Origin of the sequence: Geobacillus sp. CX412 (genome assembly GCF_027942335.1) — a bacterium.
In the GTDB taxonomy this organism is placed as follows: domain Bacteria; phylum Bacillota; class Bacilli; order Bacillales; family Anoxybacillaceae; genus Parageobacillus_B; species Parageobacillus_B toebii.
This window is the reverse complement of the sequence record NZ_CP103461.1, coordinates 1,038,086-1,095,756: the sequence shown is the minus strand read 5'-3', so window position 1 is coordinate 1,095,756 and position 57,671 is coordinate 1,038,086. Positions and strand designations below refer to the sequence as shown.

51 protein-coding genes, 13 pseudogenes and 1 riboswitch (1 of these 65 cut by a window edge) are annotated in these 57,671 nt (G+C 43.8%); of the genes and pseudogenes, 5 read left to right on the top strand and 59 right to left on the bottom strand.

All coding sequences use genetic code 11. The annotated features are described in order from the left end of the window. The 29 genes and pseudogenes from NXM86_RS05700 to NXM86_RS05560 form a co-directional block, all read right to left on the bottom strand. Nucleotides 1-398, bottom strand: partial view of a bifunctional adenosylcobinamide kinase/adenosylcobinamide-phosphate guanylyltransferase gene (locus NXM86_RS05700; RefSeq protein ID WP_062677593.1) — the 5' portion only. Its footprint begins 19 nt before the window's first position; only the first 398 of its 417 coding nucleotides appear in the window; it begins with the start codon at nucleotides 396-398; the stop codon falls past the left edge of the window. Further along, nucleotides 332-985 (bottom strand): histidine phosphatase family protein, encoded by a 654-nt coding sequence (locus NXM86_RS05695; protein ID WP_015864335.1) that lies wholly within the window; start codon nucleotides 983-985, stop codon nucleotides 332-334. Before NXM86_RS05695 ends, NXM86_RS05700 begins: the two co-directional genes overlap by 67 nt. Next, nucleotides 943-1,731 carry an adenosylcobinamide-GDP ribazoletransferase gene (cobS, locus tag NXM86_RS05690; protein WP_089097867.1) on the bottom strand — a complete coding sequence of 263 codons (789 nt, stop codon included), beginning with the start codon at nucleotides 1,729-1,731 and terminating at the stop codon, nucleotides 943-945. The genes NXM86_RS05695 and cobS overlap by 43 nt, the downstream gene beginning before the upstream one ends. Then, a pseudogene (locus NXM86_RS05685) lies at nucleotides 1,728-2,287 on the bottom strand (bifunctional adenosylcobinamide kinase/adenosylcobinamide-phosphate guanylyltransferase). The gene cobS and the pseudogene NXM86_RS05685 overlap by 4 nt, the downstream one beginning before the upstream one ends. Continuing rightward, on the bottom strand, nucleotides 2,284-3,354 hold the full coding sequence (gene cobD / locus NXM86_RS05680; protein ID WP_498958731.1) for a threonine-phosphate decarboxylase CobD: 1,071 nt from the start codon (nucleotides 3,352-3,354) through the stop codon (nucleotides 2,284-2,286). The pseudogene NXM86_RS05685 and the gene cobD overlap by 4 nt, the downstream one beginning before the upstream one ends. After that, nucleotides 3,311-4,282 carry an adenosylcobinamide-phosphate synthase CbiB gene (gene cbiB / locus NXM86_RS05675; protein WP_498958730.1) on the bottom strand — a complete coding sequence of 324 codons (972 nt, stop codon included), beginning with the start codon at nucleotides 4,280-4,282 and terminating at the stop codon, nucleotides 3,311-3,313. Before cbiB ends, cobD begins: the two co-directional genes overlap by 44 nt. Further along, the gene (locus tag NXM86_RS05670) at nucleotides 4,279-5,763 is read right to left on the bottom strand and encodes an adenosylcobinamide amidohydrolase (protein ID WP_498958729.1); all 1,485 of its coding nucleotides are present in this window, start codon (nucleotides 5,761-5,763) and stop codon (nucleotides 4,279-4,281) included. The genes cbiB and NXM86_RS05670 overlap by 4 nt, the downstream gene beginning before the upstream one ends. Next, nucleotides 5,763-6,815 carry a FecCD family ABC transporter permease gene (locus tag NXM86_RS05665; RefSeq protein ID WP_498958728.1) on the bottom strand — a complete coding sequence of 351 codons (1,053 nt, stop codon included), beginning with the start codon at nucleotides 6,813-6,815 and terminating at the stop codon, nucleotides 5,763-5,765. Before NXM86_RS05665 ends, NXM86_RS05670 begins: the two co-directional genes overlap by 1 nt. Continuing rightward, nucleotides 6,781-7,737, bottom strand: a complete 957-nt coding sequence (locus NXM86_RS05660; RefSeq protein WP_062752783.1) for an ABC transporter substrate-binding protein — start codon at nucleotides 7,735-7,737, stop codon at nucleotides 6,781-6,783. The genes NXM86_RS05665 and NXM86_RS05660 overlap by 35 nt, the downstream gene beginning before the upstream one ends. A 129-nt stretch (nucleotides 7,738-7,866) precedes the next feature. Then, a riboswitch (cobalamin riboswitch) is annotated at nucleotides 7,867-8,081 on the bottom strand. A gap of 130 nt (nucleotides 8,082-8,211) precedes the next feature. Further along, nucleotides 8,212-8,825, bottom strand: a pseudogene (locus NXM86_RS05655) (PH domain-containing protein). Nucleotides 8,826-9,111: 286 nt separating this feature from the next. Beyond that, nucleotides 9,112-10,029 carry a DUF7916 family protein gene (locus tag NXM86_RS05650; RefSeq protein ID WP_498958727.1) on the bottom strand — a complete coding sequence of 306 codons (918 nt, stop codon included), beginning with the start codon at nucleotides 10,027-10,029 and terminating at the stop codon, nucleotides 9,112-9,114. Between the two features lie 87 nt (nucleotides 10,030-10,116). Beyond that, nucleotides 10,117-10,866: pseudogene (locus NXM86_RS05645) on the bottom strand (glucose PTS transporter subunit EIIB); the annotation flags it as partial. Nucleotides 10,867-10,924: 58 nt separating this feature from the next. Continuing rightward, complete coding sequence (locus NXM86_RS05640) at nucleotides 10,925-12,172, bottom strand: RNA-guided endonuclease InsQ/TnpB family protein (RefSeq protein WP_012749019.1); 1,248 nt, start codon at nucleotides 12,170-12,172, stop codon at nucleotides 10,925-10,927. A gap of 241 nt (nucleotides 12,173-12,413) precedes the next feature. Continuing rightward, nucleotides 12,414-13,496 carry an RNA-guided endonuclease InsQ/TnpB family protein gene (locus NXM86_RS05635; RefSeq protein WP_012748925.1) on the bottom strand — a complete coding sequence of 361 codons (1,083 nt, stop codon included), beginning with the start codon at nucleotides 13,494-13,496 and terminating at the stop codon, nucleotides 12,414-12,416. Nucleotides 13,497-13,620: 124 nt separating this feature from the next. Continuing rightward, nucleotides 13,621-14,025, bottom strand: a pseudogene (locus NXM86_RS05630) (PTS transporter subunit EIIC); the annotation flags it as partial. Nucleotides 14,026-14,042: 17 nt separating this feature from the next. Continuing rightward, a complete protein-coding gene (locus tag NXM86_RS05625; RefSeq protein WP_498958725.1) occupies nucleotides 14,043-14,771 on the bottom strand; it encodes a GntR family transcriptional regulator in 729 nt (242 codons plus the stop codon). Continuing rightward, nucleotides 14,768-15,523: a glucosamine-6-phosphate deaminase gene (gene nagB / locus NXM86_RS05620; RefSeq protein ID WP_062677605.1), complete on the bottom strand. Its 756-nt coding sequence runs from the start codon at nucleotides 15,521-15,523 to the stop codon at nucleotides 14,768-14,770. Before nagB ends, NXM86_RS05625 begins: the two co-directional genes overlap by 4 nt. Nucleotides 15,524-15,540: 17 nt before the next feature. Then, nucleotides 15,541-16,713 (bottom strand): N-acetylglucosamine-6-phosphate deacetylase, encoded by a 1,173-nt coding sequence (gene nagA / locus NXM86_RS05615; RefSeq protein WP_062752787.1) that lies wholly within the window; start codon nucleotides 16,711-16,713, stop codon nucleotides 15,541-15,543. Between the two features lie 175 nt (nucleotides 16,714-16,888). Further along, nucleotides 16,889-18,682, bottom strand: a complete 1,794-nt coding sequence (locus NXM86_RS05610; RefSeq protein WP_171699242.1) for an ATP-binding protein — start codon at nucleotides 18,680-18,682, stop codon at nucleotides 16,889-16,891. Then, entirely contained in the window at nucleotides 18,682-19,404 is a 723-nt protein-coding gene (locus tag NXM86_RS05605; protein ID WP_285755962.1) for a response regulator transcription factor, read from the bottom strand. Before NXM86_RS05605 ends, NXM86_RS05610 begins: the two co-directional genes overlap by 1 nt. Nucleotides 19,405-19,519: 115 nt before the next feature. After that, complete coding sequence (gene ccsB / locus NXM86_RS05600) at nucleotides 19,520-20,707, bottom strand: c-type cytochrome biogenesis protein CcsB (RefSeq protein ID WP_498958724.1); 1,188 nt, start codon at nucleotides 20,705-20,707, stop codon at nucleotides 19,520-19,522. Then, nucleotides 20,691-22,351, bottom strand: a pseudogene (gene resB / locus NXM86_RS05595) (cytochrome c biogenesis protein ResB). Before resB ends, ccsB begins: the two are co-directional and overlap by 17 nt. A 13-nt stretch (nucleotides 22,352-22,364) precedes the next feature. Further along, nucleotides 22,365-22,888 (bottom strand): annotated as a pseudogene (gene resA / locus NXM86_RS05590) (thiol-disulfide oxidoreductase ResA). Nucleotides 22,889-22,991: 103 nt separating this feature from the next. Continuing rightward, a complete protein-coding gene (rluB, locus tag NXM86_RS05585) occupies nucleotides 22,992-23,723 on the bottom strand; it encodes a 23S rRNA pseudouridine(2605) synthase RluB (protein ID WP_498958723.1) in 732 nt (243 codons plus the stop codon). 151 nt (nucleotides 23,724-23,874) lie between these two features. Beyond that, entirely contained in the window at nucleotides 23,875-24,408 is a 534-nt protein-coding gene (locus NXM86_RS05580) for a spore maturation protein (protein ID WP_015864354.1), read from the bottom strand. After that, nucleotides 24,408-25,004, bottom strand: coding sequence for a nucleoside recognition domain-containing protein (locus NXM86_RS05575; RefSeq protein WP_089097878.1), 597 nt, complete (start codon nucleotides 25,002-25,004; stop codon nucleotides 24,408-24,410). The genes NXM86_RS05580 and NXM86_RS05575 overlap by 1 nt, the downstream gene beginning before the upstream one ends. Further along, nucleotides 24,997-26,142, bottom strand: coding sequence for a D-alanyl-D-alanine carboxypeptidase family protein (locus tag NXM86_RS05570; RefSeq protein WP_015864356.1), 1,146 nt, complete (start codon nucleotides 26,140-26,142; stop codon nucleotides 24,997-24,999). Before NXM86_RS05570 ends, NXM86_RS05575 begins: the two co-directional genes overlap by 8 nt. 201 nt (nucleotides 26,143-26,343) lie before the next feature. After that, nucleotides 26,344-27,390, bottom strand: coding sequence for a superoxide dismutase (locus tag NXM86_RS05565; protein ID WP_498958721.1), 1,047 nt, complete (start codon nucleotides 27,388-27,390; stop codon nucleotides 26,344-26,346). 151 nt (nucleotides 27,391-27,541) lie between these two features. Further along, nucleotides 27,542-28,624: an RNA-guided endonuclease InsQ/TnpB family protein gene (locus NXM86_RS05560; protein WP_012748925.1), complete on the bottom strand. Its 1,083-nt coding sequence runs from the start codon at nucleotides 28,622-28,624 to the stop codon at nucleotides 27,542-27,544. Nucleotides 28,625-28,760: 136 nt separating this feature from the next. On the opposite strand from NXM86_RS05560, the pseudogene NXM86_RS05555 reads away from it, so the two are divergent. Continuing rightward, nucleotides 28,761-29,027: pseudogene (locus NXM86_RS05555) on the top strand (DUF2935 domain-containing protein); the annotation flags it as partial. 42 nt (nucleotides 29,028-29,069) lie between these two features. Here the strand turns inward: NXM86_RS05555 and NXM86_RS05550 are convergent. The 4 genes from NXM86_RS05550 to NXM86_RS05535 form a co-directional block, all read right to left on the bottom strand. Beyond that, the gene (locus tag NXM86_RS05550; protein ID WP_015864358.1) at nucleotides 29,070-29,561 is read right to left on the bottom strand and encodes a YpuI family protein; all 492 of its coding nucleotides are present in this window, start codon (nucleotides 29,559-29,561) and stop codon (nucleotides 29,070-29,072) included. A 24-nt stretch (nucleotides 29,562-29,585) separates the two neighbouring features. Beyond that, nucleotides 29,586-30,005, bottom strand: coding sequence for a hypothetical protein (locus NXM86_RS05545; protein WP_081188214.1), 420 nt, complete (start codon nucleotides 30,003-30,005; stop codon nucleotides 29,586-29,588). Between the two features lie 63 nt (nucleotides 30,006-30,068). Then, a complete protein-coding gene (gene scpB, locus NXM86_RS05540; RefSeq protein ID WP_015864360.1) occupies nucleotides 30,069-30,659 on the bottom strand; it encodes an SMC-Scp complex subunit ScpB in 591 nt (196 codons plus the stop codon). After that, nucleotides 30,646-31,416: a segregation/condensation protein A gene (locus tag NXM86_RS05535; RefSeq protein WP_041269704.1), complete on the bottom strand. Its 771-nt coding sequence runs from the start codon at nucleotides 31,414-31,416 to the stop codon at nucleotides 30,646-30,648. Before NXM86_RS05535 ends, scpB begins: the two co-directional genes overlap by 14 nt. 126 nt (nucleotides 31,417-31,542) lie before the next feature. Between NXM86_RS05535 and NXM86_RS05530 the strand changes: the two are divergent. Then, nucleotides 31,543-32,057: pseudogene (locus tag NXM86_RS05530) on the top strand (DUF309 domain-containing protein). Between the two features lie 15 nt (nucleotides 32,058-32,072). On the opposite strand, the gene NXM86_RS05525 reads toward NXM86_RS05530, so the two are convergent. From NXM86_RS05525 to ribD, 5 genes and pseudogenes are all read right to left on the bottom strand, one after another. After that, nucleotides 32,073-32,420: a GNAT family N-acetyltransferase gene (locus NXM86_RS05525; protein WP_062752802.1), complete on the bottom strand. Its 348-nt coding sequence runs from the start codon at nucleotides 32,418-32,420 to the stop codon at nucleotides 32,073-32,075. 123 nt (nucleotides 32,421-32,543) lie between these two features. Beyond that, the gene (gene ribH / locus NXM86_RS05520; protein ID WP_015864364.1) at nucleotides 32,544-33,008 is read right to left on the bottom strand and encodes a 6,7-dimethyl-8-ribityllumazine synthase; all 465 of its coding nucleotides are present in this window, start codon (nucleotides 33,006-33,008) and stop codon (nucleotides 32,544-32,546) included. Between the two features lie 73 nt (nucleotides 33,009-33,081). After that, a complete protein-coding gene (locus NXM86_RS05515) occupies nucleotides 33,082-34,275 on the bottom strand; it encodes a bifunctional 3,4-dihydroxy-2-butanone-4-phosphate synthase/GTP cyclohydrolase II (RefSeq protein ID WP_081188212.1) in 1,194 nt (397 codons plus the stop codon). 21 nt (nucleotides 34,276-34,296) lie between these two features. Next, nucleotides 34,297-34,944, bottom strand: coding sequence for a riboflavin synthase (gene ribE / locus NXM86_RS05510; protein WP_015864366.1), 648 nt, complete (start codon nucleotides 34,942-34,944; stop codon nucleotides 34,297-34,299). Nucleotides 34,945-34,959: 15 nt separating this feature from the next. Beyond that, nucleotides 34,960-36,021, bottom strand: a pseudogene (gene ribD / locus NXM86_RS05505) (bifunctional diaminohydroxyphosphoribosylaminopyrimidine deaminase/5-amino-6-(5-phosphoribosylamino)uracil reductase RibD). Nucleotides 36,022-37,287: 1,266 nt separating this feature from the next. On the opposite strand from ribD, the gene NXM86_RS05500 reads away from it, so the two are divergent. Further along, complete coding sequence (locus tag NXM86_RS05500; RefSeq protein WP_498958717.1) at nucleotides 37,288-37,470, top strand: hypothetical protein; 183 nt, start codon at nucleotides 37,288-37,290, stop codon at nucleotides 37,468-37,470. Nucleotides 37,471-38,087: 617 nt separating this feature from the next. After that, nucleotides 38,088-38,774: pseudogene (locus tag NXM86_RS05495) on the top strand (DUF1002 domain-containing protein); the annotation flags it as partial. A 42-nt stretch (nucleotides 38,775-38,816) separates the two neighbouring features. On the opposite strand, the pseudogene lysA reads toward NXM86_RS05495, so the two are convergent. The 19 genes and pseudogenes from lysA to spoIIM all read right to left on the bottom strand — a co-directional run bounded on the left by lysA (nucleotide 38,817) and on the right by spoIIM (nucleotide 54,473). Beyond that, nucleotides 38,817-40,135 (bottom strand): annotated as a pseudogene (gene lysA / locus NXM86_RS05490) (diaminopimelate decarboxylase). A 207-nt stretch (nucleotides 40,136-40,342) separates the two neighbouring features. Next, nucleotides 40,343-41,814: pseudogene (locus tag NXM86_RS05485) on the bottom strand (spore germination protein). Then, a complete protein-coding gene (gene spoVAEA, locus NXM86_RS05480) occupies nucleotides 41,795-42,373 on the bottom strand; it encodes a stage V sporulation protein SpoVABEA (protein ID WP_015864372.1) in 579 nt (192 codons plus the stop codon). The pseudogene NXM86_RS05485 and the gene spoVAEA overlap by 20 nt, the downstream one beginning before the upstream one ends. Nucleotides 42,374-42,379: 6 nt before the next feature. Next, nucleotides 42,380-42,730 (bottom strand): SpoVA/SpoVAEb family sporulation membrane protein, encoded by a 351-nt coding sequence (locus NXM86_RS05475; RefSeq protein ID WP_081188202.1) that lies wholly within the window; start codon nucleotides 42,728-42,730, stop codon nucleotides 42,380-42,382. After that, a complete protein-coding gene (spoVAD, locus tag NXM86_RS05470) occupies nucleotides 42,730-43,746 on the bottom strand; it encodes a stage V sporulation protein AD (RefSeq protein ID WP_062752812.1) in 1,017 nt (338 codons plus the stop codon). Before spoVAD ends, NXM86_RS05475 begins: the two co-directional genes overlap by 1 nt. Before the next feature lie 19 nt (nucleotides 43,747-43,765). Continuing rightward, nucleotides 43,766-44,203 carry a SpoVA/SpoVAEb family sporulation membrane protein gene (locus tag NXM86_RS05465; protein ID WP_062752814.1) on the bottom strand — a complete coding sequence of 146 codons (438 nt, stop codon included), beginning with the start codon at nucleotides 44,201-44,203 and terminating at the stop codon, nucleotides 43,766-43,768. Between the two features lie 15 nt (nucleotides 44,204-44,218). Then, nucleotides 44,219-44,647 (bottom strand): stage V sporulation protein AB, encoded by a 429-nt coding sequence (locus tag NXM86_RS05460; RefSeq protein WP_089097886.1) that lies wholly within the window; start codon nucleotides 44,645-44,647, stop codon nucleotides 44,219-44,221. Continuing rightward, a complete protein-coding gene (locus NXM86_RS05455) occupies nucleotides 44,637-45,260 on the bottom strand; it encodes a stage V sporulation protein AA (RefSeq protein ID WP_015864377.1) in 624 nt (207 codons plus the stop codon). Before NXM86_RS05455 ends, NXM86_RS05460 begins: the two co-directional genes overlap by 11 nt. Nucleotides 45,261-45,407: 147 nt before the next feature. Further along, a pseudogene (gene sigF / locus NXM86_RS05450) lies at nucleotides 45,408-46,159 on the bottom strand (RNA polymerase sporulation sigma factor SigF). 13 nt (nucleotides 46,160-46,172) lie between these two features. After that, entirely contained in the window at nucleotides 46,173-46,613 is a 441-nt protein-coding gene (gene spoIIAB, locus NXM86_RS05445) for an anti-sigma F factor (RefSeq protein WP_015864379.1), read from the bottom strand. Continuing rightward, a complete protein-coding gene (spoIIAA, locus tag NXM86_RS05440; protein ID WP_373467274.1) occupies nucleotides 46,613-46,954 on the bottom strand; it encodes an anti-sigma F factor antagonist in 342 nt (113 codons plus the stop codon). The genes spoIIAB and spoIIAA overlap by 1 nt, the downstream gene beginning before the upstream one ends. 137 nt (nucleotides 46,955-47,091) lie before the next feature. Continuing rightward, on the bottom strand, nucleotides 47,092-48,273 hold the full coding sequence (locus NXM86_RS05435; protein ID WP_062752816.1) for a D-alanyl-D-alanine carboxypeptidase family protein: 1,182 nt from the start codon (nucleotides 48,271-48,273) through the stop codon (nucleotides 47,092-47,094). Between the two features lie 121 nt (nucleotides 48,274-48,394). Further along, the gene (locus NXM86_RS05430) at nucleotides 48,395-49,696 is read right to left on the bottom strand and encodes a pyrimidine-nucleoside phosphorylase (protein ID WP_498958716.1); all 1,302 of its coding nucleotides are present in this window, start codon (nucleotides 49,694-49,696) and stop codon (nucleotides 48,395-48,397) included. Between the two features lie 16 nt (nucleotides 49,697-49,712). Then, on the bottom strand, nucleotides 49,713-50,537 hold the full coding sequence (locus NXM86_RS05425; protein ID WP_498958714.1) for a purine-nucleoside phosphorylase: 825 nt from the start codon (nucleotides 50,535-50,537) through the stop codon (nucleotides 49,713-49,715). Between the two features lie 12 nt (nucleotides 50,538-50,549). Then, nucleotides 50,550-51,731: a phosphopentomutase gene (gene deoB, locus NXM86_RS05420; protein ID WP_498958713.1), complete on the bottom strand. Its 1,182-nt coding sequence runs from the start codon at nucleotides 51,729-51,731 to the stop codon at nucleotides 50,550-50,552. 299 nt (nucleotides 51,732-52,030) lie between these two features. Further along, nucleotides 52,031-52,927 carry a site-specific tyrosine recombinase XerD gene (gene xerD, locus NXM86_RS05415; protein WP_041269934.1) on the bottom strand — a complete coding sequence of 299 codons (897 nt, stop codon included), beginning with the start codon at nucleotides 52,925-52,927 and terminating at the stop codon, nucleotides 52,031-52,033. Nucleotides 52,928-52,934: 7 nt separating this feature from the next. Beyond that, nucleotides 52,935-53,147, bottom strand: coding sequence for a YqzK family protein (locus tag NXM86_RS05410; RefSeq protein WP_015864386.1), 213 nt, complete (start codon nucleotides 53,145-53,147; stop codon nucleotides 52,935-52,937). A 99-nt stretch (nucleotides 53,148-53,246) separates the two neighbouring features. After that, on the bottom strand, nucleotides 53,247-53,711 hold the full coding sequence (fur, locus tag NXM86_RS05405; RefSeq protein WP_015864387.1) for a ferric iron uptake transcriptional regulator: 465 nt from the start codon (nucleotides 53,709-53,711) through the stop codon (nucleotides 53,247-53,249). A 114-nt stretch (nucleotides 53,712-53,825) separates the two neighbouring features. Next, entirely contained in the window at nucleotides 53,826-54,473 is a 648-nt protein-coding gene (gene spoIIM, locus NXM86_RS05400; protein WP_015864388.1) for a stage II sporulation protein M, read from the bottom strand. A gap of 145 nt (nucleotides 54,474-54,618) precedes the next feature. Between spoIIM and NXM86_RS05395 the strand changes: the two genes are divergently transcribed. After that, on the top strand, nucleotides 54,619-55,701 hold the full coding sequence (locus NXM86_RS05395) for an RNA-guided endonuclease InsQ/TnpB family protein (RefSeq protein ID WP_012749248.1): 1,083 nt from the start codon (nucleotides 54,619-54,621) through the stop codon (nucleotides 55,699-55,701). Between the two features lie 136 nt (nucleotides 55,702-55,837). Here the strand turns inward: NXM86_RS05395 and NXM86_RS05390 are convergent, their stop codons facing one another. Together NXM86_RS05390 and NXM86_RS05385 are read right to left on the bottom strand one after the other, a co-directional pair. Beyond that, nucleotides 55,838-57,001 (bottom strand): endonuclease Q family protein, encoded by a 1,164-nt coding sequence (locus NXM86_RS05390; protein ID WP_498958712.1) that lies wholly within the window; start codon nucleotides 56,999-57,001, stop codon nucleotides 55,838-55,840. Further along, nucleotides 56,994-57,554 carry an NUDIX domain-containing protein gene (locus NXM86_RS05385; protein ID WP_498958710.1) on the bottom strand — a complete coding sequence of 187 codons (561 nt, stop codon included), beginning with the start codon at nucleotides 57,552-57,554 and terminating at the stop codon, nucleotides 56,994-56,996. Before NXM86_RS05385 ends, NXM86_RS05390 begins: the two co-directional genes overlap by 8 nt. Nucleotides 57,555-57,671 lie beyond the last annotated feature (117 nt).

Below are 57,671 nucleotides of genomic sequence, written 5' to 3'. Positions count from 1 at the left end.
AATCCGCACCAAACACGATCGACGCGGTCGCAAAGCTGAACCAATTGCTGGTAACACCAGCCGGTTACATCGCGCCATAATCGTTCTTCTTTTTCCACCGGGACAACCCCCTGTGTAATGTCAGAACCAATCCACACAACCGTTCGTCCGGAACTTTGTCGTTCCCACTCATGCCATATTTGAAACATGCGTTTCCAATAAGCTAAATCTGGAATACACCGAATCGCTGCTTCCAATCCTTCCATCACAACGATTCGTTCGAGTATATTCGCATCTGGCTCGCCATATTCGCATTCATATCCGTTATACCAAACGACATCTTTCCGTTCTGTTATTCGGTAGTAAGTGCACGCCCATTTTCGTTTTCCTTGAAAAGCACCTCCGACAATGAAATGCATCGTTTTTTCTCCTTCCACCTCTCGAGCGTCGATTGCAGTGTATACCCGCCGCCAAATGGCACCGCCCATTCCCAAAACGACCGTTCTTGCGGAGCGTAGCGCTCCAATACGTAACGAATCGGGCCGCCATGCGTGGCGACGGCGACATGTTTCGCATTTGTTTTCTCGGCAAGTATGATCGTTTGTTCCAACGCTTGCTCCACTCTTGTTTGAAATTGTTGATAGCCTTCCCCGTTGGGAGGAACAGTCGAAAGCGGGGAATTCAACCATTTTTGATACTCTTTTATTTCTTTCAACTCCAAAAACGTTTTTCCTTCCCAGTCGCCAAAATGCATTTCCCGCCATTGCGCCATTTCGAATTTCGCGCCGGAATAACTTCGAAACAACAGCTCACACGTTTGCCGGCACCGCAGCAAATCGCTTGATACAAGCAAATCAACAGGCGCAAAAAGCTGCAAGTCTGCTTTAAGAAGCCGCGCTTTTTCTTGCTCTGCAAGCGGTACATCCGTATGCCCGATATATCGTCTTGCTTCATTTTCCGGCGTCATACCATGACGTATGAACGTAATAGCCAAATCATACACCATAGCCACGTCTCCACTCCTTCGACAAACGCCCCAAGCGCATCACCGGTAATGCCGCCAAATTGTTTTTCAAAAAACAAACGCGCAACGAAAACAGCAAATATTGTCCCACACGCTAAAAATATAACGGTTTTCCAAACAGAAAAATGGGCGGCGCATAAACACGCGAGCAAACAGCTGCCAATAATCATTGCAACATGCGCATCGTAACGATCGGCATGTTCCCGAAAAGCAGCGGCCATGCCAGTTTGTTTTGCTGGTTTTCCATAAATAAGCAGCCATGCCATCGCCGTTCTCGACAACACCGGAATAACGGCAATAAGGAATATATCAAAATCGGAACATATTGTTTCAAACATAAATAAAAAGCGAAATGAAAGCAAAAACAAAATCGATAATACCGCAAACGCTCCAACACGCGAATCGCTCATGATTTCTTGACGCCGCTTTACATCCCGATACGAAAAAAACGCATCGCTTACATCCATCCAACCGTCCGCGTGCAATCCGCCTGCGATCCAAATAGATAGCCACATGAGGGAAAGCGCAAGAAACAATGGCGAAAGAGAAGAAAACGAAGAAAACATGAAGTACGTAACAGCTTCAATAACGCCAATCAGCGCACCGATAAGCGGAAATGCGCGGACAGACCAGCGTGCCGTGGCAGCGTTCCAATCAATCTGCTTCCGAATAGGAATCACCGTTAAAAATTGAACAGACAATAAAAACCCGCTCCAAACCGCTTTCATGACAATGATTCTCCTTTTTTCACAACAGCTATGCCATTCTGCGCCAAAATGGCGATTTGAGCGTTTGCGACAATTTGTTGATGAAGCCACCCAAGCGTTTTCATAAAATGATATGTCCCTAAATCATCCGGACTCCTCCAGAAAATAATTCATTCGAGACAATGATTAACGCCTTGCACGCTTTTTCTAATTGCTGTAACACAATCCACATTTGTCTTGCCTTATGAAAACAGTTCGCTTCCTTTTGCCAGCTTTCATCAGCAAACAATTCGTTAGCAAGCCAGTTCGTTATACAATCAAGCAAAACAACGTCGCTTTTTGTAAAAACAGGAATCAGTTTATCAAGCCGCACCGACTGTTCCCATGTGATCCACTTCATCGGTTGTTTCTTTCGCCGCTTTTGGTGATGATCAATCCGCTGTTTCATTTCGTCATCAGACGCTCGTGCCGTTGCGATATAGTGTAAAGAACTTTCTGGAGTTGCCAGCTTTTGTACATAAGTTTCAGCAATTCGGCTTTTTCCGCTTCGGACACCCCCGCTAATAAACACGATCATTGCGCCCACCGCCTCAGCACATGCAGCAATTGATCATTTTCTTCCTTCGTCTTCACCGCTAAACGCAAATAATGGCCGTCAAGGCCGCGGAAATTCATCGTATGGCGCGGTACAATCCCTTTTTGTAATAAATGATAAAGCAGCGCTTCTGTGGAACGGTTTGGCAACCGTAATAAATAAAAATTAACGACCGATGGCGAAACATAATACCCATATTCGCTTAATATCGTCGTTATTCGCTCCCGTTCACTGGCAATCATCCGCTTTGTTTGTGCGACAAACTCGTTCATCGGCAAAAAATGCAACGCCAGCTGCTGGGCAAGTCTACTTACGCTCCATGGCGGCTGCAATGCTTTTACTTGCGCAATGACTTCCTTATTGGCAACCATATAGCCGATACGCGCCCCGGCTAAATGATGGATTTTCGTTAATGAACGCAAAACGATCAGATGGGAAAAGTCGTTCACCCACTGCAATGCGGTAAAGCCATCGATCCAAAAATGATAAAACGCTTCATCGATGACAACAAATGTCTCTGCCTTCTCCGCTGCCACAAGCAACGCATATAGATCTTCTTCCGTCATCACCGTTCCAGTTGGATTGTTTGGATGGCATAAAAAGAAAGCATCAACATCCCCTAATAACGTTGTTAACTCACTTAGATTATATTTCCAGTTGCTTTCCTCATTCGAGACAATCGAAACGATCTTACAATGGTGCGCCTCACAAGCGCGGCGATATTCAGAAAACGTCGGTTCCGCAATTCCAATTCGTTTTCGTGAAAATAATTGTCCTAGCAAATGAATGCATTCCGAAGCGCCGTTGGAAATCAGCACTTGCTCTGGTGCGATTCCTTCGATACGCGCAAGTAAATCAACTAATAAAGAAGCATCCGGGTCTGGATATTCCATCGTCCAACCGCAAAAATCAGCTTGTTTCGGCCAAAGCGACAGCGGCAATACATATGGATTTGTGTTGACACTAAAATCAACGTAAGTTTCTGGAATTGGAATCCCAAGATGCTCATATAATTGGCGGGGATTTGCTCCATGTGCTGGCAAATTCAATCAATATCCCTCCTACGAACAGCAATATCGCAAACGATAAAACCGTAACGAGCATAATCCGCACTGCATGGCGAATATGTTCTTTTTTTAGCGGAACGAGCGGATCGCCGATCGTCGGCCGGTGCGAAACGATTCCGTTATATGTGTTCGTTCCGCCAAGCTGCACGCCTAAAAGCGCCGCCATCGCCGATTCTAGCCATCCGCTGTTTGGACTTGGATGTTTGCGAGCATCGCGAAAAAGCACCCGCAAGCAATAACGAAGTCGCTTTCCGCTATGGACAAATATCATCACCATCGCCGTAAGACGAGCAGGCACATAATTGACCACATCATCCAAGCGCGCTGACGCCCAACCGAATTCGCGATACGCCTCATTTTTATAGCCGAGCATCGAATCACACGTATTTACGGTCCGATAAAAAAGCGCCAATGGAGCCCCGCCGATGAAAGCGTAAAACAACGGCGCGGTAATTCCATCGCTCGTATTTTCCGCCACCGTTTCTACACAAGCGCGCACAATTTCCGGTTCGTCAAGATTTTCTGTATCCCGGCCAACAATCATGCTTAATTCGCGGCGGGCCTTTTCGATTTTTCCTTGTTCTAAAGGAATGAGTACATTCCAGGCAGCTTCTTGTAAACTTTTTGTCGCAATCGTCGTAAAAATAAGGACCGCTTCCATCATAACGCCAAATATCCATGAAAGAGAATAACTGATATATACAACAAGAGACGCCAGGCAGTAAACCATTCCTGCTACGGCCGCGACGGTAATAATCCCTTTCATGCGCCGATATCGCCCTTGATTAAGCCGTTTGTCGAAAAAGGAAATGAATGATCCGATTCCACGCACGGGGTGCGGAAGCCAACGAGGATCGCCAAACAACCAATCCAACACAAGCGCCAGAGCAATCGCCAAAAGATGACTCACAATGATTCCCTCCGCTGTTTATAACGGCGAAGGGCTTCCTTTGTCGCTTCATAAACGGTTCGCCCGATCGCTTTTCCAATCGGTGTGATCGTGCCAGCATAAGGAAACGTTGCTCCTGTTTGTGTCGCGGCAATCGCAATGCAATCCGTCGATGTTCCTGTTGCATAGGTGCTTGTTTCAGGATCGACAATTTTTTCATCGTATAATGCTTTTGTTTTTGCTTCCGTCGCCGTCATTAAAGCCTGCACATAAGCGGCATCCGTCAACGTTCCGTCGATAAATACCATAATGTTAATCGTGCCGACTTTTTGGCTTAATTCCTCTCGTTTCCACGCTTGTGCGGCATCAACGGCATTTCCTACTCCAGCGGTAACAACGGTCCATACAGAAAACGCATCATGTTTCTCATACATGCAGACGGCATCTTCGACAGAAACAGCGGTCATCATTCCAATCGTTTTTTGGACGGGAAAGCCGCGGCGACGTAAATAATGTTTCATTTCCGTTTCCGCATCTTCGCAATCATAATCTTTTGAAACTTGACGATTGACAAAATGAGTCGCCCATTGAAAGCCTGATCCGACAAGCGCGGAAGATAACACCTTAAGCGGCTCGGTTGCGGTTACAACGACGCAGTCCTCCAACATTGTCCACGCGAATCGTTCGCGCAGTTCGTTATGTTGTAATATCGGAAATTGCCATTCCCGTAAAAACGCCATAAGCGGTTTAGAGACGGTCGGATGTGCTTGCCTGCTTACGGACGCGTGAAATACAGAACGGAAAATCTCAGGTTCCATCAGCTCTTCCGGCGTCCCTAGCGCGACTACCTCCCCTTTTTTTAACATTAAAAGCCTGTCACAATATAAACTAGCGATGTTAATATCATGAAAAATCGCAATAACCGTTAACGCTTTTTCCTTCGCCGAGCGGACAAGCTGGTCCAATAGCTTCATTTGCTGGGTAATGTCCATATGATTGGTCGGTTCGTCTAGCAATAAAAGCTGAGGCTGCTGCGCAAGCGCTCTTGCTAAATAAACACGCTGACGTTCTCCCCCACTCAAACGGTCAATCCCTTCTTCTGCTTTTTCCATTAGCCCAACTTCTTCGATTGCTGTTTTCACCACTTGTTCATCTTCTTCCGTCCATGTCGGAAATAGACCGCTTTGATGGGCATATCTTCCAAGTTCCACTGTTTCTTTTACCGTATATCCGAATGCCGCATCAACCGTTTGCGGAAGCACCGCGGCAAAACGAGCCCATTCTTTTTGCGAAAAAGAACGAAGCGGCCGGCCGTTTACTGTTATGCTTCCGTTTTGTAATAACAACTCCTTGCTTAACAGTTTCAATAAGGTCGTTTTCCCGCTCCCATTTGGCCCTAAAATCCCAAATACTTCTCCCTTTGCTACGGTAAACGTTACATCATGAAGCACTTGTTTACGATGATAGTGGTAAGAAACATGGTTTACTTCAAGCACATTCATCACGTCTTTCTTCGCATTCTTCGAAAAAATAGTAGTGCAAATAAAGGTGCGCCAATCAATGAGGTAATTACGCCGATTGGCAATTCTCTCGGCGAAATAATCGTGCGTGCCAATAAATCAGTAAGAACGAGAAAGGCACCGCCATACAATAGGGAAAGCGGCAACAGAAGACGATGGTTCGGACCACAGACGAGGCGAACCATATGTGGAACGACCAATCCGACAAAACCGATCGTTCCGGAAACAGACACCGCCGCGCCGGTTAGCAGCGAAGCACCGGTTAAAATCATCACTTTTCGCTTCAACACATCGACCCCGATATGCATAGCGGCCGACTCCCCAAACGCAAAAGCGTTCAGTTCGCGCGCATTAAAAAGCAGCATGATCACTCCGATGAGAAAAAACGGAAGCATCATCATCGTATATTTCCATCCGCGCATCGCTACGCTCCCCATCAGCCATGCAATAATTTGCCGCAATTCTTCTCCGGTTAGTGCAATCATTAAGGAAATAAGTGCGCTGAAAAACGCCCCGAACATAATTCCAACTAGGATGATGGTCTCTACGGACATTTTTCGCTCCACCGCTCGTGTAAATAAAAGAACAAGCACGAGCGTCACAAGGCCAAATATAATGCTGACAATAGGAAGCGTAAATGTACCAAATAACGGTAATTGAATACCGAAGAAAATGACAAAAACAGCACCGACAGAAGCACCTGACGACACGCCGAGCGTATACGGATCGGCAAGCGCATTTTTTAACAGCCCTTGAAACCCAGCTCCCGCGACCGCCAGCGATGCCCCGACAAGAAACGCAAGCACAACGCGTGGAAGGCGGATCGCCATCACGATTTGCACGAGATCATCGGGAACATCGCCGGGCAACGGCAACCCAAACGAGATCGAAAAAATAATCTTGATAATAGTAGAAAAGGGAATCGATAGAGAACCTATCGATATCCCCAGCAAGAGCGAAGTAATAACGACCGTTATTGCAACTGCATACATCCATATATTACTTAAAAATATCCGGGTAAATTGTTTTTGCAAGTTCCTCTACTCCTTCGATCAAACGTGGACCTGGACGGCTTACTAAGTCTGTATTTACATCATACACCCGTTTGTTTTTCACCGCCGGGACATCTTTCCAAGCAGGACGGTCCAACACTTGCTTCGCTCCGCCGTATGTTGTAATAATGACATCCGGCTTGTACGCGACCGCTTTTTCTTCCGTAACCATCGGCCACCCTTCTAAATCACCGGCGACATTTTTCGCGGAGATCGCCTGGAGCATCTCATCAATAAACGTTCCTTTTCCAGCTGTATAAATTTCTGGAGCTGGTGATATTTCGACCCATACTTTTGCTTGATCTTCCTCTTTAATTTGCTTTGCTTTTTCTTTTATAGCTTCTAATTTTGTTTTCATATTTTGGATGATTTCTTGTGCTTTGTCCGCAGTTCCTGTCGCTTTGCCAATTAATTCGATGGAATGATATACATCATCAAACGTTTTCGCGTCATAGACAACCAATACAGCAATACCCGCATCTCTTAATTGCTGAAGCCCATCTTTCGAGTTATGTGCGCTAGACGCATGGGCAAGTACTAAATCTGGCTTCAACGAAATAACTTTTTCTACATTAAACTCTAAGCCGCCTATTTTTTCCTTATTTTTTACATCTTCCGGATAGTTATCAAAATCGCTGACGCCAACGATTTTGTCTCCTAATCCCAACGCATAGGCAATCTCTGTGTTGCTTGGAATTAAGGAAACGATTTTTTTTGGCTCAGACTGTATCGTTACATCCTCGCCTAATCCATCTTTTACCGTTACCGGAAACGCCGCTTGTTCCGTTTTCGGTTCTTCTTTTTTTGCAGGCTCTTTGCTTGCGTTCTCTCCATTACATCCAAACAAGAAGCCAAATGTAAGGATGAATACGAGCAACATGACATACTGTTTCCATTTTTTCATTTTTTGTTCCCCCTTCTTTATGTAAAATAAAAAAACTCATTCCTAACTCGGAATGAGCGAGAAACGGCAATATGTATACACGAAGGCAGCCACCGTTGCCGTTTCCTCATCTCACCCCCCGAAGATAGGAAACTATAAGCGAACAAGGCAGGTCTACTGACTCATGCTTCATCCTACTCTGAACCTTCCCATACGGCAAACGGCGCTTGCCATTCCACCGTACAGTGGCGATTTCATTTCGTCAGCATTTACAGTTGCGGGGACAGTTCTGGACTTTCACCAGATTCCCTATTAAGCCATTAGGAGCGAATCGCTCCATTCGGCACCTTGCCGCTATTGTATAAAATTGTCGAACAATTGACAGTTATAATATTAAAGGAAGAAAGATCGTTTGGCAATAAAAAATTCAAAGTTTCATTGTTTTCAATTCATTAAAACCCCCGAACTTTTAGCGATTCGGGGGTTACAATGCAATTAATTATTAATATACCGTTCAAACACAAAGCCGAAGTCTTTCACCGTATATTTTGTTTTCGCGTCAACGAGCCATTGAAACGCAAGTTCATTCACCGCTTTGAAATCGGCAACGAAATTATTTGTGTCACTTTTCACTTGCCCGAATACGTTTGCCGTCAATTCCAAACTTTTATGCGCGTACTCGAGCTTCGTTTTGTTTTCATGGCAAAGCTCAGAGATGGCGAGCAGCGATTTATATAAATCTTTTAGTTCTTCTAAATGCTTTTTATGGACGTCAATCGAATAGGCATGGGCGCCGATTTTAAACTTAATCTCCACATCTAAATCGACCGTGCCTGCCGTTTCGAGCGACACGTCGGAAATCGTATGTTTGTAATAATCATAGCGGCGCAATACGCGTTTTTTGCTTGTTGCGCTCGTGCCATCCAAATGAATAAGCGCTTTATTGGTAAAGCAATACTCATCCGACTTCGATTTAATTAAGAAATAAATCTTTCCCCGTCTTCATGCATCACGTAATCATCGGCATCGACTTTATCATAGTTTTCCGGTTTAATAACCGAGCCGATATCGCTTAATCCAAGCACATCGGCAGCGACTTTTCCAAACATAGTATAGCTCCTCTCATTTTTCATGATTATTTGTTTTTTGCGAGAAACACCCATCGCAAATAATGGTCCCTTCTTGCTGAAGGAAAGCCTTAATTTCTACCATTCCTCTGTACACCGGATACCTCATGCGCACATAGATCGGTTCATTTTTTTCTATCGGCTTCCCGCAGACGTAACAAGTTGGAGACCGGGAAAACATGTGATTTTCCTCCTTTTTATTCTTATTAAAAATATACGTAACAAAAGAACCACAAGTTTCATTCATGGCATAAAAATGTCGTTCATTTTATCGCAGCGGCGATCTTGCCATACGAATATACGTATGGCGTTTGCCACGAATGGCAATCGAATACGTCATAATGTTTTCCGGAATGGCGATGCCATGATAACCGGCGTCTCCGATATGATACAGGTCGGCTCCTGCCATTTTGCTTGCGAGCGCGATTTGGCGGATCGTATGTTCATCCGCTCCTTCCTGGCTTGTGCCGATCGTAAGCATAACGAGCGCGCCATGTTCGTGGGCAACCTGAACTAGCGTTTCCGTTTTTTCTAAGGTCACACCTGGTACAGTTCCTGGCGCCGGCATAAGAACTACATCAGCTCCGGCACGAATAAAACGCATAACGATTTCTTCGGATACAATGCTAGCTCCCGTTTCGCCGGCCACTCCAGCTGCGTGCATTTTTCCCGCGATAATGAGACCGTCTTCTCTAAAAACGGCACGTGCGGTTTCGATCGCGCGGATAATTTCATTATTTGTCACACCTGTTTTCGGATTTCCGGTTAGGCAGATAAAATCGAAACCTAGACGTTTTGCTTCTTGCAGTGATTCTTCTGTTGCCATCCTTCCTTTTGGAAGAGAAGCAAGACTCTCTAACTGCCTCGCGTTCGGGTCAACAGGCTCCAAATTGACGCCAATTGGACGTCCTGTCAGCTGCTTTAGACGTTCCACCATCTGATTCGGCTCATTCGTATCCAAACCGTTCACAACCGGCTGAAACACATCGAACATATTCAACAATAGCAAATCCGCCCCAAACGCGGCCGCCAATTCTGCATTTGTCACCGCTGGATAAAGCGGCGCAAAGGCTCCAATGACTTCCGCGACGATTACCCTTCCTTCTGACGCTTGAATCGATTGTTTTAATTGTTTCCCAGTCATCTTGCGAAAATCAGAAGCGCTGCAGTCCAACAGCCGTTTCATGGAAACACTCCCCTTATTGTATTATGATCCTCGTATGCTAGCATTTAGCCCATTCCAATAAAGGAATGGGCCGTCCATTTTACTTTTTTATAATTTTTTCAGTGCATTTGCTAAAAATTCGACATCTGTACCAACAACGACTTGCAAATCGGTTTGATTCAGACGGAGTACGCCTTTCGCTCCTAAACGCTTCAATTCAGCTTCATTGACTTTTGACATATCATTTACTTTTAAGCGCAAGCGTGTAATGCAATTGTCAATTTGCGCAAGATTTTCTTTACCGCCTAATGCCTCCATATATTTTGCCGCAAGATCTTCGTATTTTGCACCCGATTGCGACACGCCGCTGCCGATAAACTCGCCCTCTACCTCATCTTCGCGTCCCGGCGTTTTCAAATCTAGCTTCGTAATAAGGAAATAGAATACAACGAAATAGACAATCGCATAAATGAGTCCTTGAACGATTAACAAATAAGGTTTTTGCGCAATTCCGTAGTTTAAGAAAAAGTCAATCGCACCGGCTGAGAAAGTAAATCCATGATGAATGCCGAGCATCGTCGCAACTGCCATCGAAAGACCTGTTAACACGGCATGAACAACATAAAGAAGCGGGGATAAGAACATAAATAAAAATTCAATCGGCTCGGTAATTCCTGTTAAAAACGATGTGAACGCCACTCCAAGAAGCGCTCCGGCTACCGCTTTGCGCCGCTCTTTTTTTGCCGCCGCAATCATTGCAAGCGCCGCTGCTGGAAGACCAAACATCATAATCGGGAAAAATCCTGCCATGAAAATACCGGCATCTGGATCGCCCGCAAAGAACCGCCGTGAACTACCCCCACTTAATTTTCTAGCGAAAATTTGAAGTGGGGGCTTCCAAAGAAGTTTGACTGCTTTAAGCAATCCTTATTCTTTGAGGCGTGTCCACTTCGCCGCTAGAGCATAAGACACTCAGGTCTACAGCTTTACTTTTCTTTAAGATGTTTAATGCGCCATTGACATCAGCATTGATTAGTTTGCCAGACTTTGTTCGATACAAGCCGCGCTTAATACGTTTGCCACTGAACTTATATTCTTTTGGATTGTCGGCATTATATTCAGGAATCTCATCCCCGTCAAAAAAGCTGGCTTTAGACGTATATGACTCTTCCTGTTTGAAGAATTTAATGCCGTAAAATTTACAAAGATACTCTAGTTTTTCTTTTATATTACCGAGAGGAATATTGACAAAGTTTTGATTTGTCTTTTTTCCTAGATTCATATTGCGCTGCAATGTTTCCGCATAGCCAATGACAAGTTTGCCAATTTGATTTTCAATACAGTAGTTTATGATGTAACGGCAAGTCTTGTTGATATAATCATTCACTTTATTATTGCGATTCATAGCAAGCAAAGCTTGTTTACGGGTTGTACCTTTGATTTTTTGCTTATCTTTAATGCTTTGAAGTCTGGCATTTTCTTTGTTAAACCATTGATTAATACTTTTTAATCTCCGCCCATCAATGATGAACGATCTGCCGTCTGATGTGACACAAGTGGCAAGATTATTCACTCCTAAATCAATCGCCAGTGCTTTTTGGTCATTTAATTCTCTTTGATCTTCAGGCATTTCATATTTGTACTGAATCTCAAAGAACCTGGCATGATGTTTAGGAATGATTTCAATCTGCTTAATCTTTTTGTCCAGTAACACAGGCGGAATCGTTATCGTGATAGGCTTGTGAGTCTTTTTAAATAGGCGAGAATACGGTATCGTAAATTTGTTGCCGTCTATACGAATTTGACCAATGATTAGTGAATGAAAGCCATCTTTTTTAAGATATTTTGGGATACTGATAGCCTTGTAGTCATATTTGCCTTGTTTGGCTAGTTTTACTAAGCCAAAGAAAGATTTAAAAGCCTCATTAACCTTTTTTAAAATTTGCTGTGCCATGTTGCTGTTTAACAGCTTATAGTTTTCGTTCGTTTTGGCAAGATGATAGTTTTTCTCATAATTAAGAAATTCCTTGTGTTCAAAATAGTATTGTCTGACATTGTACAATCCGACGTTGTACATGTTCTTGGCAATATGGCACAGTTCTCGAAGAGTCAAGTATTCTTCTTTGGTCAAACCATTTAGCTGTTGTTTGATACAAAAATACATTTTTTCACCTCCCATCTAACTATATGATACTATATTTTACTGAATCTATCCTATTTTCAGCAAAATATAGTTAAGGCGATTCATCTCCCACTTACTCCGCTTCGCTTCGTTGAAGTGGGAGTCTTCTCGCCTAATTAAGATAAATCTCCTGTTTTTCCGTTATACTCGCCAAACACAAACCATACGAAGCTATTTAAGACGTCAACTACCCAACGGCTAAAGCCATGGGCTTGCAGCTAGCCTAATTGGCTGCCGCGTTCGGCTGGTTGACAGCAGCCCTGCGGATGTTTTCCGCAGCCACGTTGTCGGCAGGGGCAGCGTACCCACAAGCTCGACAACAAAACTGATCCCTTGACGGTCTGTTTTCTTTGGCCACATGTCCGCAAACCGGACAGGTGCGGGAAGTATTTTTTGGATGAACCAATACCACCGGCACGCCAGCGATCGCCGCTTTATACTCAATAAACTTTCTCAACTGATAAAAAGACCAAGAAGAGTGTTGACGACGCTGTTGCTTTTTAACCGTTTTCTCGGTGCGTTGGCGGATGCCCTTTAAATCTTCAAGGGCAATGCCGCATCCGAGTGCCTTTGCCTTTTCAACAATCTTCTTGCTAATGCAGTGGTTCACATCACGGGCAAATAGTTTTTCCTTCTTGGAACGCTTTTTAAGCAGGCGTTTCGCTGACTTGGTGCCTTTCTTTTGGAGTTTGGCGCGAAGTTTCGCATGGCGGCGGCGCAGCCCGTTGACCTTCGAGCCGGAAAATACCTCACCGGTGCTATCGACAGCGATATTCATGATGCCAAGGTCCACACCGATAAATCCGTTTTCGGAATTGGGCTGGCCTTCGGGAACGTCCACCACGAGCAGTAAATAAAAAATACCGTTTTGAAGGACTAAATCGGCTTGCCCCCGAACACGGTTGCCGCACAGCAAACCTTGATGGTAGCGGCTAATGACCATAGGGATTTCCATTCTTCCTTGCAAGGTAAGGATGGAAGCATACTCTAACCCTTTAAAGGACAGGATTCTTTCATCATACACGATGGCACCGGTTTCTTTAAAGTTATGCAAGGTTTTTTTATCCAAACGATAGCTTTCCGACACTTTGCCGATGGCACGAACGGTCATTTGGGCAGAGAGGCCGAATTTTTCCCTGACGTCATAGTAGCAAAGCCGCTGGATTTTCGTTTTGGAAAAGGTTCTGGAGCGAAAAGCAATCTCGCTAATATAGTTGCATGCTTGGTTAAACCGTTTCATTGTTTCCAGCAGCGCATGAAACTGTTCAAGAGTTGGCATTAATTTAATCTTGAGAGTGCAGAGCATTCTTGATTCACCTACCTTTCTAAATCCAGTGTACTTATATTGAACGAAAAATTCAATATATACTGAAAATATAAACCCCGCCTTCCTCCCACAGCTAAAGCAGTGGGCTTCCGGCGGATGTTCTCGTGACAATCGGAACAAATCGCTTCCCGCCAAAAAAGCCAAGCCAATCCGGCAGCTTGATATCATGATAGCGGTTATATAACAGACCGGCAATGACACCGGAAAGGATCCCGCCTAGTACAGACATGTTGATGTCTTTATCAATGGCCGCTGTTCCTTTCGTTAATACAAAGTAGCCAATCGCGCCGGCAAGCGCCGCGGCGCCGCTTCCGTCTTTCGCGAACCCGACAGCGACCCCGATCGCAAAAATAAGCGCTAAATTCGAAAAAATGGCATCCCCTGTCGCCGCGATAAACGGAATATCCAATAAATCTGGCTGTCCTAGCCGAAGCAACAACCCCGCTACCGGCAAAACAGCAATCGGCAGCATTAGAGCTTTTCCAAGCCGTTGTAAAAATCCCAACATAGAAACTCCCCCTCTTTTTATTTTGCGCGTTCCATCTCAATCGTGAATTTGTAGCGGTCGCCACGATAAACCGATTTGACGACTTCTAACGGCTGCCCGTTGTCTAAATAGCTTCTGCGCAGCATTAACAACACAGGCGCGCCTTCTTTCACTTGCAGCAGCTCCGCCTCCATCTTGCGGGCAACAGATGCCTCCAGCACTTGCACGGCGGAGCGAATGGACAAACCTGCATTTTTTTCGATAAACTCATAGACGGAACCGCTTACAATTTCACGCGTTAATGCTGGAACAAGCGAGCATGGGATATAAGACGTTTCCAGCGCCATTGGCAACCCATCGGCAAGACGAACGCGGCGGATTTCGTAAAGATCCGCTCCTTCGCGGACGTCGAGCAGCTGTGCTAACGACGTACTGGCAGGAACAATGTTGAAATCGAGCACATTTGTTCCAGGTTCCATGCCACGCGCGCGCATATCTTCCGAAAAACTTGTAAGCCCTTTCAGCGGCTGTTCGATTTTTGTCGCGGCAACAAATGTTCCTTTGCCGCGTTTTCTTACTAAATATCCATCATTCACTAAGTTATTGATCGCCTGTCGAACAGTCATTCGGCTAATGTCGTATGTTTCTGCCAGTTCCCGCTCGGACGGAATCATTTCTCCCGGCTTGAGCTGCCCTTTTTCGATCATTTCTTTAATTCCTTGCTCTAATTGATAGTAGATAGGAAGCGGTGAGTTTTTGCTAATCATTTTGCATACACCTTTCGTTTTTCATCTGGTACAAGCGACAATGCATCTTGATCAGCAATTACCGTGACGTTCGGATGAGTATGAAGCACCGATGCCGGCACATCTGTAGTCACGGTTTCTTCGAACAGCTTCGCCATAATTGGCGCTTTCGCCGTTCCTGACGCTAATAGCAATATATGACGGCTTTTCATAATCGTTGCGATTCCCATTGTAATCGCTTGGCGCGGTACATCATCTAAAGATGGAAAAAAGCGGGCATTCGCTTGCCGTGTTGATGGCGCCAGCTCGACTACATGCGTCGGTGCCGAAAACGATGTCCCCGGCTCATTAAAACCGATATGTCCATTTCTTCCAATTCCTAACAGCTGTAAATCAATTCCTCCCAAACTTTCAATTAGCTGTTCATAGCGTCGACATTCCGCCTCCACATCATCGCTTGCTCCATTTGGAATATATGTTTGCGAAAGCGGGATATCGATATGGGAAAATAAATGTTGATTCATATAGTAACGATAGCTGTTCGGGTGATCGGGTGACAAACCAATATATTCATCTAAATTGACCGTACGAACGTTTCGATAAGATGTTCCATTTTGGCGATGATCCTCGACTAATTGTTTATATGTGCCAAGCATTGTCGATCCCGTAGCAAGACCAAGAACGGAATCAGGTTTTTCCTTTACCTGGGCAATAATGATGTCAGCCGCCTTTTGGCTCATCTCTTCATAGTTGGCTGCTTCAATTAATTTCATCGTCCGATCCCCCTTTTTTATTTTGAATAGGCAAGTTTACCACGGCATATCGTCATCACAACATGATGCTGTTCGTCTAATACGACAAGATCAGCGTCTTTCCCGGCGCGGATGCTTCCTTTTTTGTCTGAAACGCCTAACTGCTTTGCCGGATTCCAGCTAGCCATGCGGATAATATCTTCCAGCGTACAGCCTGTAAAAGACATGATGTTTTTCACCGCATCGCCTAATTTTAAGATGCTTCCAGCCAATGTGCCATCTCGTAATGTTGCTTTTTCTCCTTGAACAATGACGTCTTGGCCACCAAGTTCATATATACCGGCGCCGAGACATTTCGCGCGCATCGCATCCGTAATTAATATGAGACCATCACAGCCTTTCATTTTGTACGCAAAGCGGACCATTTCCGGCGCAACATGAATTCCATCGACAATTAGTTCACATACAACTTCATCGTGCATAAGAACCGCTCCGGCAACTCCCGGCTCGCGATGATGAATACCGCGCATGCCGTTGAATAAATGAGTGGCATGGGTCACTCCTGATTGAATGGCGGCGGTTACTTGTTCGTAAACCGCATCGGAATGACCGATCGAGGCGACGACACCAGTTTCTTTTAAGTATGCCGCAAGCGCCAATCCATTCTTTTCTTCCGGCGCCAGCGTGACAAGACGAATATGTCCATTCGCGATGTTCTGCCATTTTTGAAATAGTTCGATGTTTGGTTCAATAATATTTTTTGGATGCTGCGCTCCCGCTCGTTTTGGAGAAATAAATGGACCTTCTAAATGAATGCCAAGCACCTCTGCTTCTCCGGGTGGATTGCTGCTATATATATATTGCGAAACGTTTTGCAAAGCACGTTCAATATTCGCAATCGGTGCGGTCATCGTCGTCGCTAAAAAACTCGTTGTGCCTTCCTTTGGCAATGTTTTTGCCATTGTGCGCAACGCTTCGTCTGTCGCATCCATTACATCGGCTCCAGATGCCCCATGGATATGGACATCAATAAACCCTGGTACAACGGAGAAGCTTGGGTCAAGCTCTATCACCTCCGCTTCACTAGAAGCTGGGCATGAGGACATCGGCCCTACTTCAATCACTTTGTCTCCCTCTGTCAGCACATATCCTTGCTCGATTTTTCCTGTTTCCGCATATATAACCGCATTTTTAAGCAACCATCGTTTCACTGATTATTGCACCTTCTTTCTATATAATTATATTAACATCATATCATCTAGTTGTCTATACCACTCTATATTTTGTATCGTTCGAAATAAACGCATCATTACTCATTAGCTTCCCTATTCTTTTTCGCTCTGCCATCAAAAAAAACAGCCCCCGCTGCTTAGGCAAGGGGGCATATTATGTTTCATGCGGACCATTTGGCAAATAAAACGTAAACGTCGTTCCTTCATGAAGCTTGCTATGAACGGAAATCGTCCCTTTATGGGCCTCAACGATATTTTTCGCAATGGCAAGGCCCAATCCCGTTCCCGAGCGGCCGCGCGTACGCGCCTTATCCGCTTTGTAGAAGCGTTCAAACACAAACGGCAAATCTTCTTCTGGGATGCCGGAGCCGGAATCTTGGACATGAATCGTGACGCCGTCTCCGCTTCGCTCAACAATGATCTTGACCATTCCGTTTTTATCCGTATGACGAATCGCATTATCAATTAAATTCGTCAAAACTTGCTCGATCCGGTCTGGATCCATCGTAATTTGGATATCCTCATTTTTAAACTCCGCCGACAAATCAATTTGTTTTTCTTTTGCTAGCCCTTGGAATTTGCGAATAATCCGCTCAATATACGGAACGAGCTGAACGGTTTCGTAATCTAATGTAATATGCCCCGCTTCCATGCGCGCCAAATCAAGCAAGTCATTGACAAGACGGCCTATGCGCAACGATTCGTCGTAAATCACTTTTGCCATTTCTTTCTTTTCTTCATCCGTTGCCGCAATATCATCAATAATCGCTTCGCTATACCCTTGAAGCATCGCAATCGGCGTGCGCAGCTCATGGGAAACGTTGGCGACAAAATCTTTGCGAAGTTTATCCAAGCGGCGTTCTTCCGTCATATCGCGCAGCACCGCTACCACACCGCGTACAGTCGTTTTGCTGTAAAGCGGCGTCATCAAAATCACCCATGTCCGTCCTTGTAGCGACAATTCAATCGATTGCTCTTTCTCCTCGCGGACAACACGAATAAATAACTCTTTTACTTGCGGCGGCAGCGGAGCCATCGTTTCCGCACCGTTTCCTTGCTCAAAATACCATGCTTGCAAAAACCGCTCCGCAGGCGGATTCGTAATTAATATTTCGCCATCGCGATTAAATGTAATAACTCCATCGGCCATACTGCTTAAAATGCTTGCTAACTGCTCCTTTTCCTGATTTAGGGCATTAATATTAAACTGCAGCCGTCTGCCCATCTGATTAAACGCCATCGCCAAGCCGCCAATTTCATCATCCGTTAAAATTGGCACCTTTGTATCAAACTTGCCTCGCGCCACTTCAAACGCTGCTTGCCGCATTTTCCGCAATGGAGCGGTAATACGGGTCGATAAGAAGAAGGCAAAAAATGTTGTTAACACAATGGCGATAAATGCCGCAAGAAAAATTAACTTTTTCGTTTGCCTTGTTGTATCTTCAATTGCCTGCAATGATTGGTAAATAAATACTCCGCCCCGATTTCCATTTGCCATTTCAAGCGGCACGCCAACAATAATCACATCACTGCTATATCGACTTCTGCCGGTTTGTACGTTTGGCAAATAGGTTTTCTTTTTTACGTTTTTTCCTTCTGTCAATACTTTTCGCAAATCTTTATCTTGCTTAATGAATGATAACGGCAGATCCCGCAATTCATCGTTTGTAGGAGAATACCAGTAATGCGATGAATCAACAAAAATAACAGCTTTAGACATATTACCGACAAGCGTCCATGCAATGGAACGGGCCAGTTTTTCGTCTTCGTAATCATGTATTACTTCCGATATTTTTGTTGCTAGCTGAGTTAATTCTTTTTCCGCTTCTTGCACATAATAATTTTCAAAAAATTTCAATAAAAGAATCGTAAGAACAAATAACACACACGAAACGAGCAATAATATAGTAACCCATAATTTCCCGACTACGCTGCGAAAAAGCCACATTAGTCATTCACTACCTCAAATTTATAGCCAACCCCCCAAACGGTTACGATCATCTTTGCCGCCGTTGGGGAGACTTTATTCAACTTTTCACGCAAACGTTTAATATGTGTATCTACCGTGCGCAAATCGCCAAAAAATTCGTAATGCCATACTTCTTTCAATAGCTGTTCACGGTCAAATACTTTATCTGGAGATCTTGCTAAAAATAAAAGCAACTCGTATTCCTTCGGAGTTAAATTCACTTCCTGACCGTCAACCGTTACGCGATGGGCATCGTTATCAATTGTTAAATGTGGAAAAACGAGCACATCTTTTGCGGTCGTGTCAGCAAGAACATACATTGTATTCGCTGCACGCCGCAACAGCGCTTTTACGCGCAATACGACTTCGCGTGGGCTAAACGGCTTAACAATATAATCGTCTGTCCCCACTTCAAACCCTTGAACACGGTTCGATTCTTCCCCTTTTGCTGTCAGCATAATAATCGGGGTTGCTTTCTTTTCGCGAATTCCTTTGCATACCTCAATGCCGTCCCTCCCTGGCAGCATGAGGTCAAGCAAAATGACATCATAGTCGTTTTCGAGCGCTTTTTCGAGCGCGTCATCGCCGTTATCGGCCTCATCAATGATATAATTTTCGCGCTCTAAATACATTTTTAGTAAGCGCCGAATGCGTTCTTCATCATCTACTACTAAAATTTTGACTTGTTGATCTTTATCCATAGAACATCCTCCCTTGTTCACTATTGTACAAAAATTCATGGCATTTATCCACATTATTGTAAAATAAGGATGCCCAAACCTCGGGGCATCCTTTTATCCCAGTTACGCTGCTTCGTCATGTTCCGGCGTATGAATGCAGCCCGGCAATCACTAAGTTAACTGCGACTAAATTAAACATAATGATCGCAAAACCAATGACCGCAAGCCATGCCGATTTTTCACCGTGCCATCCTTTTGACAAACGAAGGTGCAAAAACGCGGCGTAAAACAGCCAAGTAATAAGCGCCCATACTTCTTTCGGGTCCCAGCCCCAAAATCGAGTCCACGCAATTTGCGCCCAGATCATTGCAAAAATGAGCGCTCCAAGCGTAAATACGGGGAATCCGATCGCGACCGCTCGATAACTGATTTCATCCGTTAAATCTAAGTTTACGTTTTTGACAAGCGGCTGCAAGGCAGCGGCGATCCGCTTCCGCAGCACGAGACGGAGCAATGCATATAAAATCGCGCCCCCGATTAGCGACCAAATCACCGTATTTAATTTTTTCGCATTGATAATTGCCGGCATATAAACAAGCGGCTCAAAACGATCGGCGCTTTCTTTCACTAGCTTTCCTTCATGCGGCCCGACTAATGCAGGCATATGATAAACGACTTCCGCCTGTTGCTTGTTTTTATCGATCCATGTAAATTTTGCTTCATAGTCCGCAAGGCTGAATGCTGTTGATACAAGCACAAAGCCGAGCGTCGTAATTAAGCAGAACATGACGACTTCCAGCCAAAATGTTCGCTTGCTTGGCTTGGACTGGTCCACGACACGGATTAAATAAATGAGACCGGCAACAAAGCTAACAGCCAAAATTGCTTCTCCCGCCGCGGCAGTGGTCACATGGATATGTAGCCAGTCGCTTTGCAATGCAGGAATCAGCGGCGTAATTTCGCGCGGAAACATGCTGGCGTAAGCGATCACCAATAAGGCGACTGGCAGTGCGAATAAGCCGAGAATGCTTATTTTATAAATAAAATAAATAATGATAAAGGCGGCGACAATCATCATTCCAAAAAAGGTAGTAAACTCAAACAAATTGCTGACCGGGGCATGTCCCGCTGCAATCCACCGTGTAATAAAGTAGCATAATTGAGACAGAAAACCGATAATCGTCGTGATAATTCCAAGTTGTGACCAGCGATTTTTTCCCGTTCGTTCCTTTCTTTTATCGCGAATCGCGCCGCCGAAAAAAAACGTTCCAATTAAGTAAAGAATAAAAGCAATATATAGTAACGTGCTACTGAGCTGCGCCATGCATTTGCCCTCCTTGTCCCGCTTTTGTCTCCTCATCCGCCTGATCGACCGGCATCGCTAATCCGGTTCCGTCAAGGATGCGGCGAATTTCATTTTTTAAACCAAACCAGTTTTTATTCGTATGCGCAGCAAGCCATACTTCGCCATTGACGCGCTGCAGCCAGATGCGGCGATGGTTCCAATACATTCCTTGGATGAGACCAATCATAAAGATCGCTCCGCCAACGCCTAAAATCCAAAGCGTAAAGTCGCGGCGTACAGTAAGTCCTGATACGTTTCTCGTCTCTAATCCAGCAAACTCCATTTTATACTTGTTATCCCCGAACGGTTCAATCGTTTGCTGAATGGCCACAAAGCTTACTTCCCCTTTCGGCTTGTCCGGGGTAAACATTTAAACACGAACGCCGGATTGTTTGGAACTTTTGATTTTGTAGCCGGATTCCCTTCCTCATCAAAATAAAAATCAGGGAAATAGCTTAATAGTTCTACACGATAACCGTTGCCAAGGTTGTAGGAAGATTTCGGATTGTGCAAATCAATAACGACAGTGCCAAACGATTTTCCCGACGTTTTATCGGTTAATTGAAACGCCATTTTATACGGCTCGTTTTGTTTAAAATCGACTTGATATAGCGCGTAATGATCATATTTCAACGGTTCGTTGACGCGAATCTTATACTCTTTTATTTTTTTCAGCTTCGGTTCTGCGCCGGCGACAACCGGGCCGACGCGTTTATAAAGCACGACGTTCGTTTGATAGTTTTTCGCTACCGTGCCGTTGCCGACGCGATCAATCGCCTCATTAAACACTTCATTTTCCTTTCCTTTTTCATATGTTTCAAAAATGAACTTTTCGTTCTTTAAGAAATACTTCCCATTTGTCCCAGGTATTTCTTTCGTTTCTCCTTCGCGAATCCACAACACTTCATCCACATACATGCCCGGAACGAAGCGAAGCATCGCCCCGATTAAGAAAATAATTAATCCAATATGGTTGACATACGGACCCCAGCGGGAAAAACGGCCTTTTTCCGCTAAAATATTGCCGTTTTCTTCACGGATATGGTAGTGGCGCTGCGCCAATTTTTCTTTCACGCGTTTTAGCACATCATCAACATCATCGACTTTCGAAACACTAAATAGCCGCTGCTTCCGAAAAAAGTTCGGATGTCTTGTGACGCCTTGTTTTTTCAACGCGCGATAAAGAGGAATCACACGGTCTAAACTGCAAATGACGAGCGATACGCCGATTGACGCAATTAAAAGCATATACCACCATGACTTATACAAGTTATTAAATCCGAGCTTATAATATAATTTTCCTGCCCATCCGTATTGATCGGCATAATATTCAGCCGGGCTAACGTTCGGCGGAATGTACATTTCCTGTGGAAAAATCGTTCCGATCGCTGAGGCGATGAGTGTAATAACAATAAGCGCCACTCCGACCTTCACGGAAGAGAAAAACGCCCAAATTTTATCGATAATGGTCTTATTATATGTTTGGGAACGGCGCGCGCTTCCTTCATAGCGCATGTCCAAAAGCTTTTTCTCCGTGTTTTCCTCAAGCGGTTTTCCGCATGATTCGCAAAAAGCAGTCCCGTGCGGATTCACATGGCCGCATTCGCATTTGACATGTTCCATTTGGCAAAACTCCTTACGGTTTAATGCTTTCCATATATTGCTTGACCATTTCTTCTGTCATCGATCCAGTGATGATTTTTTTCACTTTGCCGTTTTTGTCGATCAAAAAAGTTGCTGGTAATTGATCAACATCGTATGCGTTCATGACTTGATCTTCGCGGTCAATCATGATTGGAAACGTCAAGCCAAAGCGGTCAGCGAATTTTTGCACGTTCAACTTCGGCTCGCCAACATTGACCGCCAATACTTCGACCCCTTGTTTTTTATATACGCCATACTGCCTGTTTATGTACGGCATTTCCTTTTCGCACGGCTTGCACCACGTTCCCCAAAAGTTCAAGACACCCCTTTGCCGCGATAATCCGAAAGACGGTGTTCTTTTCCATTTAAATCTGTCAAGACAAAATCCGGTGCCGTTGAGCCAACTTTTACCCTTGCTTTTTCTGTGAAAAAATTGGAATAAATCGTGTATCCAACCGCCGCCAATAACAGTAACAAAATCACCATTCTCATAACAAGCCGCTGTTGTTTTTTCATTTTTCAAACCCCTTAAAATTGTAATATCCCATTTTTCATTATAACAGTGTTTTTTATCGTACAAATTGATATTATATGAACGTTATGTGACAATGTAACCGTTTTATTTTCCGCCGCCCGATAACGCGAGCGCGCGCAGCTGCTTTACTTCGTGCGGTTTAAGTTCACGATATTCACCAGGGTTTAACCCTTTTAAATCGAGAAAAGCGTACCGCTCCCGCTTCAATTTCAACACGCTGCAGCCAATTGCCTCAAACATGCGGCGAACTTGGCGGTTCCGTCCTTCATGAATGCGAATTTCGATAATGGCTGTTTGTTTTTGTTTATTGTGAGAAAGCAGTTTTACTTTTGCCGGCGCGGTCATGCCGTCTTCAAGCATAATTCCTTTTTCAAGCTGCTTTAATTGTTCCCGTGTCGGAATTCCTTTCACTTTTGCGATATATACTTTCTCGATTTCGTAACGAGGATGCATTAATAAATTGGCAAAATCCCCGTCATTCGTAAGCAAAAGAATTCCGGACGTGTCATAATCGAGACGGCCGATCGGGTAAATGCGTTTATCGACATCTTTGAAAAAATCGGTTACGACTTTCCGGCCTTTATCGTCTTTTACGCTTGAAATAACCCCGCGCGGTTTATAAAGAAGATAATATACTGGCTCCTCCTTTTCTACCGGTATCCCGTCTACTTCCACTTTATCTTGGGGACCTACTTTCACGCCAAGTTCGGTAACGACTTTTCCGTTTACCTTTACTTTTCCTTGTAATATGAGCTGTTCTGCTTTCCGTCTTGATGCGATTCCTGCACGAGCAATAACTTTTTGCAATCGTTCCATCACTGTTTCACCTCTTTCATCATCTTACTCTTTCGATCCAAAAGATACAAGCATGCTCTCTCACTATTTTTATCATACTCGCCCTTTTTCGACAAATACAAAAGTTATATCGATAGAAAACGACAAAAAAAGCCGCCTAATCATAGGCGAGCTATCTTCCAAAGACAAACAGCACAATAAAAAAGGAAACGATAAAGCTGAGAATATCTGCTAAAATCCCTACTTTGAGCGCATCTCCCATCTTTTTAATGCCAACGGCGCCAAAATAAACGGTTAAAACATACAACGTTGTTTCCGTGCTTCCTTGTATGGTGGATGCAAGCCTGCCAATAAACGAATCGGGACCATATGTAGCAATTAAATCGGTTGTCATCCCAAGCGCAGCGGTGCCGGAAATGGTGCGAATCATCGCCAGCGGCACCACTTCAGCCGGAAGACCGATCGCATCAGCAAGCGGTTTAATCCCGTTCATCATATAATCAAGCGCGCCAGACGCGCGGAAAATGGCAATCGAAACAAGCATGCCGACTAAATACGGAATAAGCGAAAAGGCAATCTGTATCCCTTCTTTTCCGCCTTCGACAAACGCTTCATAAGTTGGCACTTTTTTTACGGTTCCGTATAAAAGAATAAACGCAATGGTTACTGGAATAAGCCAAGTAGAAAGGAGTTGGATGAACGCCATTACCGCTTCCCGCCTTTCCGCATGCGTTTCCAATAATAATAACGGTCGATGAAAACCGCGCCAACCGTCGAAATGGTTGAAGCGACGAGCGTAGTCCCAATAATTTCTCCAGGCGATGCCGAATCATATGTCATGCGAATCGAAATGACCGTCGCTGGAATAAGGGTGATGCTTGATGTGTTAATTGCTAAAAACGTTACCATCGAACGACTTGCTTCGTCTTTATGGCCATTGAGCTTTTTCAATTCTTCCATCGCCTTAATCCCCATTGGAGTGGCGGCGTTGCCAAGCCCGAACATATTGGCAATCATGTTGGAGACGATATAGCCAAGCGCTGGATGGTTTGCTGGCACTTCCGGAAACAAACGGCGGACAAGCGGTTTGAAAAAAGCAGCAAGCCTCTCAAGAAGACCGGCTTCCTCGGCAATTTTCATTAATCCAAGCCAAAACACTAATATGCTGATCATGCCGATGCTGATTGTGACCGCTTCTTTCGCGCTTTTAAAAATCGCTTCATTCACTTCATTCATCGTACCGTTTATCATCGCAAAAACAATTCCAATAATGGCCATCGCTACCCAAATAAGATTAACCATCGCTTCCCACACCTAAAAAATGAAATGCGTTCCAAATGGAATGGTTCGTTTCCTTGCTTACGCTCTTTTTATACAAAAGCGGAACTTCATCCACCGCTTGATCCCCTAAATACAGCACCGCTTTCCCAACGACGGTCGGAATGCCCCTTTCGTCTTTCTTCCAATCTTTTTTCGGACGAAGAAGATAAATTTTTACGTGCAGTTCTTTGATTTCTTCTTCCGTCACAGGATATCGCAAATCACGGCTTGCTTGTATGTTTTTTCTGTAAAAGGAATCACGAATTTTTTTCACCATTCGTTTTCGGTTTACTTTTGCAATCATATAATGGCCAAAGCCATATTCATACATGGCAATATGGTCATTCCAATCATCCGGTGCATCCAATGTTACCGAAATTAAATCCATTCCGCCTTTGGAAGCGGTAGTCACAAGCGTTCGCTTTGCCCGTTTTGTATAGCCGGTTTTTCCTCCGGTGCAATACTCATACAAACTAGTGAGCAGCTTATTTTTATTCCTCCATACCCGATCCCAATCTTCTCCGGGAGAAGCAGGAGCCCGGTATACTTCTGTTCCGGAGATTTTGCGAAACTCCTTATTTTTCATCGCATACTGCATAAGAAGCGCCATGTCATAGGCAGTGGAATAGTGATTTTCCGAATCGTCTAATCCGTGTGGATTGGCAAAATGGGTATTGCGCATGCCGATTTCCGCTGCTTTTTGGTTCATTAAAAAAACAAAGCCTTCCACGCTGCCACCCACATGTTCGGCAATCGCCACCGCCGCGTCATTTCCGGAACGCAGCATCGTCCCATAGACAAGATCGCGAAGCTTTATTTTTTCTCCTTCCTTTAAATAAATCGACGACCCTTCTGTATGAACAGCGCGGGCGCTTACCGTTACCGTGTCATCCATTTTGCCTGATTCGATCGCTAAAATCACCGTCATAATTTTGGTAATGCTTGCAATGCGCCGCTTCGTATGCGCGTCTTTTTCAAATAATATGCGTCCGGAATTCTGCTCCATCAAAATGGCGCTTTGCGCACTGACTCCGTTCATTGCCTTTGCCCGATCCGGAATACATGAAAAAAGCATCATCACCGCTGCGATGAACAGTGCAATTTGTTTCCGTATCTTCATGTAATCCCCATCCCTTTTGCTGTTTTGTACAAGTGTATGCGCCAAAAAATATAGATATGATTGTAAAATGTACAAGTTCATCAGCACAAACGTCATTTGCAAGTATACAAATCCGCCTTGTTAACGAACGAAAAACATGATAGCTTTCGCTTGTAGATGACGCTAACGCAAGAAAGACGAAGGATGCCCCTTCGCCTTTCATTAAAACGGTTTCCAGCGCAATTTTCTTGCCTGCTCAAACCGTTCTTCCACATCGCGCCAATGAACAACATTCCACCAGTTGTTAATATATGCTGCACGGTCATTTTTATATTGTAAATAATAGGCATGCTCCCAAACGTCTAACACAAGAAGCGGAATCGTATCCCATTGCGTCATGAATTGATGCTTTTCCGTCTGTAAAATTTCTAAGCGGTGCGACCGCGGTGACCAAACGAGCAGCGCCCAGCCGACTCCTTCGACGCTTTTTGCCGCCTCAGTGAAATGGCGCTTAAACCTTTCAAAGCTTCCAAAATCTCGTTTTATTTGTTCTAGCAACTCACCGCGCGGTTGGCCGCCGCCTTTTGGATGCATATTATTCCAAAAAATCGTGTGCAAATAATGTCCAGAACCGTGGAACGCCGCTTCCCGCTCCCAATGCTTCAACAGTTCATAGTCATTTGTTTCGCGCGCTTTTTTCATCATTTTTTCCGCTTTATTTAAGCCGTCCACATAGCTTTGATGGTGCTTTGTATGATGCAGCCGCATAATTTCTCTGGAAATATGCGGCTCAAGCGCATCGTAGCTGTATGGAAGCGGCGGAAGGACGTGTCTTCCTGCTGCCACATATGTTTGTTGTCTTTCTTCTGCCTCGCTTTCTTCTTCCTGTTCGCTGGCCGTTTGTTGTCTTTCTTCTGTGCCGCTTTCCTCCTGTCTGACGACCGTTTGCTGTCTTTCTTCTATCCCGTTTTCCTCCTGTTCGATGGACGTTTGTTGTCTTTCTTCTATTTCTCTTTCCTCCTGTCTGATGGCCGACTGTTCATTTTGCTGAAACACCAGCGCTTTTTCATATACTTCGTCCACCATGCGCTGAAGTTCATAAATGGCGTCCTCTGTCCATGCGTCGCCATGATGTTCGATGTAGGAAAGCAATGAATCAACGCGGCAATCGCCGCCGTCCTCCCCCCGCTGAAGCAAAATTTGCTCGACTTGTTTTCCCCATTCTTTTACTTCCGCCACATATTGTTGAATTCGTTCTTGTTCATTCATCTTGAAAAACCTCCCTTAATTTTTATCACCATATCGTATGCCCACTACCTAAAACTCGTTCTTGTCCGCATTCACCCATTTTCCTACATATAAATCGAGATGAGGAACAAGTCAACTACCCAACGGCTAAAGCCGTGGGCTTGCAACTAGCCTAATTGGCTGCCGCGTTCGGCTGGTTGACAGCAGCCCTGCGGATGTTTTCCGCAGCCACGTTGTCGGCAGGGGCAGCGTACCCACAAGCTCGACAACAAAACTGATCCCTTGACGGTCTGTTTTCTTTGGCCACATGTCCGCAAACCGGACAGGTGCGGGAAGTATTTTTTGGATGAACCAATACCACCGGCACGCCAGCGATCGCCGCTTTATACTCAATAAACTTTCTCAACTGATAAAAAGACCAAGAAGAGTGTTGACGACGCTGTTGCTTTTTAACCGTTTTCTCGGTGCGTTGGCGGATGCCCTTTAAATCTTCAAGGGCAATGCCGCATCCGAGTGCCTTTGCCTTTTCAACAATCTTCTTGCTAATGCAGTGGTTCACATCACGGGCAAATAGTTTTTCCTTCTTGGAACGCTTTTTAAGCAGGCGTTTCGCTGACTTGGTGCCTTTCTTTTGGAGTTTGGCGCGAAGTTTCGCATGGCGGCGGCGCAGCCCGTTGACCTTCGAGCCGGAAAATACCTCACCGGTGCTATCGACGGCGATATTCATGATGCCAAGGTCCACACCGATAAATCCGTTTTCGGAATTGGGCTGGCCTTCGGGAACGTCCACCACGAGCAGTAAATAAAAAATACCGTTTTGAAGGACTAAATCGGCTTGACCCCGAACACGGTTGCCGCACAGCAAACCTTGATGGTAGCGGCTAATGACCATAGGGATTTCCATTCTTCCTTGCAAGGTAAGGATGGAAGCATACTCTAACCCTTTAAAGGACAGGATTCTTTCATCATACACGATGGCACCGGTTTCTTTAAAGTTATGCAAGGTTTTTTTATCCAAACGATAGCTTTCCGACACTTTGCCGATGGCACGAACGGTCATTTGGGCAGAGAGGCCAAATTTTTCCCTGACGTCATAGTAGCAAAGCCGCTGGATTTTCGTTTTGGAAAAGGTTCTGGAGCGAAAAGCAATCTCGCTAATATAGTTGCATGCTTGGTTAAACCGTTTCATTGTTTCCAGCAGCGCATGAAACTGTTCAAGAGTTGGCATTAATTTAATCTTGAGAGTGCAGAGCATTCTTGATTCACCTACCTTTCTAAATCCAGTGTACTTATATTGAACGAAAAATTCAATATATATTGAAAATATAACCCCCGCCTTCCTCCACAGCTAAAGCAGTGGGCTTCCAGCGGATGTTCTCGTGAAAAACACATTGGAACAATATTTACGAACAAACGTATACGATTTCCCTGCTTTACATCGCTTTCACCGGGGCATTCAATTAGAAATGGTTATTTTTCAATGTTTTTTGCGCGAATTGGAAGAAATGGAGCTAAATAAAGAAGTGCTTGGCGTCCTGACGCCGCTTATGGCGAACCATATGGCACGAGAAGAATGTTATTATTTGCAAAAACTAGCTGAAACGACGTATGAAGTAAAACCGCCTGCCTGCGACCCGACAAAACCAAGGACAGAATGATGAACATCAAAAAAGCTGCCCCAGATGTGGGACAGCTTGCGTTCAATTGGATTGTATCATTTTCGTCCGATAATCCGTTTCATAAAATTCCAGCTCTTCACGAATTGTCTGAAACTCGCTTTCAAGCGATAACAACAAAGCTTTCAACGAAGGCGGAGGGGTTTGACGAAACTTAATCGAGTTGCGTCCCGTATAAGCGGAACGGCTATCTTCATACCACGCATCGCTTTTTGGCGTAAAATATTCGGCAATACATAGATGATAGACACGATACAACGTTTTTTCCGCCGCCGCTTTACGAAATGGTTCATCATTTAATATGATACGGCACGCCTCAAGCCCCTCCTCGCAATATACAACGAGGCGGCGTAAATTCGAAAGCAATAATTCATAATAGGCTTTGTCGCCTCCTTCTTGTTCCGCCAATAGTTTGGTCAATGTTGTTTCATTTAAATAATTGGAAATCGTCTGAACGGTTTTTTGCAAAAAGGCTTCTACTTGTTTCGTTTGATTCAAAGCCATTGAGTTCCCCATATTCACAAGACCCCCATATCGGTTTTAAGATGGCTGGCGAATAAAAAGAAGCGGTGATGTTAAATGATATTCGCCATTTGTCTGCAATGATGCAAATATGTCTGGAAGCTTCGTAAATTCCATATGCGCAAAATAGCGGCGAAATTCTTCTTCCTCATTAATATATACTCGCTTACGGTGCCGGAAAGCCGGATTTTGCAATAAACATACGAAAGCAACGATATCGCGGAAATAGACGTCACGCCCTAAAACAGTAAAAATCGGATTTTGTTCATACGGCGTAAACGATGAAATAGATTCCTCAAAATAGCGCAAATATAGAACGTGAAGCGTTTTTTCAACCCCATCTTCGCGAAACGTTACTTCCGAGCGGCTGAAATAATCTTCAAACGTATTCGGCTTCGATTTTTCCAGCTCATATCCTTGCAAGCGGCAAATCCACATACAACAAGCCCCCTTATCATGCCAAAAAAACGAAAATATAAAGTTATTCCTATCTTATCATACTCATGTTGATTCGTTAAAATTTTCTTCAAATTTTTCGAAAAACAAATCAGCTTCTTTCTCCACCTCATCATCTCCCTGTAATTCCGGAAGCGGAGGCAGTTCCTCCAACGTTTTCAAACCGAAGTAGTCAAGAAACTCCTTCGTCGTGCCATATAAAATCGGGCGCCCCGTTCCTTCCGCACGCCCGACTTCCTTTATAAGCGCTTTGGCAATTAGCGTTTGTATCGGTTTATCGCTTTTCACCCCTCGAATTTCTTCAATTTCCGCTCTTGTAATCGGTTGGCGGTAAGCGATAATCGCCAATGTTTCTAACGCCGCTTGCGACAACGAAGTCGAACTTGGCGATTCAACAAGCTTTTTTAAATATGGGGCATGTTCTTTTTTTGTCGCCAGTTGAAATACTCCTGCTAATTCAATAAGCTGAATGCCGCGCTTTTGCTGTTCATACTCCTCTTTCAGCATATGAATGATCGCCTGTGCTTGTTCTTCTTCAATTTCTAAGACGGCGGCAATTTGCTGAAGCGACAATCCCTCATCACCTGCAGCAAATAGCAGTCCTTCGACAATCGCTTTATATTCATTCATCTCCATGTTGTTCCATCCTTTCGTTGCTAGAGATGAAAATATCGGCAAAATTTCGCTCTTGCTCAATAATAATCGCATTTTTTTTCATTAATTCTAAAATCGCTAAAAATGTCACCACAATGTGTCCACGGTCATAATATGGAAATAAATCATAAAAATTTTTTCTCGTTTTTGTACGCCTCAGCTCCTCCAAAATTTCCTCCATCCTCTTTTCGATCGAAATGTCTTGACGGGTAACTTTCGTGTGAAGCGGTTTTTGCAATTTTTTGCGGCGCAATAGTTTTGACAGCGCGCCAAGCATATCGTAAACATTTACATCGAGCGGCCGCTTCATCATTTCTTTTTCGTCTGCATACATACTTAAATCGCTCGGCGGCTTTGTAAATAAAAGCGCTCGCTCTTCTTCCTTCTTTTTCAATGCTTGCGCCGCTTCTTTAAATTTTTTGTATTCTAACAACCGCTGCATTAATTCTTCACGCGGATCGCTTTCAGGCAGCTCCACGCCTTCATCCAATATTTCTTCTTCATGTTTTGGCAGCAACATTTTGCTTTTGATCGCCAAAAGCGTTGCCGCCATCACCAAATATTCACTTGCGATATCCAGCTGCAATTCTTGCATCGCATGAATATATGCCATATATTGCTCGGTAATTTGCGCAACAGGAATATCATAAATATCGATTTCGTAACGATTAATTAAATGCAACAAAAGGTCGAGTGGACCTTCAAACGCATCAATTTTCACATTATATTGCACGTTCATCCCACCATTTTCATTACGCTATCGTTAAGTATAGACGATCATCTAACATTGTCCAAGCAAATTTTTCACGTCTAATATGATACAATTGATACAATACGGATACAACAATAGAAAGGTTGTGAAACGATGTATCCTGACGCTTATATCCGCTATTTAATTCATTTTCATACAGACCGTGATTATTTTGAATGTCATGAAATATTAGAAGAACATTGGAAAAAAGACGGTTACAAAAAAGTATGGGTCGTGCTTATTCAAATTGCCGTAGCGCTGTACCATCATCGCCGCGGCAACGGTCAGGGGGCGCTGCGTATGATGCGAAAAGCGCTATCACTTTTACAAAAGAACAAAAAGCGGTTCGCGAGTTAGGGTTAGATGAACAGCGGCTTGCCAAACAGCTGGAACATTATATCGAACGTATAGCACAAAACGAGGCTTATAAAAGCATCGAGCTGCCTGTTTGCGATGAAACATTGCGGAAAATGTGTCAAGCGATATGCGATGAGCGCGGGCTTTCTTGGGGAAAAGCAAGCGATATGAGTGATGTATTTTTAATTCACAAACATAAATTGCGCGATCGCTCAGATGTGATCGCGGCACGAGAGGAAAAGAAAAAGAGTAAAGAGCTGCCAAACCAATAAACGGCAGCTCTTTCGTTAAAACTCACATTTATCCAAAAAAGACGCGGTAAATTCATTTGCCTGCAGTCGATGATTAGGATACATATCCTTTAACGCCTTTACCATTTGTTTTCCAATACCTTGATGACGGTGCGAAGGATTTACACTAATATGTTGAATTTCGACAACGTCTTCGTCTCGCAACAGCACTCCGATAATGCCAATAATATCATCGTTCTCTTTCCATAAAAACAGTTGCCAATCATCGTTTGTTTCGTACTGTTTGATCGTTTGCTGCAGTTTTTTTAAGTCTTTTTCTGTCGGCATGAACGACAGAAGACCCATGGCAATTTTTTCATAGTTTTTTCGATAACGAATCAGCATAAAAACTCCCTCATTACCGACAAAGACTTTTCCAAAATAGAAAAGTGCTTCCGTCATTTTCTCATTACGTATTATAAACGTTCTTAGTTATATTGTGAACTCTTTCATGCATTTTTACTCCAATTAAGCAAACGTGCGAAGAAGATTTGCCATCTCAATGGCGCTTACCGCAGCTTCCCATCCTTTATTTCCCGCCTTCGTTCCGGCGCGTTCAATCGCTTGCTCAATCGTATCTGTCGTTAATACTCCAAATATAACCGGTGTTCCCGTTGATAAAGCTGCGTGGGAAACCCCTTTTGCTACTTCATTGCATACGTAATCGTAATGGCTTGTCGCCCCGCGAATGACCGCGCCAAGCGCAATGACGGCATCATATTGCCTCGATTCGGCTAATTTTTTCGCTATAAGCGGAATTTCAAACGCTCCTGGCACCCATGCTACTGTCACATCGTTTTCATTGACCCCGTGCCGTTTGAGGCCATCCATGGCGCCAGATAATAACTTGCTCGTAATAAATTCATTAAAACGGGAAATGACAATGGCAATTTTTAATCCTGTACCGACTAAATTTCCTTCCATTACTTTCATCGCAAATCCTCCTATCTTTTCCGCCCACCGTATTCATCATAATACAAAAAAGCAAAAATGGCGAACATGTTTTTTAAAAATGCAACATATGTCCTAATTTTTCATACTTCGTCCGCAAGTATTTTTCATTTTCCTTGTTCGCCGGCATTTGCAGTGGAACACGCTCGACGACTTCAAGGCCGTGTCCTTTTAATCCAGTGATTTTCCGCGGATTATTTGTCAATAGTCGCATTTTCGTCACGCCGAGATCTTTTAAAATTTGCGCGCCAATCCCATAGTCACGCAAATCGGCAGGGAATCCAAGCCTTTCATTTGCTTCCACCGTATCATAGCCTTGCTCTTGCAGCTTATACGCGCGCAATTTGTTGATTAACCCGATGCCGCGGCCTTCTTGACGCATATATAATAAAACGCCGCGGCCTTCTTCTTCAATTTGGCGGAGCGCCGCATGAAGCTGCGGTCCGCAATCACAACGGCAGGAGCCAAACACATCGCCTGTTAAGCATTCGGAATGAACCCGAACAAGGATTGGTTCATCTGGAATGATTTCGCCTTTGACTAAAGCAACATGCTCTTTTCCATCAACAATATTTGTATAGCCAATTGCTTTAAACTTGCCAAACTCTGTTGGAAGCATCACTTCTACTTCGCGTTTCACTAATTTTTCTTTTCGGCTCCGATACTCGATTAAATCTTTAATCGTGATCATTTTCAAATCAAATTCATCAGCGATTTTTCTTAAATCCGAAACACGCGCCATCGTGCCATCCTCTTTAATGATTTCGCAAATCACACCGGCCGGCTTTGCGCCACATAATCGCGCTAAATCGACCGCCGCTTCCGTATGGCCGGCGCGCCGCAATACGCCTCCTTTTTTCGCCACAAGTGGAAAAACGTGCCCAGGACGTTTAAAATCGCTCGCTTTCGCATTGGGATCTAACAGCGCTTGAATCGTCATCGAACGTTCATAAGCGCTAATGCCTGTTGTCGTTGATTTATAATCAATGCTAACCGTAAAAGCAGTGCCATGAGAATCCGTATTATGATTGACCATTGGGGCTAAATCAAGCTTATCGGCTAATTCTTCCGTAATCGGAACGCAAACAAGGCCGCGGCCGTATTTAATCATAAAATTAATCACTTCTGGGGTCGCTTTTTCCGCCAATGCGACAAAATCTCCTTCGTTTTCACGATCCTCGTCATCACATACAATAATGACTTTCCCTTGCATCAATTCATAAATCGCTTCTTCAATCGTGTCAAACATCGTCAGCTCCTCCTTTATTGCTTACTTAAAACCGTGCCGTTCTAAAAATTCAAGCGTAATCGCCGACTTCGGTTCTTCTTTTTTTCCTTCCATGAACTGGGCAACATATTTTCCGATGACATCACATTCGATATTGACAATATCTCCTGGCTGTTTATCGCCTAAAATCGTTTCCGTGCGCGTATGCGGAATGAGTGAAATCGTAAACGTGTCATCGGTGAGTCCGAAGATCGTTAAACTCGTTCCATCGACAGCGACAGACCCTTTTAAAATCATATATTTCCGCAATTCCTGCGGGATTTTAATTTCATAATACACCGCATTCGCCGATGGCCATTTACGAATGATTTCACCGATGCCGTCGACATGTCCGGAAACGAAGTGACCGCCAAAACGGCCGTTTGCTGCCATCGCCCGTTCTAAATTCACTTTCGAACCTTTTGTTAACGTGCGCAGCGATGTGGCTCTTACCGTTTCCGGCATCACATCAACGGTAAACGATCGGTCCGTAAACGACGTTACGGTCAAACAAACTCCGTTGACCGCGATGCTGTCCCCAAGATGAACGTCTTCTAAAACTTTTTTTGCTCCAATCGTCATCACAATCGCTTCGCCTGACTGTCTCATTTGCTCGATCGTACCGACTTCCTCAATAATTCCTGTAAACATCGTGTACTCACCCTTTTATTTTGGTATTGCGACGATTTTTATATCTGGCCCGATCGTCTCTACTCGCCGAATTTCTAGCTGCATAACGTCAGCCATGCCGGCAAAACCAATTCCCCCTATTGGCGTTGGCGCTTGTTTTCCGCCAATGATCTTCGGAGCAAAGTATGCGACGATTTCATTAACTGCCTTGGCGCGCACGAAACTATCATGCACGTGTGATCCGCCTTCAACAAAAAGGGAAGTAATTCGTTTCTCACCAAGTACGCGCAGCAATTCATCTATATCAATATGCGGCTTTTTCATGGAAATAATTTGTACATTTTCTTTCTCATACCGCTTCCTTTTTTCAACGCTGATTTCACTGCCGACAACAATCCACGTTTCCGCTTGGCCATCATTGAGAATGTTTGCATCAAGCGGCGTGCGCAAATGCGTATCTAAAACGATGCGTATCGGATTTTTTCCACCTTCGGGAAGCCTTACGGTTAAACTTGGATTATCCGCAATAACGGTGTTTACCCCAACAAGAATCGCATCATGCACCGCCCGATAGCGATGCACATCTTCCCGGGCCGCTTCGGATGTAATCCATTTGCTTTCTCCGGTTGTCGTTGCAATTTTTCCATCAAGACTGCTTGCATATTTTAGCGTCACAAACGGCGTTTTGCGCAATGTAGTGGAAAAACACGCGGTTTAACTCATCCGCTTCCTCTTTCAGCACCCCAAGCTTCACGTCAATTCCCGCACTCTTAGTTTTTCGATGCCTTTACCGGCTACGAGCGGGTTCGGATCTGTCGTCGCAATGACAACGCATTGAACACCTGTTTCCACTAATAAATCGGCGCAAGGGGGCGTTTTCCCATAATGACTGCACGGCTCCAGCGTTACATAAACGGTAGATCCTTTCGCTTTTTCTCCCGCCATACGGATGGCATGTACCTCCGCGTGCGGCTCCCCTGCTTTCAAATGGGCGCCAAATCCGACAATTTCTCCATCTTTCACCACAACAGCGCCGACAACCGGATTAGGAGACGTTTGTCCAATTCCTGCTTTGGCGATTTCGATTGCTAGGCGCATATACTGTTCATCGTTTCGCATGGCGCTGCCTCCTTTTTTGGCATAAAGAAAACCCTAGGTCCAAAGTCCTAGGGCAGGATTATGCAGAATCACAATGATTACATTTTTGCGTACTAAAAAACGGCATTATATAAGCGGGGAAGCAAGTTTTTCAGTTGTGTGAAAGAATATGTCTGTTTTTAGCCACAATTCATACAAAGACACGTTATCCAAAAAATAACTTAGACAGCTTTCTTTGTTGAAATATGGAAAAAATAACTCACATATTGCGAAAACGCCATTTATTCGCTACTCCACATAGCTATCCCCGCTAAATATCGCGTTCTATATTTTGGAAAGCGGAGTTGCGACAAACGAAACCGCTCCTTATCTAATATAGTACGGCCATGTGCATCTTGTGATCCTTCTCCCATCCAGACTATACTGTCGGCTCCGGAATTGCACCGGATCGTGCCTATACGGCTCCGGTAGATTGACCACTCATCACGCGGTGCTATTTCACCTGCCCGAGACGACATGGAAGTTGATCATTCATCACGCACTCGGAAATTTCCTTCCCGAGGATGAAAATAAATGTGAATTATCACACAAAAGCGTTTTCATTATTAGATTGCAAAAAACGATGCATTAAACGATGTTTAATATATCGCACTAAAAAGAAAAATATAATCCCCATACAACTTGTCCTATAAAAGAAAAAATACCTTTTACCCGCTTTCTTGAGGCAGGCGTTCGAGATGTTGTTTAATTTGAAAATTTCTTAATAAATTAAGCTTTATTCATGTGAATCAAGAAGCTTTGACTTCTTCAGAATCAATCAACTTATTGAACATTCCATCCCGTGTACTTTAAACCATAAACGGTGTACCAGCACTATTTAGCGAGTGCGTTTCGCTCAGAACCTTAAAAAGCAACTCCTGTATCAGGCTGCTGACCATACGATCGCACCGGACACATGCTTATGCGTCTGTGACAGATTACCGTTCGTAAGCCCATCCCGTTCGTGCATAGGCACTCTTTGGATAAAAAAACCTGGAATTAAGAACCGGTGCGCAACCGTTAGTAAACAATCTAATCTTTGAAAGTTGAGTAATCGGCCTCACCTTGGAAATAGAAACTGAAATTCTTTTCCCATTTCCTTAAACATCGTTTTTGCTGTAGACAGCAACCGTTTTCAGGATCAGCCGATTTAGTCCATTCAACGTATTTTCTAATTACAGTGTGGTACGTTCCCGAATGGCAGACAATCTAAACGAAGGTGGGACCTTGGCATCAGAATTAGGTCTGCTTGCATCGCGTGATTATTTTCCGCCTCGCAAGGCAACGGGCGCGCGCGATGGAAACTTGGCCGAAAATCTAAAAGAAAACACAAAGCACAATAAAGCTGCTGAAAAAGGTCAGAAGGACTCACAATGCACCGGATTAACGTTGCATAGCGGAAGAAATTAAATCGAGGCTTACTCCGAAGCGCAAACTGGAACGAGAAATTCTCAAGGGATCGACGTGCGAAAAAGGTTAAAAGACAACGAACTCAAACTCTTCTGGTTTTTTACAGAAGAATGACAAAAGCCTATTACGTAGTAAAGCGGAAACTTTAGTCCTGCTCCGTTTGGTTATCCGAAAAATCTCCCGTTACCGGTTATGCGGACATGGCCTAGACAACAGCTTCGAAGGGTAAAAATTGGTCGAGTAAATGGTACACCGCCGACAACGTGGGATGCTATCGGAAGAAAACGCGGGCCTCTTGCAAATTAAGAAGAAATCGCAATAATCGCCAAACGTGCAGCACGGCTTGCCTATTGGAAAAAATCGACTATAACATCTGGTTTACTAAGGAAAGAATATAACATTATTTCGTTTTGAAAAGGTATATAGAAAGGTATATCATTGGAACAAGAATGTAATGGATCCGGCAAGTACTTATCACATTTCCTCATGCAAGAGAAAATTTGTCGAAAGCATTAGTGACATTTTAAAAGAAATTTAACGCATTAATCACGTCATCAGAGCCGCAAAAAATAAATGAAGCGCCCAAAGTATCTTTGCGTTTTTCTGCGAAAACATAATATCTCGATGGTCTTATTCCAAAAGCGCAAATCGGAACGAGAGCAATCTCCTCATCGATGATTACGATCGGTGCGAAAGGCTCTGGGTTGGACGTAGAAACTCATAATATCACATGGGTAACAGAAGAAATGTACACAAACGCCCTGATTACAGCGGGAGTGAAAGATGCGAAAATTTATGTCACTGCTCCGTTTGCAGTGTCCGGTACGGCTGCGTTAACCGGATTAATGAAGGCATACGAAGTCTCTTCCGATCAAGTCATTCCTGAGGATGTAAAAAAAGTGGCTACGGAGGAAATGGTCAAAACCGCAAAACTTGGGGAATCTATCGGAACGGATAAAGCGGTTGCCCTTCTTGCGAAAATTAAAGAAGAAATCGCAAATAATCCGCCGCAAACGGATGCCGATTTGCGCGCGCTTATTGAAAAAATCGCAAAAGACCTCGGAATTACGTTAACGGAAGATGAAATAAACAGTTTAATTTCGTTATTCAATAAAATGAAAAACGCTAATATCGATTGGAATCAAGTCAATGATCAATTAAGCAAAGCGAAAGATAAATTATCCACGTTCCTTCAATCAGAAGAAGGAAAAACATTTATTCAAAACATTATCGACATTTTAAAAGAAATTTGGAACGCCATTAAATCAGCGTTTACTTCTTCCGAGCCGCAAAACAATCAATAAGGAAGCGCCCAAACGTTTTTTGGGCGCTTTTTATTTGCAAACTTACTTATTCACTTTTGTTTTAAGCGGTACATCAAGCCGCACTAAATCTTCATACGTTTCCCGTTTAACAACGAGTTGTGCTTCTCCATTTTCCACAAACACGACAGCTGGACGTGGAATGCGGTTATAGTTGTTCGCCATCGAATAGCCATACGCCCCAGTGCAAAAAACGGCTAAATAATCGCCAGGGGATGCTTTTGGCAGCGGCAAATCCCAAATAAGCATATCTCCTGATTCACAACACTTCCCGGCGATGGCGACAATCTCATTTTTTTCGTCCAACACTCGATTCGCTAACACCGCTTCATACTTCGCATCATATAGCGCCGGGCGGATATTGTCGCTCATCCCTCCGTCTACCGCAACGTAATGACGGACATTCGGCACATCTTTGCGCGAACCGATCGAATAAATCGTCGTTCCCGCATCGCCGACAAGGGAGCGTCCCGGCTCAATCCAGATTTCTGGCATTGGAATATTTTTTTCGCTTGCTTGTTTTTTTACTTCCTCTACAATTTGGTCAACGTATTCCGAGACAGGAATCGGGTCGTCATCACTCGTATAGCGAATGCCAAATCCACCGCCAAGATTGACAACCGTTGGAATAAATCCGTACGTTTCCTTCCACTGACCAATTTTTTGGAAAATTTTTTGTGCCGCCAACACAAATCCTGTCGTTTCGAAAATTTGCGAACCGATATGGCAGTGAATTCCCATTACGGAAAAATGCGGGGAAGATAGCGCTTTTTGCAGCGCTTCATCTGCTTGGCCATTGTTCAAATCAAACCCAAATTTTGAATCTTCCTGACCGGTTAAAATATAATCGTGCGTATGCGCCTCCACACCAGGGGTGACTCTTAGTAAAATCGCCGTTTTTTTTCGTACTGCTTGCTTAGTTGTTCCAACAATTCCAGTTCGTAAAAGTTATCGACAACAATGCATCCGACTCCATGGTCAAGGGCCATCATTAATTCGTCGCGACTTTTATTATTTCCATGAAAATGGATGCGTTCTGGCGGAAATCCCGCTTGCAATGCTGTATACAGCTCTCCTCCTGACACTACATCCAACGATAATCCTTCTTCTTCTGCTAACTGAACCATCGCAATGGAAGAAAATGCCTTGCTTGCATAGGCAACTTGTGCTTTGATGCCATGTTTTTGAAACGCTTCTTTAAACCCCCGCGCACGCTCACGAATGAGTGCCACATCATAAATATACAATGGTGTTCCATATTCTTTCGCTAAATCAACGGTATCGACACCGCCAATTTCTAAATGCCCCTTGTCATTGACACGGCTTGTTCCATGAAAAAACATACGAACCCCTCATTCCCGCAAAATAAAAATTATCAAACCGCATTAATTTATGCATGCAGAAAGCAAAAAAAGACAGTTAGCATGAGGTATAACTGTCTTTTGAAGAAAAAAGATTACGTATAAAGTATCATAATTATAAAAAGTTGCAACTTCTAAGCGTGTTGATGAGCCAATAATAATCGGTCCTTTGAGCGGCTTTTTGCAAATTTATGATGGTTGCCTGCGGCGGTTTTGCGGATGGACGATGCTCGGTCTTACTTTTGCTCCCGCTACAGAACGACGGACGATAATTTGCATAAATGCGGCCGGATCAAACGGAATAAACGGCCATAAGTACGGCGTGTTTAATGAACGAATTCGAATCAGCAGAAGCAAATAAACCGTTGTGCCGATCACAAGCCCTGGCACTTTAAACAATGCCACCGCAATGACAAGAAACAATCGTGATATTTTATTCGCAATGCTCAACTCATAGCTTGGTGTCGCAAACGAACCGATGGCGGAAACAGAAATATATAAAATTACCTCCGGGACAAACAATCCGACATTGATCGCAATTTCTCCGATTAACACCGCGGCAATTAAGCCCATTGCGGTAGAAAGCGGCGTTGGGGTATGAATCGCTGCCATGCGGAGAAACTCAATTCCAAAGTCGGCTATTAAAACTTGTATGATAACTGGGATATTCGTCTGTTTGTTTGGCCCGATAAACGCCCATTTATCCGGCAACAAAGATGGTTCCAGTACGAACAGCACCCAAAGCGGCAATAAAAATAGTGATGTCAAAATGCCTAAAAAGCGCACCCAGCGTACAAATGTCCCGACCGCTGGAGATTGCCGATATTCTTCGGCATGTTGCACATGATGAAAAAACGTAGTAGGAGTTATAATCACGCTTGGTGACGTATCTACCATAATTAATACATGTCCTTCAAGCAAATGAGTGGCAGCAACGTCTGGACGCTCGGTATAACGGACGAGCGGATACGGATTATATCCTTGCTTCACTAAAAATTCCTCTATTGTTTATCTCCCATTGTCAGTCCATCGATATTAATTTGTTGAAGTTCTTTTTTTACAAGTTCAACAAGCCCTGGATCGGCGACATCTTTAATGTAAGCAATACAAATATCTGTTTTTGAACGTTCCCCTACTTGTAAAATCTCAAAACGAAGCCGCTCATCACGAATGCGGCGCCGCGTTAGCGCCGTATTGATGATAATATTTTCTACATAACCATCACGCGCCCCGCGCACCACTTTTTCCGTATCTGGCTCTTCCGGCTGCCGCCCCGGATAGCTTCGTACATCAACGATAAACCCCGTCGATTCTCCTTCAATTAAAATGATGATTAACCCTGATAACAACCGATCAACAGCCTCATCTAAATTATTGACAGTGCTTACTTGTTGATGAACGAGGCGGTTTTCGATAATTTGCTTTGCCTGTGCCGTCTGCCGTTCGTTGTCATTAATACGGACAATTTGTTTTAATAGCTCAATTAAAAATTGCGTATCACATAAGCCGGTGCAATAATAAATATGTACTTCCCTATTTAATACATGAATTTTCCTTACCCCTAAATCAAAACTAGTTCCAACTCCAATTTTCTCCTTAAAAAATTTTTCATTGTCGACGAGCTTTTCCGAAATGGGAACTTTATTGGTGTTGGCTGTCACGATACTCACTCCTTTCAAGGATTAACTCCACTGCTTGTCGTGTAATTGGTGATCCGTACTTAATATGATCGCGATATCCCATTTTTCCAATATCACCGATTCCAACAATAACAGGAATATTTAATTGGTCTAAACAATATACAGTATCTCCATTAATACGGCTTATTTCTAGCTCGCGAATTCCCTCTTTATCCACTCCATATTCCGTCATGTTTCCGTCACGATCGATGCTTATATGCACTTTGGTCCATTCATGTTTATGAGTATTGGAAGCAACGGCAATCGCTCCTAATACTTCAATTTGTTCATGCGTTGCCACATATTTCAGCGCTTGCTCGCCCACTCCCTCGCCAATGGCTCCGCAATCATCAAACATGACGAATACGGGATCATACGGTGTTTGTAAAATAAGTTCAACGAGTTCTTCACCGGTTAGTTTTGTCGGATTGCCATGGGAGCGAGAAATGCATCGTCCCCCGATTTGTTCAGCAATATATTGAATTGTCCGGCATGCAAACTCATCGCCGTCTGTTACTAATATGACTCGCCTTTTTTTCATAATCGATTACCCTTTCGGCCTACATATAAGAGCGGTAAAAAATGAAAGTACAATGGTAAATGACAAAATGGCGCCGGCAAATTGAAACATCCCTGCACCAATGGCCAGCCATCCGTTTGACTCTTTTTGTACCAATACCCCTTTAATGAGAAAATAACCGAAACCGGTAATAGGAAGAGAAGCGCCTGCCCCGGCAATCGCAATAAGTCGATCGTAAATTCCGCTGATTCCCAAAATGGCGCCAACCGCAACAAGCAAGCTCATCATTTTTATTTGCGAAATCTTTCCAATATCCATTAAAGATTGGGCAATGGCACAAATCGCTCCTCCAACAATGAATGCCATTACATAATCCATCATGATTCCCCCTTTGCCGCTTCAATCACAACACCATGCGCAATAGCTGGAATCGACTGTTTTTGCTGCATCATCGTTGGGCTAAATAGAGCTCCTGTTGCGACAACGAAAATTTTTTGAAACGCGCCGCGTTCCATTTCTTTCAATAAATGCCCGTATGTTACTACCGCGCAGCAAGCACATCCGCTGCCTCCGGCAAATACTTTTTGATCCGGCCAGTAAATCATTAAACCACAGTCGTTATAATTGCTCGTTACATCATAGCCTGATTCAGCAAGCAGCTGTCTAACAATAACGCTTCCTACTCTTGATAAATCCCCTGTTACAATTAAGTCATAATCTTCGGGAGAAACGCCTAAATCAATAAAATGTTGTTCAATCGTGCTTGCGGCGGCCGGTGCCATCGCCGATCCCATATCTAAAGGATTCGTCATTCCCTCATCAATCACTTTTCCGATTGTAGCAGCAGTAATGCGCCATCTTCCCCTTTTCCGTCCCATGACCAATGCTCCCGCACCTGTCACAGTAAACGTTGCTGTTTCCGGTTTTTGTACTCCCAATTCGGTCGGATAACGAAATTGCCGTTCTGCCGTGGCATTATGACTACTTGTTGCCGCTAATACTGTTTCAGCAAACCCGCCGTCAATTAACGCAGCGCCGACAGCTACTGTCTGCATGGAAGTAGAACAAGCTCCAAACATACCTAAAAACGGAGTGGGAATCGTTTGGGCGACATAGTTGGCAGTGACGTTTTGATTCAGCAAATCTCCGGCAAGGAAAATGTCGATATCGTTGAATGAAATATTTCCTTTTTGCAAGCAAACGACAATCGCCTCTTGCATTAAACGCCGCTCTGCCAACTCCCACGTCTTTGCCCCACAATATAAGTCATCGTGCGTAATATCAAAGCTGGCTCGAAGCGGACCTTCCGCTTCCAACGGTCCTACTGCCGTTCCAGTTTCCTGAATGTAAATATCATGTTCGAACACCCACGTTTGCTTTCCAACGAGCTTCATGGGAAATCCCTCTTTCTTCTTAAAACATGATGTAATATAAAATTCCAAGTAGATAAGCAACGACAATGCCATAAACAATCGCCGCACCGCCTGATTTAAACATTTGGCTGGCAATTCCCGCCGTCCATCCTTCACTTCGATGCTCGAGCGCGGCACTTGCTAACGCATTCGCGAAGCCAGTCATCGGTATAGTAGCGCCTGCACCCGCAAATTGACTAAAATCGTCATACTTTCCCGCCCCCGTGAGGACAATCGCCAAAAACATCATTGTCATCACCGCCAGCTGCTGAGCAGAAAGCAACGGCATAGACAGAAAACGGCTGTACCAATTTGCGAACAGCTCGGTCATCGCACAAAGCGCGCCGCCGACAACAAACGCTTTTAAGCTGTTAAACACATATGGGGGTTTAGGCTGGAATGCTTTCACCGCTTGGCGATAATTTTTTTTTAAATTCATGTTTTTCTCTCCCCCTTATCGCAAATAATCAACAAAATAGATCCATTGAAATAACGAACCAGCTATTTTTCCAAATACGATCGCCATCAATAAAATGACAATTTTATCATCAACGCCAATGCGTTTCGCTAAAATCGGCCATACGTTAAGCACTTCCGTCAGCGCGGCGGCGAGCATTCCGATAAATACCCCATGCAGTAAGCCAATTGGAATCAGCCAATATTTTGATATATATAAAACAGAGTGGCGCATGCTCAGCCATCCTCCTGCCACCGCGCCAGTTACTGCGCTCCATTCATAAGCACGAATCCGCTTCATCGTTTTTGTTAATTGCGTTAAGCGGGGAATAACGCCAAGAACGACTAAAAACGCTACAAATCCTGTTCCAACAGCGAGCCCTCCCGCGAAGCCGACAAATATAACGGTTAAAATCTCAATCGTCATCAATTTTTCTCATACTCTCTTTGTTTTCATGTAAAATGACGTATTGATCTAACGATTGTTGATAATTAAACATCTCGACTTCAAGAGGGCTGGGCTCCTCATTAATTCGCTTGCGGAACACATGATTAAAAAACAAAATCATTCCGATCCCTAATCCGAGTGAATAAGGAATTTGCAGCAACAAAGGCTTATCGATTTTTTTTCCGGTCATCATCTCATAAAGACGTTGATGCACTTCTTGCATGCTGACATCTTCATGAAAATTCATAATGGCCATTGCGGATCCGACGAAAAGCAACAGCCATATAAGCAGAAAATAAGGAGTGGAAAAACGCCGCTTTTGATAAACGACTTCAATAATGGTTTGCGATGGTCCAACTGTTTGCACATCTAATGAACCAACCCTTTCCATCATTGCTTGCATTACTTTCATCACATCAATAATGACGATATTTTTATCACTCGGTTGAATTTTATATAGCGGAATTATTTTTAATTGCTCCGCTACATCGCGATCATTTGCGATGATTTGCGCAACATCGCCAATCGTAACAACATCTCCCGGCTTCACTTGAACACGATGCCGGAGCTTAATAAAGACGGTTTTTTCCATCTGCCTCACACCTTAACCTTGTAGTTTTTTCATATGTGTAAAAAGGCGAAGCATATTGCTTTTCTTTAGTATGTTGGAGCAAAAAAGGAATCATACGATGATACAATGTTTACCAGCAATTTCATAAAAATAAAAAAGAATGGATGTCTACCCATCCATTCTCTCCTTTATTTGCTGTAAAATCTTTTTTTCAAGCCGGGACACTTGCACTTGAGAGATGCCTAATCTAGATGCCACTTCTGATTGTGTTTGATCTTTATAATAGCGTAAATATACAATGAGCCGTTCTCGTTCGTCTAGTTCTTCGATCGCTTTTTTTAACGCGATTTTATCAAACCATGATACTTCATCCGAATCAGCGATTTGATCAAGAAGTGTGATCGGATCGCCATCGTTTTCGTACACTGTTTCGTGAATGGAAGCAGGCGAACGGATCGCCTCTTGGGCAAGCACTACATCCTCCGGAGAAATCTCCAAATAATCAGCAATTTCCGTAACTGTTGGTGCTCGTCCCTGTTTTTTCGAGAGCTCATCTTTCGCTTTTCGGATTTATTGCCCATTTCTTTTAAAGAACGGCTCACTTTTACCGTTCCATCATCGCGAATAAACCGCTGGATTTCGCCGATAATCATCGGTACGGCATATGTGGAAAATTTAACATCATACGATAAATCAAACTTATCGACGGACTTTAACAAGCCGATACAGCCAATTTGAAATAAATCGTCCGGCTCGTAGCCGCGGTTTAAAAAGCGCTGGACGACCGACCAAACGAGGCGCATGTTTTTTTCAATAATTTCATCGCGCGCCTCTTGGTCGCCTTCTTGGCTGCGGCGAATAAGCTCCTTCATTTCGTGATCTTTTATTGGCGTCTGATCTTGCTTGACATCGACATCCATAGGCATGTCTCCCTTAGTTACATAAGGCTTTGCTCTTCGTTATATATTTCTTCAAATAAACGGTTGTGCCTTTGTTCACTTCCGACTGCACGACGACTTCATCCATAAAGTTTTCCATGATGGTAAATCCCATTCCAGATCGCTCTAATTCTGGCTTTGTTGTAAACAATGGCTGGCGCGCCTCTTCAATATTGGCAATGCCAACCCCTTCATCTTTAATGGTTAAATGTACGACTCCGTCTTCAATCACAACGGAAATGTATACGATTCCGTTTGGATCGTTATTATATCCGTGAATAATCGCGTTGGTCACCGCTTCAGAGACAACGGTTTTGATTTCCGTTAGTTCATCCATTGTCGGATCAAGCTGTGCCACAAACGCAGCGACCGTAACGCGGGCAAACGATTCATTTTGGCTAAGTGCGGAGAATTGGAGGTGCATTTCGTTTCGCATTATGCCACCCCCAATGTCTCTAATGCGAATTGTTCATTGTTTTCTAAACGAATAATTTTAAACAGCCCAGACATTTCAAACAGGCGTTTTACCGTTGGAGAAATGGAGCATACAATCATTTCTCCGCCAAGGTTTTTGATTTGTTTATAACGTCCTAAAATCACTCCAAGTCCGGAGCTATCCATAAACGTCAAATGTTCTAAATTAAACACAATATGGCGAATCGACTCTCTTTCCATCGTATCCGTTACTTTTTCCCGAAGTTCTTCGGCTGTATGATGGTCAAGCTCTCCTGAAAGTCGAATGATTAATACGTCTTGTTTTACTTCAAAGTCCATCATCAGACTCACAGCGTTTTCCCCCTTGTTCATTTCGGATAGGGAGAAGTTTCGCTACATTCCGATAAAAATCCTGCTTGATGACAAAACTAGTGTCGATTCGCTAAATGTAGAAAACCTACTACAAAAGCTGACAATGTTTATGCGGATTTCGTAAAATTTTGCAACGTCCGTTTAAATAAATCCCACCAGCTTGCTTCTGCTACATTTTCTTTCGCAACAATTGGACTCCGCAGCAGTTCTTTTCCATCTTGTTTTAAAATCAGTACACCAAGCTCGTCTCCTTTTTTAATTGGCGCTTTTACGTTTTCTTTTGTTTGGATCACTTTTTCTATTTGATCGATAGATTGTCCTTTTTTCGTTAATACAGAGATTGGCTCTGATGTAACAAGAGCAATCGCTTTTTTCTTTCCTTTACTTACATTGACACGAGCAATGATTTCGTTCCGTTTATAAACTGGATGTGTTTTGTATTGACTAAACGCATAATCGAGCATTTTCGTAATTTGCGCATTGCGATCCTTTGGCGTCGATGCCCCAAATACGACAGCAATGACGCGCATGCCATTCTTTTTCGCCGTCGCGGTTAAGCAGTATTTCGCTTCGCTTGTGAATCCTGTTTTTAACCCATCCACTCCTGGATAAAATTTCACAAGCCGGTTTGTATTGACAAGCCAAAACTTTTTATCCGTGTTTTCTCGCAAATAATCTTCATATATTCCGGTATACTTCGTAATATCTTCATATTTAAGCAATTCTCGCGCCATCATCGCCATGTCATACGCGCTGCTATAATGTCCTTCGGCAGGCAACCCTGTCGAATTTTGAAACGAAGTGTTTTTCAAGCCAAGTTCTTTCGCTTTCTTGTTCATCATCTCGACAAAAGCTTCTTCAGATCCCGCGATTCGTTCGGCCATGGCGACTGACGCATCATTGCCTGAACCGATTGCAATTCCACGCAATAGTTCATCCACCGTCATTTCTTCCCCAGGCTCTAAAAAGATTTGCGATCCACCCATGGATGCGGCATATTCGCTCGCCCGCACTTTTTCCTTATAAGAAAGCTCTCCCTTATCAATCGCTTCCATAATGAGAAGCATTGTCATAATTTTTGTCATACTAGCCGGCGGCAACTTTTTATGGGCGTTTTTTTCATACAAGACAGTTCCGGTATCCCGTTCAATCAAAATAGCCGATTTTGCATCATTGGCAAGCTGAATCCCTCGTGTGTTTGTCTTGTTTTCTTCCGCATGGATGTTTGCGGAAATTGGCAATATGAAAATAGACGCAAAAAGAAGTAAGCGAATAAATAGCTTCTTCATCTCCCAAACCTCCATTCTTTATACATGCCATTTTTTCCAAATAAGATATTTTTATACAATAGAAGCAATGAATTTCAGCAGATTTTGTCCAAAAAAAATGGAGGCTGATCACAGCCTCCTTTTATGAAATCGTTTCATATATGAGCGTTGGTTTGGCAACAGGAATTTGGGAGATTCGGATGCTTTTAGCAAGTTTTTGTTTCACTTCTTCGATATTTTCCGTATTGCTGTAAATCGTAACAAGCGATTCCCCTTTTTTCACCGCATCGCCGACTTTTTTACGCAAAACGAGACCGACAGAGAGATCGATGGTCGATTCTTTTGTCGCCCGTCCTGCTCCAAGCAGCATCGCGGCTGTTCCGACTTCGTCGGCGACAATTTCGGCGACATATCCATCTTCCGGCGCTTCCAACTCCCATTGATATTTTGCTTGCGGCAGTTTCGATGGATCATCTACGACCGATGCATCGCCGCCTTGCGCTTCGAGAAACACTTTAAACGTTTCTAGCGCTTTTCCTTCTTGAATCGAATTTTCCAATAACTCTCTCGCTTCCTCTAATGAAGATGCTTTTTCCGCTAAATATACCATATAGCTTCCAAGCGTCAAACATAACTCTTGTAAATCTTCTGGACCTTTTCCTTTGAGCGTATCAATCGCTTCTTTCACTTCTAGCGCGTTGCCAACCGCGTATCCGAGCGGCTGACTCATATCGGAAATAACCGCCATCGTTTTCCGGCCGACGCGCTTGCCGATTTCAACCATTGCTGTTGCGAGTTGTTTTGCCCCTTCCAAATCTTTCATAAATGCACCAGCGCCTGTTTTTACATCTAAAACAATAGCATCCGCGCCAGCGGCAATTTTTTTGCTCATAATCGATGAAGCGATGAGCGGAATGCTGTTTACTGTTGCTGTGACGTCGCGGAGCGCATACAGCTTTTTATCGGCCGGCGTTAAATTTCCTGTCTGTCCGATAATCGCGATTTTATTTTTATTAACGAGCTCAATAAATTGGTCATTATCGATTTCTACATGAAAACCAGGAACTGATTCTAATTTATCAATCGTCCCGCCTGTATGGCCGAGGCCGCGGCCCGACATTTTCGCGACCGGCACACCGACGGAAGCGACAAGCGGACCTAACACCAGCGTTGTCGTATCTCCGACACCGCCGGTTGAGTGTTTATCGACTTTAATTCCTTCGATTTTCGATAAATCAATGACATCTCCCGAATGAACCATCGCCATCGTCAGCGCCGCCGTTTCTTCTTCGGTCATGCCGCGGAAAAACACCGCCATCGCAAATGCGCTCATTTGATAATCCGGAATATCCCCGTTTGTATAGCCGCGAATGATAAATTCAATTTCCTCTTTTGTAAGAGCGTGGCCATCCCTTTTTTTGGCGATTAAATCCACCATTCTCATACAATATCACCTTTTTTCATTTTTTTGCCATTTCGGCGACAATCGCTTTGACTAACCGCAAAAAGTTTGCCTTTACTTTTTCCGTCGTTTCTATGACCTCATCGTGCGTAAGCGGCTGATCTAAAATCCCTGCCGCCATATTGGAAATGCAGGAAATACCCAATACTTCCATTTGTGCATGGCGTGCAACAATCACTTCCGGCACGGTCGACATGCCGACCGCATCACCGCCAATCGCGCGAATCATCCGGATTTCCGCTGGCGTTTCATAAGAAGGACCGGTATTCGCTACATAAACTCCCTCTTGAATCGGAATGTGAAGCTTCGCCGCTACCTCTTTTGCAATGCTGCGCAGCCGCTTGCTATAAGCTTCTGTCATATCCGGGAAGCGGACACCAAGCTCAGGGTCATTCGGACCGATTAATGGGTTAGTGCCCATGTTATTGATATGGTCCGTAATAATCATTAAATCCCCCGGCTGAAACCGTTCATTCACCCCTCCTGCCGCGTTCGTTACGATTAGCTCTTTGACGCCGAGCGCTTTCATCACACGGACCGGGAATGTCACTTGATCCAAGCGGTATCCTTCATAGTAGTGAAAACGGCCTTGCATGGCGACAACCGTCGCACCTTCAAGCTGGCCATAAACAAGCCGTCCGGCGTGTCCTTCCACAGTGGACACAGGAAACTCTGGAATTTGCTCGTACGGAATTTTTACCGCTTGTTCGATTTCATCAGCGAGCACGCCAAGACCCGATCCAAGAATTAAACCAATGCGAGGCGGTGTCGGAAATTTTTCTTGCAAATAACGAGCTGCTTTTTCAATCGCCTGTTTATTCATGATTCCATCCTCCTATTTCAAATCTGCTAAAAAGCTTGTTCCGTGTTGCGGCATGTTCACTTGAAAGTTTTCTGCAATGGTTGCGCCAACATCGGCAAATGTTTTACGAAGCGGCAGCTCTTTTCCGCCGTCCATGCTTGGACTATAGACAAGAAGCGGCACATATTCACGCGTATGATCCGTACCGTGATGGACCGGATCATTTCCATGGTCCGCTGTAATAATGAGCAAGTCATTATCTTTCAAAAGCGGAAACACGTCGGACAGACGAGCGTCAAACTCTTCGAGCGCATCCCCGTATCCTTTTGGATCGCGGCGGTGGCCATACATTGCGTCAAAGTCAACGAGATTTACAAAGCTTAACCCCGTAAAGTCCATTTTCAGCGTGTCGACTAATTTATCCATGCCATCCATATTCGATTTTGTCCGCAGCGATTGCGTAACTCCTTCATTATCGTAAATATCGGAAATTTTTCCGATCGCGATCACTTCATATCCCGCGTCCTTTAATTCATTCATTACTGTGCGCCCGAACGGTTTTAACGCATAATCATGCCGGTTCGCTGTACGTTTGAAATTGCCCGGCGTGCCGATGAACGGACGCGCGATGACACGGCCGACCATATATTTTTCATCAAGAGTTAATTCACGGGCAATTTTACAAATGTTATACAGCTCTTCAAGCGGAACAATTTCTTCGTGAGCAGCGATTTGCAATACGGAGTCCGCCGAAGTATAAACGATGATGGCTCCTGTTTCCATATGCTCTTTGCCAAGCTCTTCAATAATCGCCGTACCGCTTGCCGGTTTGTTTCCGATAACTTTTCGGCCCGTTCGTTTTTCCAATTCGTCAATCAATTCTTTTGGGAAACCATTTGGGAACACTTGGAACGGTTTGTCAATATGGAGTCCCATAATTTCCCAGTGACCCGTCATCGTATCTTTTCCGGCGGATGCCTCTTGCATTTTTGTGTAATAGGCTAGCGGTTTTTCCGCTTTCGGAATGCCTTTAATTTCGCGAATGTTGCTTAAGCCGAGCTTCGCCATGTTTGGCATATGCAATCCGCCGCGATACTCAGCAATATGTCCAAGCGTATCCGCACCTTTATCATTATACTTTTCGGCATCTGGCGCTTCTCCAATGCCGACAGAGTCCATGACAATTAAAAATACCCGTTTGTATGTATAACCCATTATTATGCCTCCTGTCTTCATCAAATGATCTATCTTTTTTATCATTCCCAAAACACTTATTCACACATCAACATTATATTGGTCAGAAGTCTGACAACCATATTATAAAACGTTTTCATAATTATGCGCAATAAAAAAACAGAAAAGAGCACAATGAGAAACAGAGATGAGGAGACATCCAAATCCAATCGTGCAAAAAATCTCTAGGATAATATACAAATCTATTGTTATAAATCGAAAATTGTCAAAACAAAACACCCGCTCGCCACAAGCGGGTGTTTCTTGCAAGCAACAGAAAGCTATGCACGTGGATGGTATTGCTTATACACATCTTTTAAACGCGTTTTCGTAACGTGCGTATAAATTTGCGTTGTTGAAATATCGGCATGGCCTAATAATTCCTGCACGGCGCGCAAATCGGCGCCATTTTCAAGGAGATGGGTGGCGAATGAATGCCTTAGTGTATGCGGTGTCAGCTCTTTTTCGATGTTTGCTTCTTTCGCGAGTTTCTTCAAAATCTTCCAAAAACCTTGCCGTGTCAAACGTTCGCCATGATGGTTTAAAAATAATGCATCGGTTGTCCTTTTTTTCGAGTTGATTAGCTTCGGACGCGCGGTTTCAAGATATACTTTTAATGCGTTTAACGCCATGCTGCCGACCGGCACGATGCGCTCCTTCTTCCCTTTCCCGTAACAGCGGACAAACCCCATTGTCAAATGCACATCGGAAAGATTTAAGTTCACAAGCTCGCTGACACGCATTCCGGTCGCGTACAATAATTCTAGCATCGCTTTATCGCGAACGCCGATTGGTGTATTCGTTTTCGGCGCTTCTAAGAGCGCCTCGACTTCTTCGAGCGACAGCACTTTTGGCAACGTCCGCTCCATTTGCGGCGATTCGATATGCACCGATGGGTCTTGTTCCGCTACTTTTTCACGAAGAAGAAATTGATGAAACGAACGGATCGATGCAATATGGCGCGCAATCGTCTTTGGAGAGTTTCCTTTTTCCTTTAAAAACTTTAAAAATTGCATAATATGAAGGCGCGTCACGTCATTCCACGATTGAATTTGCTCGACGTGGCGCAAATAATGCGCATACTTTTTTAAATCTCTTTCATAAGAAATAATCGTATTTTTTGCCAAATTTCGCTCTACTGTCAAATAATGCAGAAAATCTTTCAATTCATATTCCAACATTTCTCTACTCCCCATTGCGATAGAAAAATAATAGTCGATCCATCCATTCCAATGTCGAGTTTTCGACGGCTGAAACTTTCACCGCTGATCCTTGTGGTTCATCATAACGGTGGTAATTATCGTATTCTCGATTGAACCATATAAGACTATAATAAAATAAAATTGTACAACCCGTAAATAAAAGAAATACTTTTATCATCTGCCATATCGTTTTCATGGCCGTTCCTCCTCATTTCCAATCATGCTTACTATGAGGATATGCCATGTTTTTTTTCTTTTATACCATAAAAAAACCTTTCCCATCGGAAAAGGTTTTTTACTTTTTATTTTGTTCTTCCTCATGTTTTTGTTGGCAACGATAACAAATGCCATGAAACGTTAGGCGATGGTCTTTAATTTTAAACTTCCAGTCTCGTTCCACAATTTCTTCTACTTCCTCTAATAAATCTTCTTGAATTTCCGCTACTGACCCACATTCAATACAAACTAAATGATGATGAAAGTGAGCTGCTCCTTCTTTGCGCAGATCGTAGCGAGATACACCATCCCCAAAATTGATTTTATCGACAATTTTTAGTTCGGTTAACAGCTCGAGTGTACGATATACAGTAGCTAATCCGATTTCTGGAGATTTTTCTTTAACGAGGAGGTAGACGTCTTCTGCGCTTAAATGATCTTCCTCATGTTCTAACAAGACACGTACTGTTGCTTCCCGCTGCGGTGTTAATTTATAACCGGCGGTATGCAATTGCTTTTTAATTCGGTCGACTCGATCTTCCATCTTTTATTCCCTCCCACGTCATTCAACTACCATTATAACAAAAGAAAGAGGGAAGTATCAAAATAAAATTATTATTATAAAAGAACAAAAATGGTTATTATATAATAGAAATAATTATTTATGTCCGACCATCTCGATTACTTGTTTCATAAATAACGGTGATACGTATGCCTCTAGGGATGAGGAAACGAGCAGACTCACACTAATCAACATCATCGCCATCGTATAGCGCATAATCATCGGAAAAATTGGTTCATGTCCCCGTTTCATAAATTGATTGCGCACCATTTGCAATGAAAAGGAAACAGAAATCACTCCCATGATTACAAAAGCTGGAATGATAATCAAATTTTGCGGCATTACAGACACAAAAGATAATAAAAACCCTTGCCATCCCATTTGGTTCACCAAAAATCCGACAGTAAATCCGACAACAACTCCTTTTAAAAATAGCAAAATTAAAATAATAGGCAATCCTATAATTGAAATGCCCAGCACCCACATTAAAGCGACATATTTTAAATTATGAAAATAACTTTGTTGAAACATATCGTGGGCGCTTGCAATATTTCCTTTTGATACTTGTCCAAAAAATTGCGTTAAATAGTAGTATAAATCTTGTTTCTGGCTAAAGTTTAAACTGTTGACAACAATCGCTCCAAAAATCACTCCCATTAAAAATAGCACAATCACAAATAAATACACAGGAGCATGCTCGCGCATATGTACAGCGATCATTGATTTTACCGGATGTCTTCTCATCTTTTTCTTCCCCCTATCACGAGAACATCCGCCTTCCTCCCACTGCTTTAGCTGTGGGAGGAAGGCGGGGTTTATATTTTTAGTATATATTGAATTTTTCGTTCAATATAAGTACACTGGATTTAGAAAGGTAGGTGAATCAAGAATGCTCTGCACTCTCAAGATTAAATTAGTGCCAACTCTTGAACAGTTTCATGCGCTGCTGGAAACAATGAAACGGTTTAACCAAGCATGCAACTATATTAGCGAGATTGCTTTTCGCTCCAGAACCTTTTCCAAAACGAAAATCCAGCGGCTTTGCTACTATGACGTCAGGGAAAAATTTGGCCTCTCTGCCCAAATGACCGTTCGTGCCATCGGCAAAGTGTCGGAAAGCTATCGTTTGGATAAAAAAACCTTGCATAACTTTAAAGAAACCGGTGCCATCGTGTATGATGAAAGAATCCTGTCCTTTAAAGGGTTAGAGTATGCTTCCATACTTACCTTGCAAGGAAGAATGGAAATCCCTATGGTCATTAGCCGCTACCATCAAGGTTTGCTGTGCGGCAACCGTGTTCGGGGTCAAGCCGATTTAGTCCTTCAAAACGGTATTTTTTATTTACTGCTCGTGGTGGACGTTCCCGAAGGCCAGCCCAATTCCGAAAACGGATTTATCGGTGTGGACCTTGGCATCATGAATATCGCCGTCGATAGCACCGGTGAGGTATTTTCCGGCTCGAAGGTCAACGGGCTGCGCCGCCGCCATGCGAAACTTCGCGCCAAACTCCAAAAGAAAGGCACCAAGTCAGCGAAACGCCTGCTGAAAAAGCGTTCCAAGAAGGAAAAACTATTTGCCCGTGATGTGAACCACTGCATTAGCAAGAAGATTGTTGAAAAGGCAAAGGCACTCGGATGCGGCATTGCCCTTGAAGATTTAAAGGGCATCCGCCAACGCACCGAGAAAACGGTTAAAAAGCAACAGCGTCGTCAACACTCTTCTTGGTCTTTTTATCAGTTGAGAAAGTTTATTGAGTATAAAGCGGCGATCGCTGGCGTGCCGGTGGTATTGGTTCATCCAAAAAATACTTCCCGCACCTGTCCGGTTTGCGGACATGTGGCCAAAGAAAACAGACCGTCAAGGGATCAGTTTTGTTGTCGAGCTTGTGGGTACGCTGCCCCTGCCGACAACGTGGCTGCGGAAAACATCCGCAGGGCTGCTGTCAACCAGCCGAACGCGGCAGCCAATTAGGCTAGCTGCAAGCCCACGGCTTTAGCCGTTGGGTAGTTGACCCTCTTAGTAGATTGTATGAAATATTCTTCGATGTATGACTGATTTGCAAGAAAAGAAAGAGAAGATAACCTCCATAAATACAAAAAAATCGCTTCTATTCCGAAGCGATTTTGCCGTATTTTCCGCCGCCCCCTGCTTGGATCGAAAGCTCTCCTCTGCGTGCGAGAATAATGAGTTTTGCCAGTTTTTCCCCTATGCTCTGTTTTAGTTCTTCTTCTGTCGCTTGGTGGAGTACGTACATTTCTGTACCGAAACGGGCGAGCAATTTTTCGTATGTTTTCGGTCCAAGCCCTGGAATAAACTCAAGCGGCACTTGATAAATATACGGTGGGCGTTTGGGAGGAACGCCGCCCGTTTTTAGCTCCTTAAGGCGGTCAAATACCCCTTTTATTTGCCGGTGATGTCCGCAATCCGGGCAATATTTTTCACGAGGATCCATCGGCTTGAAACATCGTTCGCATGTCGTCTGATGATACTTCCCTAGTTTCGGATTTAAGCCGTAGTTAGCGACAATGGTTCTTTCCTCTTGCTTTCGCAACGCTTTTTTCAATTCGGCAAACGTCGGAGCCTTCATGCGGATCACTTGATATTCACGCGCCAGCTTTCGCAGCGAATGGGCATCCGAATTGGAAAGGTATGGATAACGATGCAGCTCGGCGATTTGGTCAGCCATCTCGGTATCCGCACTTAACCCTAGTTCTACCGCGTCAATGCCATCAGGGTCAAACACTTCGGTTAAGCTTTTTTTCACTCCTTTGCCATACAAGCTTTTAAACGGAGTAAACGCATGAGCCGGAACGAACAAACCGCCCAACCGTTTAACAATCGCTTGCAACTCACGCCCTGTTCCGTAGATCCGCTGCGAGCTGAGAGAAATATTTCTCACTCGCTCTTTTAGCCATACAGAAAACGTACGCATTGCACTGATCGTCGGCAAAAACGCAAGCACATGAATAGGTCCTTGACAATGTTCGTCATATACTTCGAGTTCACTTCCTAACAATAACGTGACAGAACCAACCGCAACACCGCCATCATCGTGTTCTTTCCATCCTTTCGCTTCTACTCCCCGTTCCACTTCATCGAGCACTTCCGAAACATGGCAGTCAATGATGCCGACCATATTTAATCCTTTTACATGCGCTGCCTCGTGTAAAATGTTTGTGAGCGTTAACGTTTTTGCACCTGTGATTTTTACCGGCCGGCCAGAAGCGGTGCGGCCGATATGGATATGTAAATCAACATAATAGTTATGCATTTTCTTCTCCTAGGACACGACGCAATTGTAAATATTGCAGCGCATATGCTGTTTTGGCATCATAAATCTCGCGTTTTTCAAGCATTTCCAGCGCCTCCTCTAACGTCACTTCCAATATGTCGACAAATTCGTCTTCATCGAGCGACGCGGCGTTTTCCACTTTCGTTAGCCCTTCCGCCATATATAAGTGAATCAGCTCATCGGCAAATCCCGGCGATGTATAAAATGACACGATATGGCGCAGCGAATGAGAACGGTAGCCTGTTTCCTCTTCTAATTCACGCTGTGCTGTGGCAAGCGGCTCCTCCCCTTTTTCTAACTTGCCCGCCGGAATTTCTACTAATACCCGTTCCAGTGCTTTTCGGTATTGGCGAACGAGCACTAGTTTTCCTTCCTTTGTAATTGGGATAATGGCCACCGCTCCTGGATGTTTAATAACTTCCCGTTTGCTCGTTTTCCCATTTGGCAGCTGTACGTCTTCCACATACAATTGAACTACTTTGCCGCTAAATATTTTTTCTTTGCGAATCGTTTTTTCCACTAAATGGTCCATGTTCTTCTCTCCCATCTAATAATATCTTTCCCAACTTATTGTACTACATCATTTGAGCAAGTTTTACTTTCGGGTGTACAATGAAAAAAATGATTATTTTAATTAAAGGAGGATCCG

Coding starts and splice junctions, on each gene's coding strand:
- NXM86_RS05695 (WP_015864335.1), bottom strand. CDS start 985: ATGGTGTATGATTTGGCTATTACGTTCATACGTCATGGTATGACGCCG.
- cobS (WP_089097867.1), bottom strand. CDS start 1,731: ATGAAAGCGGTTTGGAGCGGGTTTTTATTGTCTGTTCAATTTTTAACG.
- NXM86_RS05670 (WP_498958729.1), bottom strand. CDS start 5,763: ATGAATGTGCTTGAAGTAAACCATGTTTCTTACCACTATCATCGTAAA.
- NXM86_RS05660 (WP_062752783.1), bottom strand. CDS start 7,737: ATGAAAAAATGGAAACAGTATGTCATGTTGCTCGTATTCATCCTTACA.
- NXM86_RS05650 (WP_498958727.1), bottom strand. CDS start 10,029: ATGAAACGGCTGTTGGACTGCAGCGCTTCTGATTTTCGCAAGATGACT.
- NXM86_RS05640 (WP_012749019.1), bottom strand. CDS start 12,172: ATGTATTTTTGTATCAAACAACAGCTAAATGGTTTGACCAAAGAAGAA.
- NXM86_RS05635 (WP_012748925.1), bottom strand. CDS start 13,496: ATGCTCTGCACTCTCAAGATTAAATTAATGCCAACTCTTGAACAGTTT.
- NXM86_RS05625 (WP_498958725.1), bottom strand. CDS start 14,771: ATGATTAGCAAAAACTCACCGCTTCCTATCTACTATCAATTAGAGCAA.
- nagB (WP_062677605.1), bottom strand. CDS start 15,523: ATGAAATTAATTGAAGCAGCCAACTATGAAGAGATGAGCCAAAAGGCG.
- NXM86_RS05610 (WP_171699242.1), bottom strand. CDS start 18,682: ATGTGGCTTTTTCGCAGCGTAGTCGGGAAATTATGGGTTACTATATTA.
- NXM86_RS05605 (WP_285755962.1), bottom strand. CDS start 19,404: ATGGATAAAGATCAACAAGTCAAAATTTTAGTAGTAGATGATGAAGAA.
- ccsB (WP_498958724.1), bottom strand. CDS start 20,707: ATGGCGCAGCTCAGTAGCACGTTACTATATATTGCTTTTATTCTTTAC.
- rluB (WP_498958723.1), bottom strand. CDS start 23,723: ATGGAACGATTGCAAAAAGTTATTGCTCGTGCAGGAATCGCATCAAGA.
- NXM86_RS05580 (WP_015864354.1), bottom strand. CDS start 24,408: ATGGCGTTCATCCAACTCCTTTCTACTTGGCTTATTCCAGTAACCATT.
- NXM86_RS05575 (WP_089097878.1), bottom strand. CDS start 25,004: ATGGTTAATCTTATTTGGGTAGCGATGGCCATTATTGGAATTGTTTTT.
- NXM86_RS05570 (WP_015864356.1), bottom strand. CDS start 26,142: ATGAAGATACGGAAACAAATTGCACTGTTCATCGCAGCGGTGATGATG.
- NXM86_RS05565 (WP_498958721.1), bottom strand. CDS start 27,390: ATGAATGAACAAGAACGAATTCAACAATATGTGGCGGAAGTAAAAGAA.
- NXM86_RS05560 (WP_012748925.1), bottom strand. CDS start 28,624: ATGCTCTGCACTCTCAAGATTAAATTAATGCCAACTCTTGAACAGTTT.
- NXM86_RS05550 (WP_015864358.1), bottom strand. CDS start 29,561: ATGGGGAACTCAATGGCTTTGAATCAAACGAAACAAGTAGAAGCCTTT.
- NXM86_RS05545 (WP_081188214.1), bottom strand. CDS start 30,005: ATGTGGATTTGCCGCTTGCAAGGATATGAGCTGGAAAAATCGAAGCCG.
- scpB (WP_015864360.1), bottom strand. CDS start 30,659: ATGGAGATGAATGAATATAAAGCGATTGTCGAAGGACTGCTATTTGCT.
- NXM86_RS05535 (WP_041269704.1), bottom strand. CDS start 31,416: ATGAACGTGCAATATAATGTGAAAATTGATGCGTTTGAAGGTCCACTC.
- NXM86_RS05525 (WP_062752802.1), bottom strand. CDS start 32,420: ATGCTGATTCGTTATCGAAAAAACTATGAAAAAATTGCCATGGGTCTT.
- ribH (WP_015864364.1), bottom strand. CDS start 33,008: ATGAAAGTAATGGAAGGAAATTTAGTCGGTACAGGATTAAAAATTGCC.
- NXM86_RS05515 (WP_081188212.1), bottom strand. CDS start 34,275: ATGTTTGACACGATTGAAGAAGCGATTTATGAATTGATGCAAGGGAAA.
- ribE (WP_015864366.1), bottom strand. CDS start 34,944: ATGTTTACAGGAATTATTGAGGAAGTCGGTACGATCGAGCAAATGAGA.
- spoVAEA (WP_015864372.1), bottom strand. CDS start 42,373: ATGAAAAAAAGGCGAGTCATATTAGTAACAGACGGCGATGAGTTTGCA.
- NXM86_RS05475 (WP_081188202.1), bottom strand. CDS start 42,730: ATGGATTATGTAATGGCATTCATTGTTGGAGGAGCGATTTGTGCCATT.
- spoVAD (WP_062752812.1), bottom strand. CDS start 43,746: ATGAAGCTCGTTGGAAAGCAAACGTGGGTGTTCGAACATGATATTTAC.
- NXM86_RS05465 (WP_062752814.1), bottom strand. CDS start 44,203: ATGAATTTAAAAAAAAATTATCGCCAAGCGGTGAAAGCATTCCAGCCT.
- NXM86_RS05460 (WP_089097886.1), bottom strand. CDS start 44,647: ATGACGATTGAGATTTTAACCGTTATATTTGTCGGCTTCGCGGGAGGG.
- NXM86_RS05455 (WP_015864377.1), bottom strand. CDS start 45,260: ATGGAAAAAACCGTCTTTATTAAGCTCCGGCATCGTGTTCAAGTGAAG.
- spoIIAB (WP_015864379.1), bottom strand. CDS start 46,613: ATGCGAAACGAAATGCACCTCCAATTCTCCGCACTTAGCCAAAATGAA.
- spoIIAA (WP_373467274.1), bottom strand. CDS start 46,954: ATGATGGACTTTGAAGTAAAACAAGACGTATTAATCATTCGACTTTCA.
- NXM86_RS05435 (WP_062752816.1), bottom strand. CDS start 48,273: ATGAAGAAGCTATTTATTCGCTTACTTCTTTTTGCGTCTATTTTCATA.
- NXM86_RS05430 (WP_498958716.1), bottom strand. CDS start 49,696: ATGAGAATGGTGGATTTAATCGCCAAAAAAAGGGATGGCCACGCTCTT.
- NXM86_RS05425 (WP_498958714.1), bottom strand. CDS start 50,537: ATGAATAAACAGGCGATTGAAAAAGCAGCTCGTTATTTGCAAGAAAAA.
- deoB (WP_498958713.1), bottom strand. CDS start 51,731: ATGGGTTATACATACAAACGGGTATTTTTAATTGTCATGGACTCTGTC.
- NXM86_RS05410 (WP_015864386.1), bottom strand. CDS start 53,147: ATGAAAACGATATGGCAGATGATAAAAGTATTTCTTTTATTTACGGGT.
- fur (WP_015864387.1), bottom strand. CDS start 53,711: ATGGAAGATCGAGTCGACCGAATTAAAAAGCAATTGCATACCGCCGGT.
- spoIIM (WP_015864388.1), bottom strand. CDS start 54,473: ATGAGAAGACATCCGGTAAAATCAATGATCGCTGTACATATGCGCGAG.
- NXM86_RS05395 (WP_012749248.1), top strand. CDS start 54,619: ATGCTCTGCACTCTCAAGATTAAATTAGTGCCAACTCTTGAACAGTTT.
- NXM86_RS05390 (WP_498958712.1), bottom strand. CDS start 57,001: ATGCATAACTATTATGTTGATTTACATATCCATATCGGCCGCACCGCT.
- NXM86_RS05385 (WP_498958710.1), bottom strand. CDS start 57,554: ATGGACCATTTAGTGGAAAAAACGATTCGCAAAGAAAAAATATTTAGC.